We start from the raw sequence: 53,972 nt of genomic DNA, 5'->3' as shown, positions 1-53,972 counted from the left end.
CTCATAGCGATCATGGTCGATGGCCTGTTCCTCGGCCGGGGCGGCGACCTCGGTCTGGCCATAGCGCGGGGTGGCCACCGGCGCGCTGAGCGGGCGGGCGAAGGCCGAGCCTTCCTTCTGCGGCGCCTTGCCGTCGCCGACGCGCCGGGCCAGCGAACGGAACTCCATCGTCTCCAGGAAGGCTGACAGGGCCTCCGGGTCCGGGTCGCGGATGATGAAGTCGTCGATCGGCTCGGGGGTCGGCGCGTCGCAGGTCAGCTTCACCAGTTCGCGCGACAGCCGGATCTGGTCGGCGAAGTTGATCAGGGTCTCGCGGCGCTTGGGCTGTTTGATCTCGCCCGCGCGGGCCAGAAGCGTGTCCAGATCGCCGTATTCATGGATCAGCTGGGCCGCCGTCTTGGGGCCGATGCCGGGGGCGCCGGGCACGTTGTCGACGCTGTCGCCGATCAGGGCCTGGACCTCGACCACCTTGTCCGGCGTGACGCCGAACTTCTCGAACACGGCCTCTTCTTCCAGTCGGCGATCCTTCATCGGATCGTACATGACCACGCCGTCGCCGATCAGCTGCATCAGATCCTTGTCGGAGCTGACGATCACGGCCTCGCCGCCCGCGTCGCGCGCCTGACAGGCATAGGTGGCGATCAGGTCGTCGGCTTCATATCCGGCCATCTCGACGCAGTGGACGCCGAAGGCCTTGGTCGCTTCGCGCACCAGCGGGAACTGCGGGACCAGATCTTCGGGCGCAGGGGGGCGGTGGGCCTTGTACTGGTCATAGAGATCGTTGCGGAAAGTCTTCTCCGAATGGTCGAAGACGGCGACCAGGTGCGTCGGGCCGTCCTCGCCCTTCATGTCCTTCAGCAGCTTCCACAGCATGTTGCAGTAGCCCTGCACCGCCCCCACGGGCAGGCCGTCCGACTTGCGCGTCAGCGGCGGCAGGGCGTGATAGGCGCGGAAGATGTAGGCCGAGGCGTCGATCAACCACAGCCTGAGCGGCGGCCCGTCTTGCGTGAGGGGGCGGGCGGGGATTTCGGCGGGCGCGTCGGTCATGGCGCGAACATAGGGGGCCGAAGGCGCGGCGTCATCCGCGCTTCGCTTTCCTTCCCATGCAATGGCGAGAAGACGGCGTAGCAGCCCTCAATCGCCGTCATCCTCGGACTTGATCCGAGGATCGAGCCCTCGGCTCCGCTCAGGAAAGGCGGTGGCTCGCAGTAGGTGGCGCATCCTGTATCGAGCGCGCAGTCACCCTTGATCCTCGGATCAAGTCCGAGGATGACGGCAGGAAACTGAGGGAACGGTCGGCCTCTCTTACGGCTGCCAGCCGCCCGGCGTTTCGGGGATGACGTGTTCGCCCTCGTCCGAGACCTCGCCGCGGGTCTTCTTCACCTCGGCCCAGGCGGCGCGCAGCAGTTCGGTCACGCCCTCGCCCGAGACGCCGGACACCAGGTAGGGCCGACGACCGGCGACCGCCTCCAGCTCCGCCGCCTTCTCCTCGCGGGCCTCGGGCGTCAGGGCGTCGATCTTGTTCAGCGCCAGGATCTCGACCTTGTCGGCCAGACCCTCGCCATAGGCCTCCAGCTCGCCACGGATGATGCGATAGGCCTCGACCACATCGTCCTGCGTGCCGTCGATCAGGTGGATCAGGCTGGCCGAGCGCTCGACGTGGCCCAGGAAACGCGTGCCCAGCCCTGCGCCTTCGCTGGCGCCTTCGATCAGGCCGGGGATGTCGGCGATGACGAAGCGTTCGGATGGGCTCAGGTCCACCATGCCCAGGTTGGGCGTCAGGGTGGTGAAGGGATAGTCCGCCACCTTGGGCCGCGCCGCCGAGACGGCCGACAGGAAGGTCGACTTGCCCGCATTGGGCAGGCCCGCCAGGCCGATGTCGGCGATCAGCTTCAGCCGCAGCCAGATCCAGCGCTCCTGGCCTTCCTGGCCGGGGTTGGCGTGGCGCGGGGCCTGGTTGACCGGCCCCTTGAAGCGGGTGTTGCCCCAGCCGCCGTTGCCGCCGGACAGCAGCTTTACCTTCAGGCCCGCCTCGTCCAGATCGACGAGCACGGTCTCCTTGTCCTCGTCCAGCACCTGGGTGCCGACGGGGACGCGCAGAACCACGTCCTCGCCCTTGGCTCCGTGCATCTGGCGGCCTTGGCCGTGGTTGCCGGTGGCGGCCTTGAAATGCTGCTGATAGCGGAAGTCGATCAGGGTGTTCAGCCCGTCGGCCGACTCGACCCAGACGTCGCCGCCCTTGCCGCCGTCGCCGCCGTCGGGACCGCCGTTGGGAATGAATTTTTCGCGACGGAACGAGACGGAGCCCGCGCCGCCGTTGCCGGAGCGAATATAGATCTTGGCCTGATCGAGGAACTTCATGGGCGCCTTATGGCCCAGAAGCGCGGCGAATTACAGGCGGGCGAATTGCGGGCTGTGATTTCAGCCCCTCGCTCCGCCGGCGGCCCAGACGCCGAACGGGTCGCGCCATTCCAGGCCCAGGGCCTCGGCGACGGCGGGGTGGGTGATCTCGCCCTTCAGCACGTTCAGCCCCTTGGCCAAGTGAGGATCGGCGCGCAAAGCCTCCAGCCCCCGGTCGGCCAGGGCGAGACCGAAGGGCAGGGTGGCGTTGTTCAGGGCCTCGGAACTGGTGCGCGGCGCCGCGCCGGGCATGTTGCCGACGCAGTAATGGACCACTCCGTCGACGACATAGGTCGGGTCTTCGTGCGTTGTCGCATGCGAGGTTTCGAAACAGCCGCCCTGGTCGATGGCCACGTCGATCAGGACACTGCCGGGCTTCATCGTCTTCAACTGGTCGCGCCGCACCAGGGTCGGAGCTTCGGCGCCGGGGACCAGGACCGCCCCGATCACGACGTCGGCCTTTACCAGTTCCTCTTCGATGGCGTGCAGCGAGGAATAGCGTGTGATGACGCGCCCGCCGGTCAGTTCGTCGATCTGGCGCATGCGGGGAATGGATCGTTCCAGGACCACCACCTCGGCGCCCAGGCCCATGGCCATGCGCGCGGCGTTCAGTCCCACGACCCCGCCGCCCAGCACCAGCACCCTGGCCGGAGCGACGCCCGGCACGCCGCAGAACAGCAGCCCCATACCGCCGTTGTGCTTCAGCAGGGTCTCGGCGGCGGAAAAGACGGCGATGCGGCCCGCCACCTCGGACATGGGCGCCAGCAGCGGCAGTCCCCCGTTGCGATCGGTCACCGTCTCATAGGCCACGCCCGCGCATTTCGACGCCAGCAGCGCCTTGGTCTGTTCCGAGTCGGGCGCCAGATGCAGATAGGTGAACAGGATGTGCCGCTCGGTCAGACGGCTCCACTCGGACGGTTGGGGTTCCTTCACCTTCACGATCATCTCGCTGTCGGCGAAGACGGCGTCGGCGTCGACGACGATCAGGGCGCCCGCCTTCACATAATCGGCGTCCGGGAAGCCGGCGGCGACGCCTGCGCCGGTTTCGATGCGGACTTCGTGGCCGCGGGCGACATACTCGCGCACCGCCATCGGCGTCAGGCCGACCCGGTGTTCGTTGGTCTTGACTTCTCTAGGGGTGCCGACGCGCATTTTTCTTCCGATAGCGGAGACAGGGTCAGAGATCGGTGACGCTAATCAAGCCGAACCGCTCTCGCCAGCGAAAAATAAAACCCCGCAGACGCGGGTGTCTGCGGGGTGTCGTCAACCTTCGCCCGGCGGCGAAGAGCCTAGTTCTTGGCGTCGCGGGCGGCGCCTTCGACGGCCTGGCCGGCGGCCTGGGTGTCACGGCCGACGCCTTGAATAGTATTGCAGGCGGCGGTCGTCAGGGCTGCGGCGGCGACGGCCAGAATGATGAGTTTGCGCATGGGAGACTCCTGTTGGCTCGGGCTCCGTGCCCGTCCCATGCACAACGTTACGCTTGGGGCGAGGTTCCGCTGAGGCGGAAGGCGGCCACCTCTCGCACATGGGCGGCGTCGCGGGCTTCGGGCGTGACGAAGGTCAGCCGTGCGATCGAACCGCCGCCTGGCGCCGGCGCGATTTCGGCCTCGCCGCGCAACTGTTTGGCGAAGGCCATCATCAGGGTGCGGCCGACGCCCGCTTCGGCCGCGTCGGCGACGCCGGGCCCATCGTCTTCGACCTCCAGAACGCTGGTTCGGCCCAGAACCTTGAAGCGCACCTTGAGGTCGCCGCCCCGTCCGGCGAAGGCGTGTTTCTGGGCGTTGGACACGGCCTCGACCAGCCACAGGGCCAGGGGCGCCAGCTTGTCGGGGTCGATGATCAGCGGGTCGGCCTCGATCGAGGTCGTGACCAGAGGCCCGCGCACCGCCTCCCCGGCGATCAACTGCCCGACCAGTTCGCGCAGGAAGGTGTCGGCGTCCGCTTCTCGGATGTCATGGCTCTGGTAGAGAATGCGGTAGATCTGGGCCAGGGCGGTGATCCGCTGGCGGGTGTCGCCCAGGGCGGCGCGGGCGCCCGGATCTGTCACGGCTCGTTGCTGCATCGACAACAGGGATGAGATGATCTGCAGGTTGTTCTTCACCCGGTGGTGAATCTCGCGCAGCAGGGCGTCCTTTTCCTCCAGGGCGTCCAGAATGGCCTTGTCGCGCCGGGTGATGGTCTCGCCCAGGTGGCCCAGGGTGCGGGCCAAGGTGCGAATTTCCGCAGGCGCGTGTTCGGCCTGAACGGGACGAATGGTGAAACGGCCGCGCGCGTAGATGGCGGCGACCCGTTCCAGGTAGTCCAGCCAGCGCACCACGATCCGCTCGGACAGCAGCATGACGGCGGCGAAGGCGGTCAGCCACGCCGCCAGCGGCAGCAATAGGGTGCCGAAGGGGTTCAGGCGCGCCCAGGACAGCAGGCCGGGCGCCGGCGCCGACAGCAGGACGAAGACGTCCCGTCCCGCCAGGGGCGCGCCGCCATAGACGTGACGGCGTCCCCTGGCGTCTCGCGCCTCGAACATGACGGCTGCGTCCGCGCGGGCCCGCTCGGTCCAGCCCTCGGCCTGGCCGGCGTTGCCCAGGGCGAAGGGGCTCGTGGTCGTGGCGATCAGCACGCGTCCTGTCCCGTCGGTCAGCGCCGCCTGGGCGCCGACGGGCAGGGCTGGATCCCTGATGTCAGGCTGAAGGGCGCTGAGCGGAACGGCGGCCGTCATCGTTCCCTGAAACGCGCCCAACGGACGTTCCGAGCGGACGGCGATGATCAGGGACTGACCGTCGGCCGAGCGCTGCATCGCCACGTCTTCGCCGCGGCTGAGCCGCTGATGCCAGCTTTGGGCGCGGACATGTTCCTCGCGGGTTTCATGGGCGGTGTTGCGCGATGCGCAGACGGGTTCCCCGGTCGCGCTGTAGCGGGTCAGGCTCGTTATGCCGTCCAGGCGTTCCGCCAGCGCCGTGAGCCGCGCTTCGCAGAAGAAACCCACGCCCTCCGGCGTCAGGGCTTGCAGCAGGACCACGGTCGAGTCGATTCGGCTTTTGGCGTCTGAGGCGCTGCGTTCCGCCGCCAGTTTCAGATCGCTGCGCCGTTCCGTTTCCTGCCGGCGGAAGCCCGCTTCGGTCTGGATCGCGCCGAGCAGAAGGATGGGCAGCAAGGCCAGGGCCATGGCGAGACCCAGACGGAATCGGATGCCCTGGACGCTGGGGCGTCCGAGCTTGCGGCCCAGAACCCGGCCGAACCGCACGGCTATTTGCGCCCGGCGCCGCTTAGTCTGTCGGCGTCGGCCAGGATCGATCGCATAGCGTCGCTTGCCGATTGGCCGTCGCGATCATAGCCGCCCCGCTCCAACGTGGCCTGCAGCGCCTTGCGCGCCCGCGATACGCGGCTCTTCACCGTACCGACGGCGCACTGGCATATCTCGGCCGCTTCCTCGTAGGCGAAACCGCCGGCGCCGACCAGGATCAGGGCTTCGCGCTGCTCCTCGGGCAGGGACTTCAGCGCCTGGCGCAGTTCGTCCAGCGCCACCGGCGCTTCAGGATCATCGACGGCGATCAGGGTGCGCTCGGCGGCTTCCTGATCCAGCTGGGTCTGGCGCCACGAGCGGCGCTTTTCCGAATAGAACTGGTTGCGCAGGATCATGAAGGTCCATGCCTTCATGTTTGTGCCCATCTGATAGCTGGCGCGGGCGTCCCAGGCCTTCATCATGGCTTCCTGAGCCAGATCGTCGGCCGAGGTCGGGTCGCCGGTCAGGGTGCGGGCGAATGCCCGCAGATGGGGGATCAGGGTGACGAGCTCGGCCTTAAAGGCGTTGTCGTCTGACGAGGGGCGGCGGGGGGCGGGATTTGCGCTGGTCACTGCCCCTCCTTGGTAGGAGCGCCCTGGTCGGCGCGACGCAGAATTTCAAGAAACTCATCGGGCACCGGCTCGTTGACGACTTCGTCGAACATATGCCGCAGCTTCACGCCGATGGCTTGTTGGCGCAGGCGGACCTCTTCGAGATCTCGCTCGTTCGAGCTGGCCCCGCTGGAACGCGCGGGAGTGTCCTTAGGTTCGATCATTGAGTGTCCGGCCGCCGCCCAAGCCCTGTGATGTCGCTCATGGAGACTGAAAACGCCGCGTCCCGCATAGGGTTCCTAGGCGGATACGATTTTATGCTCAAGCTGGAGAGCGTTCACGGAACCGTGGCTCATTTGATACGTTGTGTTCGATCTAAGTCCGTTTCAACAGTCGAGGCGGGCGTTGTCGGGGAATTTATCCATGAGTCTATTGGCCAGACTTGCGCCGCATTTGCCCTATGTTCGTCGCTACGCTCGCGCCCTGACCGGCGATCAGGGAACGGGCGACAACTACGTCCGCGTCGCGCTTGAGGCGCTCGCCGCCGGCGAGCGGCAACTCCCCGCCGATATGACGCCGCGGGTGGCCCTGTACCATGTCTTCCACACCATCTGGTCCAGCACGGGCGCCCAGTTGGAGGGCGTGGCTTTCGAGGGCGACGACGCCGCGCGACGCCTGCTGCGCATCTCGCCTCAGTCGCGTCAGGCCTTCCTGCTGACCGCGCTTGAAGGCTTCACGCCGTCCGAGGCGGCCCAGATTCTGGCCGTTGATCCCCGCACTGTCGAGCGCCTGATCGCCGAAGCTCAGTCTGACATCGACGCCGAACTGGCCACGGACGTTCTGATCATCGAGGATGAGGCCATCATCTCGGCTGACATCGAAAGCTTGGTGAAGGAGTTGGGTCACCGCGTCACCGGCACGGCCACCACCCACGACGAAGCCGTGGACGCTGTTTCGCGTCACAAGCCCGGTTTGGTTCTGGCCGATATCCAGTTGGCCGACGGTTCCTCGGGCATTGATGCGGTCAAGGACATCCTCAAGCAGTTCGACGTGCCTGTGATCTTCATCACCGCCTTCCCGGAGCGGCTGTTGACGGGCGAGCGTCCCGAGCCGACCTTCCTGATCACCAAGCCCTTCCAGCCGGAGACGGTGAAGGCGGCGATCAGCCAGGCGCTGTTCTTCCATCCGTCGCGCCAGAAGCAGGCGGCCTGACGGTTCGTCCTCCGATCCGATCAAGGGGCCCCGGTTCGCCGGGGCCCTTTTTTGTCGTAGTCAGGTTACGGGCGGCGGGGCGGTCTCGGGGCCTGCGGTCGGCGCGGGGGCTTGTTCGACGACGGGCGTCGGCTCGCCGGTCATGCCCGCCTCTTCGGCGCGTTGGAAACCTTGATTGCTGATCGCCCACAGGCCCAGCAGCAGCGCGGCCGCAGCTCCGGCGGAAACCGCCAGAAGGATCAGGATGCGGCGTCCGCCTCGACCCTGGCGGACATACTGGGCCTCTACGGCCTGGCCGGCGTGTATGGGGTCAGCTGAGTGGGAATGCGGATCCTGGTGACTCATCTCAACGCCTCCTTGTTGCGATTCAAGCCTTCCAAGCCAACGCCGCGCGTCTGGGGCTGTTCCCGCAGGGCGGGGCCGGGAACCGAGTCCGCCGCACGTCGTTCTTTCCCTGCTGAGGGCGATTCCCCCGGACCGGCTCTGCCGATCTTCGCCTTCGCTTCATTCTCGATGATGCGACTCCTGGCGGATCCGAAACGGATCCGCCTCTTTTTTTGACCATGGCGGCACTCGACAGCCGGCCCTGAGGCGTCACTATGGGTTCTGAAAGAAAACCCTATGAGGGAGACGATTGATGAGCCTGCGCAACAGACAATGGATTCTGCGCCAGCGGCCGCACGGCCTGATCCAGGACGGCGACCTGGAACTGGTCGAGAGCGTCACGCCCGACCTGAAGGACGGCGAGGTTCTGGTCCGCACCGTCTATCTGTCGATCGACCCGACCAACCGCACCTGGATGAATGATTCCGAGGGCTATCTGCCGCCGGTGGGGTTGGGCGACGTCATGCGCGGTCTGACCTTGGGCGTGGTCGAGCGGTCGCGCGGTGAGCGGTACAAGGAAGGCGATCTGGTCATGCCCCTGTCGGGCGCCTGGGCCGACTACGCCGTCGTGCCCGAGGCGGGGCTGCGGCCGGTCCACCGCGCGCCGGGCCTGCCGCTGACGGCCAACCTGTCCGTGCTGGGGATGACCGGCATGACCGCCTACTTCGGCGTCACCGACGTACTGAAGGCGAAGGCCGGCGAGACCCTGGTCATCTCGGCGGCGGCGGGGGCGGTCGGCTCCATCGCCGGCCAGGTGGCCAAGCAGCGCGGCTGCCGCGTCATCGGCATCGCCGGCGGCGCCGAGAAATGCCGCTGGCTGACCGAAGAGCTCGGTTTCGACGCCGCCGTCGACTACAAGAACGAGGACGTCGGCGACGCCCTGGACCGCTTTGCCCCCGACGGGATCGACCTCAATTTCGAGAACGTCGGCGGCGACATCATGATCGCCGTCTGGAACCGGCTGAAGGTGCACGGCCGCATGGCCGTCTGCGGCCTGATCTCGGCCTATAACGCCACGCGGATGCCGCCCTCGCCCAATTTCGCCCGCATCATCACCCACCGCCTGGACGTGAAGGGCTTCCTGGTCCTCGATTACGCCCACCGCGCCAAGGAGATGGTCGCCGAGATGGGGCCGTGGCTGGCTGACGGAAAAATTCACTGGAAGGTCCATGTCGATGACGGCCTTGAAGGCGCGGTCGGTTCGCTGAATCGCTTGTTCACGGGCGACCATGACGGCAAGCTGATGGTCAGGGTGTCCGAAGAACCGGCCGCCTGACGGAGGGAAGACCACGCATGACCGAGCCGCTGCACGTCCATTTCGAGGATCTCGAGATCGGTCAGGTCATCCCCCTGGGCGCCTGCGCCGTGGATGCTGCAGCGCTGGAGCTGTTCGTCGAACGCTTTCTGCCTGGTTGGGATACGGCCTACGGGGCGCCTGAGGGCATGGTCTATGCCCTGTGGAGCCGATTATCCGCCGATCGCATGGGGGGGTGGGCGGGCTCTAAGACCTTGGCCGTGGACGGTTTGCGGTTCCTGCGTAATCCGCCTGCCGGCGAGCTGATGCGCGGGCGGCTGACCGTGATGGGCAAGGATCCGGTCGGGGATGAGAAGGGGGTCGTCATCGCCCAGCAGGATTTGCTGGATGAGGCGGGGCGGTTGGTTTTCTCCTGCCTTACCCGCGCACTGGTCGCGCGCCGCTGAAGTCGATTGAGCGTGAAGGACAAAAACGCCCCGCCAGCAGCCTGACGGGGCGTTTCCATTTTATCGCTTCAATACGGGCCTCAAGTAGCGCGAACGCGCGCTAGGCCCGCTTGAAAAGCAGATCAGGCGTTGGCGGCGGCCGGTTGTTGGGCGGCGCGGGTCAGGGCCATGGCGATCAGGCGGTCCCAGCCCAGCAGCGACACCAGGTGGCCGTAGATCTGGCCCAGGGCGCCGTTGTCGCGCAGTTCGGCCAGCTTCTCGGCCGGCAGGGCCTTCAACTTGTCTTCCGAGACCGCGAAATATTCGGCGATCTTTTGCGGGGCTCCGGCCGAACCATCGGCGTTGCGCGGGGTGAAGTTGGCTTCACGCACCTCAAACAGGTCCAGTTCCTTCAACAGGTTGACGAAGGACTCGGTGCGCACGCGCTCCTGTTCGAAGTTGTTGCAGAATTCCATGCCGAAGTTGACGTAGCCGCTGGGCTGGCCGTTTTCGAACAACGGAGTCTCGCCGCCTTCGACCACGAAGGGGGCGGCGCGGTCGATGCACAGCACCATGCGCTTCTGCTCGTCGTCATTGGCGAAGACGAAGGGGTAGCGGCGGACATAGGCCGGGATGTAGGCGTCAGGGCGGAAGTCGCCGTTCTCGATGAACAGGTTGTCGCCCTGGTTCAGGCCCATGGCGGCGACCGGCTGCTTGGCGTCGCCGACGAAGATGACCGGGTAGGACAGGGCGGCGGGAGCGAACTCAGTCACCGTCAGCGGCACGACGTGGGTCTGGGCCACAAAGGCGTACGGCTTGTCTGCGGGCGTCACGCCCAGCGAGCCGTGAACATCGGCCGACAGCGGCTCGGGCTGGGAATAGAACAGTACGTTGCCCGATAGGGGGCTGGACGCTTGGGTGGTGTCGGTCATGAAAACGGATCTTCTGAACAGAGAGGACGGTTCTTCTAGCTCATGGTCGGGACGGCCGCAAACGCCGCTGTTTGGCCACATTGCGCCGGTGCGGGTGTTGCGGCGCGCGGTCCCGGTTGCGGCGCGGCCTCGGACCCCTTAGCTCTAGGCCATGGGCGACGCCTGCGATCATGATCATATCGACAGCCGACCCGGCGCCGCCGAGGTCGAACGGACGGTTGCGGCCGTCGAGGCGCGCGTCTCGGCCGACGGCGATCGCATGACTGCGCCACGACGTCGCGTGCTTGAGCTGCTTCTCTCGGCGGCCGAGCCGGTCAAGGCCTATGACCTGATCGCCCGCTACGGCCTCGACGGTCAGGCGGCCAAGCCGCCCACGGTTTATCGCGCCCTGGAGTTCCTCGAGAAGCGGGGCCTGGCCCACCGTATCGCCTCCATCAGCGCCTATGTCGCCTGCACGGCCCAGGCCTGCGCGCCGGGCGGCCATGCGGCGGCTTTCCTGATCTGCGACTGTTGCGGGGCGACCGAAGAGGTGGCCGTCCCCGGCGGCGACGTTATCGCCCAGGCGGCGACGAACGCCGGTTACGCCATCGAGCGCACCACCATCGAGGGCCATGGCCGGTGCGGCGCCTGCCGCGTGGGGGCCTGACGTCCATGGACGCCCTGGCCCTGTCGGCGCCCCGCCGTATCAGCGTGCCGATCGACAATCGCTGGGGTGCGGGCGAGATGGCCGTGCTGGATTTCGGCGACCCCAAGCGGCCGGTCGACCTGATCTTCGCCCACGCCAACGGCTTCAACGCCTTCGCCTATCGCTCCTTGCTGCAGCCTTTGTCGGGGGCCCTGCGCATCTGGGCGCCTGATCTGCGAGGCCATGGCCGGACGCGTCTGCCCGCCGTTCCCGACGGCCGCCGCTGCTGGAAGGATCATCGCGACGATCTGATCTCCCTGCTTGAGGCGATTGACGGCCCGCCCGTCGCCCTGGCCGGCCATTCCATCGGTGGGACCAGCGGCCTGATGGCCGCTGCGGAACGGCCGGAACGGGTGTCGCGTCTGCTGCTGCTGGACCCTGTCGTCTGGCCGCGACAGATGGTGTGGGCGATGAATCTGCCCTTCGCCGGGGCTTTGTCGCGGCGGTTTCCCATTGTCGCCAGCACCCTGCGGCGTCGCGCCCTGTTCGACAGCCGCGAGCAGGCCATGAGCGCCTATCGCGGACGGGGCGCCTTCAAGGGCTGGCCGGACATGGTGCTGGCCGACTACCTCGTCGACGGTCTCATCGAGACGGACCGCGGGCTGGAGCTGGCCTGTACGCCCGTCTGGGAAGCCTCAAACTACGCCGCCCAGGCGCACGATCCCTGGCGTGCGCTGGCGCGCTATCCCGGCATGACGCGCATTCTCAAGGCGGAGAGGGCCGGTCTGTGCGCCGTGTCGCCGTCCGCGCGCCGATCGAACGTGCGGGTCGAGACCGTGACGGGCGGCGGGCACCTGTTCCCGATGACCCATGCGGAACTGACGCGCGACGCCTTGTTCGACCTGGCGGTCTGACAGCTGCGTCGTTCGGTGCTAGGCCTTGGCGACGATGACCTCCGCCGCCGTATCCGCCTCTTCCGTCACGGACTGGCCGCGCATCCTGTTGGGATGCGTGATCGGCGCTGTTCTGGGCTTGCTGCTGCTCGGCGTGATTCTGGTCGCCTGGTGGCTGGGCGTGGCGCGGCATGATCTGCAACGGCTGGTCCCGCCTGAGGGCCTTGAGGCGCGGCTGGAACAGGCGGCGGGGCCGACCGCTTTCGCTCTGACGCCGATCTATGTCTATGATCCGGATGGTGCGGGGCGGGCCTGGCTGGAACAGACGGCCCCAGCCTGGGAGGCGCGGGGGCGCGAGGTCAGGGCGGTTTCGGCTCAGGCTGACGACGGGCTGGAGCGCGAGCTCGACCGCCTGGCGAGTCGCTGGGCCGAGCCGCCGCGTCGCCCCCTGATCCTGTGGCGCGACGGCGCAGAGCTGGTGCTGTGCCGTTGTGACAGCGTGCGCGCCCGAACCCAGGCGCGCCAGGTGTTGGAAGCCCCCACGACTGAAGCTGAGGCGGCCGAGGCCGCGCCGTCTGTTCCCCCGCCCTCGCGTCGCCCTCGCCCGCAGACCGGGCCGTCGTATCCGACGCTCGGCCCGCCGCCGAAGTCCGAGACGGCCGCGCCCTCGCTGCAAGACGCGGCTCCAGCGTCGCGCGCGATCCAGCCCGCGCCTCGTCTGCCCGGCGATCCGGCGCCCGCCGCGCGGCCTCCCGCGGCACGCCCGGCGTCGCCTGCGCCCGCCCCCGCGCCTCGCCGCGAACGACAGCCGCGTCGCACCGACCCGCCCGAAGCCCGGCGCGACGCCGAGAGCCTGTTCTTCTGATCTACTTCAGGCGGGCGCAGGCGTGGATCAGCTTCTCCACGTCTTCCTCGCTCTGATACAGGCTGAAGCCGAAGCGGATCACGTCGTCGCGCACATCGGCGATGACGTTCATCTCTTGCAGGGCCGCCTTCCAGCGCGGCGCGTCGGCGTGGCGCAGGGCCAGGAAGCGGGCGCGCGGCGCCGCCCCCTCGACCGGGTTCAGGATCTGGGCCTCGGCCAGCGCTCCGGCTTCGTTCGACTGGATCGCCGTCTGGAACCGGGCCTGAAGGCCGCGCGCGTGATCGGCGATCATCGCCGTGGTCAGGCCGTGCTGGTCCAGCATCCGGCGCACGGCGTTGAAGCGGTACAGGGCGCTGGCGTCGAAGGTGGCGCCCCAGAAGCGGCCGCCGTCGGTGCGGTATTGAACGCCGCCGGGCGGGCCTTCCAGATGGCCGAACTCGGCGAACCAGCCGGTCACGACCGGGCGCGGGCCGAAGCCGGGCGGGGCGTGCAGGAAGCATGCGCCTTCGCCCGCCATGGCGTATTTGTAGCCGCCCGCGAGATAGAAGACCCTGTCCGCCACGGCCGACAGATCGGTCGGCGTGGCCATGAAGCCGTGATAGCCGTCGACCACCACCCACGGACCGGCCGGATCGGCCAGTTCCGCCAGTTCGGCGATGCGCTCGAACAGGCCGCCGGTGCGGAAGAAGACCTGGCTGACGAAGATCAGGTCGTGCCCGCCCGCTTTGGCCGCCGCGATGAAGCGGTCAGCGAAGGTCTCGAACGGGGCCAGGGGCACGCGGGTGACGACGGCCTGCCCGGCCTCCTCCCAGCGTTCCGACTGGCGGCGGAAGGAGTGGAACTCGCCGTCGGTAGCCAGGATGCGCACGGGCGCCTTGTCGACCGCCGAGACGATGCGCAGCAGAATCTCGTGGGTGTTGGGCGCGAAGATCAGGCTGTCGGGCGAGGGCAGGCCCAGTTCCTTGGCGACATGCGCTTGCGCCTCGGGGATGACCTCGCCGAACACCAGATCCCATTTGCGGTCGGCGAAGCGGTTGGCCTCGGCCCAGGCCTGGACCTGGCCGTCGAAGCTGACGTCGGGCCACAGGTGGTGGCTGTGAGCGGCGAAATGCAGGCGTTCCGGATCGAGGCCCAGAGCGCGCGAGAACAGGGGCTTGTAGTTCATGAGGGCAGGCTAGCGGGCCTGCGCCGCGCCGTCACGCGCTTGCTTCTTATGTCGTCATCCTCGGGCTTGACCCGAGGATCGGGGCTTCCGCCTGCACGACTTGAGCAAGGTTGAGGCGCCCGGCGCTGGATCCTCGGGTCAAGCTCGAGGATGACGGCGTGGGTGGAGCAGCGGCGTGTCTGGTGCGGCGCCATGGCGCGAGACGGCCCAAAGAAAAAGGCGGGTCGCTTTCGCGAACCCGCCTCTCTCAACTCAGACTGTGGGGCTCAAGCAGCGAGCGACCGCGTCGCGAGCGTAGCGCCGCGCGCGTCAGCGCGCCTCAAATAAGACTACCGTGGCAGTGCTTGAACTTGCGGCCCGAGCCGCAGGGGCAGTCGGCGTTGCGGCTGGTGCGTTCCCAGCCGAGCGGCAGGGCTTCGACCGGCAGCTTGGAACGATCGTCGCCGGTCAGCATGCCTTCCGGGTTCTGGGCCATCGGGTTGGCCATCTCGTTCTCGCCGGTGCCGGGGTTCAGGTGGATTTCCTGGAACTCGGGCATTTCCATCGCCGGCGGGGCCTCGAAGCGGAACTCGACGGTCATCAACCAGCGCGTGACGTTGTGGCGCAGGTCGTGCAGCAGCGTCTCGAACAGGTTGAAGGCTTCGGTCTTGTATTCGTTCAGCGGGTCGCGCTGGCCGTAGCCGCGCAGGCCGATGACGCCGCGCAGGTGGTCCAGGTGGACCAGGTGCTCGCGCCACTGCATGTCGATCATCTGCAGCATGAACTGCTTTTCGAGGCCGCGGGTCTGGTCTGCGCCGATCATTTCCAGACGCTCGGCGGCGCGGGCGTCGGCGGCGGTGGTGATACGCTCCTCGATCTCCTCGTTGGAGACGCCTTCCTCGGCGGCCCAGTCATGCAGGGGCAGTTCCAGGCCCAGGGTCGAGCGGACCTTCTCGTCCAGGCCGTCGATGTCCCACTGCTCGGCGTAGGCCTTGGGCGGCATGTAACGTTCGACCAGGTCGTTGATCACGTCGGCGCGGAAGTCGTTGACCAGGTCCGACAGGTCCGTGGAGTCCATGAACTCCTGGCGTTGTTCGAACACGGCCTTGCGCTGATCGTTCACGACGTCGTCGTACTTCAGCACGTTCTTGCGCATATCATAGTTGCGGGCTTCGACGCGCTTCTGGGCGGTTTCGACGGCGCGGTTCAGCCACGGGTGGCTGATGGCCTCGCCTTCGGCCACGCCGAACTGACGCATGATGGCGTCCAGACGGTCGCCGGCGAAGATGCGCAGCAGGTCGTCTTCACACGACAGGTAGAATTTCGAGGTGCCGGGATCGCCCTGGCGGCCGGTGCGGCCGCGCAACTGGTTGTCGATACGGCGGCTTTCGTGGCGCTCCGTGCCCAGAACGAACAAACCGCCTGCGGCCAGGGCCTTTTCCTTGGCGACGGCGATCTCGGCCTTGAATTCCTCTTCCTTGGCGGCCAGGGCCTCGGGCGGGACTTCCATCGCCATGTTGCGCTGTTCCTGGATCCAGCGCTGGACGCGCATGTCCAGGTTGCCGCCCAGCTGAATGTCGGTGCCGCGACCGGCCATGTTGGTGGCGATGGTCACAGCGTGAGGCAGGCCGGCCTCGGCGACGATGTAGGCTTCCTGTTCGTGTTGGCGTGCGTTCAGGACGTTGTGTGGAATGCCGCGTCCCGTGACGTATTCGATGTCATAGGCCAGGTCGCCGACCTTCTGGGCTTCCTTCTCACGACCCTCGTACTCGGGCTTCACCTTGCGGGAAACTTCGACCTGATAGTCGTAGTCCTTCAGCACGTCGGACAGCTCTTCGGACTTTTCGATCGACACCGTGCCGACCAGGATCGGCTGGCCGCGGACGTAGCAGTCGGCGATTTCGCCGGCGATGGCGCGGTTCTTCTCGGCGAAGGTGCGATAGACCTCGTCGTCGTAATCCTTGCGCTGGATCGGACGGTTGGTCGGCACTTCCATGACGTCCATCTTGTAGATGTCGAGGAATTCCTGCGCTTCGGTGGCGGCCGTGCCGGTCATGCCGGATAGTTTTTCGTAGAGACGGAAATAGTTCTGGATCGTCACCGAGGCCAGGGTCTGGTTCTCGGGCATGATCTTGACGTCTTCCTTGGCCTCGATGGCCTGGTGAAGACCTTCGGACAGGCGTCGGCCGGTCATCATGCGGCCGGTGAATTCGTCGATCAGGACGATCTCGCCGTCCTTGATGATGTAATCCTTGTCGCGCTGATACAGGGTATTGGCGCGCAGGGCCTGATTGACGTGGTGGACCAGGCTGACGTTGGCCGGATCGTACAGGTCGACGGTGTCCTCGGCGAAATGGCCGCCCTGCTCAAGCATCTGCTCCATGCGTTCCGAGCCCAGCTCGGTCAGAAGGGCCTGGCGCTGTTTCTCGTCGAGATCGTAGGTGTCCTTGTCCTTGACCAGTTCCTTCACCAGGGCGTCGACGATCTTGTAGAGGTCCGAGCGGTCCTCTGTCGGGCCCGAGATGATCAGAGGCGTGCGTGCTTCGTCGATCAGGATGGAGTCGACTTCGTCGACGATGGCGAAGTGGTGGCTGCGCTGCACCATCTCGCGACGGTCATAGACCAGATTGTCACGCAGATAGTCGAAGCCGAATTCGTTGTTGGTGCCGTAGGTGATGTCGGCCTGATAGGCCATCTGGCGCTGGCCCTGCGACAGGCCGTTGACGATGACGCCGACCTCCAGGCCCAGGAAGCGATAGACCTTGCCCATCTGTTCCGCGTCGCGGCGGGCCAGATAGTCGTTGACGGTGACGACGTGGACGCCCTTGCCCGCCAGGGCGTTCAGATAGACCGGGGCCACGGCCACCAGGGTCTTGCCTTCGCCGGTTCGCATCTCGGCGATGCCGCCTTCATGCAGGATCATGCCGCCGGCCATCTGCACGTCATACTGACGCTGGCCCAACACGCGCTTGGCGGCTTCGCGCACCACGGCGAAGGCCTCGTTCTGCAGCTTGTCCAGGCTTTCGCCGGCTTCGATGCGGTCTTTGAACGTCTGCGTCATCATGCGCAGTTCGTCGTCCGAGAAGGCCTCGAACTTGGATTCCAGAGCGTTGATCTTCTGGACCTGGCCCATGAAGGCCTTGACCTTGCGGTCGTTGGAGGAACCGAGAAATTTCTTGGCGAAGCCGAGCATGGGCGATCCGGGTCAGGCGGTCGAGCGGCTGAAGGCTCTGAGAAAGACAGTTTCACCCGGTCGGAGGGCCGCGATCACGCCGGCCCCGGGCCTTCCCTGCAGATGAGGGCGCGCGAAGGGCCGCGCAGACGATCGAAAACCCCTCGACTTGGGCGCAGGCGGGACTTAAGCACCGCCCTTATCCCTGTCAACGCGAGGGCCTTTTTAAGGCGGCGTGTTTCAGGCGCGAATGTCCGTTTCGACGGCCTGTCCACAGACCCTTGCCCGGAGCGTCCGATGCGAGCGCGACGTCCCCTCCACAGCCTGTTTCTGGTCGCCGTCGCCGGTTTGGCGCTGGGCGTGGCCGCCTGCGGGCGCGGCGGCGACGAAGCCGCCCCGGAAAAGAACGACCGGGTGGTGGCCAGGGTCAACGATCGCGCCGTCTGGGCCTCGGACGTGCGCCGCGAGGCGGTGGCGCAGGGGTTGATCGGCGAGGACGATCCCCTGGACGCCTCGTCCGAACTGTTTCGTCGGGTGATGGACGAGGTGGTCGACCAGAAGCTGCTGGCGGCCGAGGCTGAACGCCGCGGCCTCGATTCCAGTCCCGCCGCCCAGCGCCGCCTGCAGGCCGTGCGCGAACGCATCCTGGGCGACATGCTGGTCGAGAAGGTGGTGTCCGGCGCCGTGTCCGAACAGGCGGTTGAACGTCTTTACGCCGAGCAGCAGCGGCTGGCCCGTGCGACCGAAGAGGTGCGGGTGCGCCTGATTCTGGCGCCGACCAAGGAACAGGCCGACGCCGTCCTGGGCGTCCTGGGCCAGGGGGCGGCCTTCGAGGCCGTCGCCGCTCAACGCTCGATCGACGACGCCACCCGCTATTCCGGCGGCGACCTGGGCTATTCGACGCTGGACGTCCTGCCCGGTCCCTACGCCGCCGCCCTGCAAGGCCAGACGCCGGGCGCGGTCGTCGGTCCGATCCAGACCGAGACCGGCTGGGCCGTGCTCAAGGTCGAGGACCGCCGCGTCGAAACCCCGCCGACGCTGGAGCAGGCGCGGCCGCAGATCGTGCGCTACCTGACCTACGAAGGCGTGCGCCAGCTGCTCGAACAGCTACGCGGCCAGGCCGAGGTCGAAATCTCCCTGGACGGGGCCAAGACGGCTCCGCCTTCAGCCCCCGTTGAGTCAGCAGCTCCGTCTGCGGCCCAGAAAACCTCCGCTTCTCCCGCCGGAAACGCCTCATGAGCCAGCCGCCCTCCAAGTCCGCTTCGACAGGCAAGAAGATCGAAACCGCCATCGAGAAGGCGCTGGACCCGCTGGCCTCGGCGCTGAAACGGGCGACGCAATCCGCCACCCAGGCGGTCGCCGCCGCACCGGGCAAGCCTGGTCTGATGATCTCGCCCCTGGCCGTGCCTTTCCCGGCCATTCCGCCCATCGGCGGGGTCGAGATCGCGACGGCGCGCGCGGGCTTCTACAAGCATGAGCGCGACGACCTTGTGGTCTTCCGCTTCCCCGAGGGCGCGTCCTGCGCGGGCGTCTTCACCCGGCACAAGGTCGGCTCGGCGCCGGTTGACTGGTGTAAGCGTCATCTGGACGCGGACAAGGGCGGCGAGGGGGTCAAGGCCCTGGTCGTCAACGCCGGCTGCGCCAACGCCTTCACCGGCAAGGCCGGCGCCGACGCTGCGCGCCGCACGGCCTCCGAGGTCGCCAAGCGCTTCGACTGTCGCCAGCGCGACGTCATGCTGGCCTCGACCGGCGTCATCGGCGTGGTGCTGGACGACAAGAAGATCACCGCCCGCCTGCCCGAGGTCGAAGCCGGTCTGAAGGTCGACGCCTGGGCGCAGGCTGGTCTAGGCATCATGACCACGGACACCTTCCCCAAGGGTTCCTACGCCGAGTGCGAGATCGAGGGCGTCAAGGTCCGCATCGCCGGCATCGCCAAGGGCTCGGGCATGATCGCGCCGGACATGGCGACCATGCTGGCCTTCATCGTCACCGACGCCGACATCGCCCCGCCGGTGCTGAAGGCCCTGCTGAACCTGCACGTCCGCACCACCTTCAACAGCGTGACGGTGGACGGCGACACCTCGACCAACGACACGGCGCTGCTGTTCGCCACGGGCGCGTCCGACGCGCCGCGCATCGGCCGCGTCGGTGACCGTCGCCTGAAGGAATTCTCGGCGGCGCTGGACGCCGTCATGCTCGACCTGGCCCACCAGCTGGTGAAGGACGGCGAGGGCGCGACCAAGTTCGTCAAGGTGACGGTCGACGGCGCCGCCAGCCCCGCCTCGGCCCGCAAGCTGGCCAAGTCGATCGCCGACAGCCCCCTGGTCAAGACCGCTATCGCGGGCGAGGACGCCAACTGGGGCCGTATCGTCATGGCCGTGGGCAAGACGGAGGAGGCGGTCGACCGCGACCGTCTGGCCATCCGCTTCGGCCCCCATGTCGCCGCCGTCGACGGTACCCCCTCGCCGACCTACGACGAGGCGGTGATGAGCGCCTATATGAAGAACGCCGAGATCGACATCACCGTCCATGTCGCCTCGGGCCGGGCCTCGGCCACGGTCTGGACCTGCGATCTGACCAAACGCTACATCGAGATCAACGGGGACTACCGTTCGTGAGCGAGACGCCCGCCGTTCCCACCGTCCTGGTCGTCGCCGTCGCCCTGATCGACCCGGACGGCCGCGTGCTGATCGCCAAACGTCCCGAGGGCAAGCAGTTGGCGGGCCTGTGGGAATTCCCTGGCGGCAAGGTCGAGCCGGGCGAGCGGCCCGAGGCCGCCCTGATCCGCGAGCTGAAGGAAGAACTGGGCATCGACGTCAAGGAGGCCTGCCTGGCCCCCTTCGTGTTTACCAGTCACGCTTACGAATCCTTTCACCTGTTGATGCCACTCTACCTGTGCCGGCGCTGGTCCGGCGTGGTCGAGGCGCGCGAGCACGCGGGTCTGGCCTGGGTGAAGCCGGACAAGCTGTCGGCTTATCCCATGCCTCCGGCCGACGAACCGCTGATCGCCTGGCTGCGCGATCTGCTCTGACGAGCCGACGACAGGGGAGGCCGGGCGTGAAGGGTATCATCCACCGGCTGCTCCGCGACGAAGGCGGCGCCACCGCCATCGAATACGGCCTGATCTGCGGTCTGATCGGCATGGTCGTCCTGGCCGCCCTTGGCGCCTTCTCCGGTCGGATGGAGGCGGTTTACGGCAAGGTCAGCCAGTTCGTGCTCGCTGCCGGAGGTTGATGGTCAGTCTTCCTCGCCGGTCTGCTCTCTGACGCCCAGCGCATCGGCGAGACGCGTCTTGGCCGAGCCGCGCTTGGCGGGTTTCTGCTGGCTGTCGTGCGGCGCCCATCCGGCCAGATGCACCATCTCGAAGGTGGCGGGGATGCGCCCATCCGCCTCGGCGTGGCGCTCGGCGTAGAGCTGGGCCGCGCGGGCCAGCACGGCGCGGCTGAGCGGTCGGATCGGCCCGGCCGGCACATTGGTCTCGCCCATCGCCCGCAGGTCGCGCATCAGGGCGAAGGGATCGCCATAGCGCACCGTCACGCGGTCCACGTCCGTCACCGGCAGGGCGAACCCGGCTCGTTGCAGCAGGGCCGCCCCGTCGAAGCCGTCGGCGAAGGGCGAGACGCGCGCCTGGGCTCCGCCGTTGACCTCCAACTCGGCCTCGGTCAGCACCCCGCGCAGTTCCTTCAGCGTCGCCGCCCCGAACAGGCTGGCGACGAACAGGCCGTCGGGCTTCAGCGCGCGGCGGATCTGGCTCAGCGCGCCCGGCAGGTCGTTGGCCCAGTGCAGGCCCAGCAGGTTGACGATCAGATCGGCCGACCCGTCTTCTAGCCCCAGCGGCCCCGCGCCCGGCGCGGCGCGCTCGGCGGTCGAGCCGACGGCGCGGACCTGCGCCACCCGTTCGCGCGCCGGACTGTCGGCCAGGGCGCGAGCGAAGACGCCGGGGTGCGGCGACAGGTCGACGGGCGCCTGAAACTCGCGCAGGATCACTTCGAGGCTGTTCACCGCATTGTCTGCGGCGCGCAGGTGCAGGAAGTCGGCGTCGGGGAAACGTCGCTCGGCGCGGCTCAGGCGTGCGGCGCGTCGCGCGGCGTCGAAGATGATCGGGGGACCGGAGGAGGGAGAGGGGGCGCTCATGTCGGTTCAGGATGGGGGCTGGAGAGGTCGATTGAAAGGCGTCGGGAGGCCTTTAGCATCCGGCGCGCGCGATGCGGGCCGGGGCCTGCTGGATATTCTGCTGCCGCCCGTGGCTCACGACAGCCGCGAGGCGGCGGCGTCCGCGGGCCTGTCGCCCGACGCCTGGAGCCGGGTGGTCTTTCTGGAGGCGCCGGTCTGCGACGGCTGCGGCGCGGCGTTCGAGTATGACGGCGGCGACTTCGCGGCCGAGTGGTGCGCGGCCTGCACGGCCAGCCCTTACGCCTTCGGCCGGGCGCGGGCGGCCTGCGTCTATGACGAGGCGTCGCGCGGGATCATCCTCAAGTTCAAGCACGGCGACCAGCAGCAGTTCGCCCCCTTGTTCGCGCGCTGGATCAGCCGTTCGGCCGCCCCCCTGATCGAGACGGCCGACGCCGTGGTTCCCGTGCCCCTGCACCGCGCCCGCCTGCTGTCGCGGCGGTTCAATCAGGCGGCCGAGATCGCCCGACCGCTGGCCCGCGCGGCGCGGCTCGACTATCTGCCCGACGCCCTGGTCCGCCCGCTGCCGACCGCCAGCCAGGGCGGAAAATCCGCGCGGGGGCGGCGGCTGAACGTCAAGACGGCCTTCGCCGTGACCGAGGCGGGGCGGCGACGGATCAAGGGGCGGCGGTTGCTGTTGATCGACGACGTGCTGACCACGGGGGCCACGGCCGAGGCTTGCGCGCGGGTCTTGATCGAGGCTGGAGCCCGCGCCGTGGACCTGGCCGTCATCGCGAGGGTGAAAAACGCGCGCGAACCGCTTAAGTAACGGAGAACCTTCCCATCCGCCTTCAGGAGTCCCCCTTGGCCGAAGTCGTCCTCTACACCAAACCCGGCTGCCCCTACTGCATCCGCGCCATGGCCCTGCTGGACCGCAAGGGCGCGGCCTATACGGAGATCGTCGCCTCCAACGATCCGGCCAAGAAGGCCGAGATGGTCGAACGCTCGGGCGGCGCCGCCACCTTCCCGCAGATATTCATCGACGGAAAGCACGTCGGCGGTTCGGACGACATCCACGCCCTGGACCGCAAGGGCGAGCTGGACGCGCTGCTGGCGGCCTAAGTGACCGACACGCTCGACATCGCGCTGATCCAGACGCGGACGCCGGCGACGGCGGCCGCGGGGCTGGCGCATGTCGCGCCCCTGATCCGTCAGGCGGCGGCCGGGGGCGCGCAGCTGATCCTGACGCCCGAGGGAACCAACTTCCTCGAACAGCGCCGAGCCTTGCGCGACGCCGCCCTGTCGGACGAAGGCGCCGACGCCGCCGTCGCCGGGCTCAAGGCCCTGGCCGCCGAACTGGGCGTCTGGCTGTTGGTCGGCTCGGCCATCGTCCGCTCGGGCGTGGCGGATGACCCGCGCGCCGCCAACCGGTCCCTGCTGATCGACCCCGGCGGGGCGATCACGGCCCGCTATGACAAGCTGCACGTCTTCGACGTCGACCTGCCGAATGGCGAGACCTATCGCGAAAGCGCCTCGGTGCGGCCTGGCGAGGCGGCGGTGGTCGCCGACAGCCCCTGGGGCGGCCTGGGCCTGACCATCTGCTACGACCTGCGTTTCCCGCATCTGCATCGCGCCCTGGCCCAGGCGGGCGTGACGCTGATCGCCGTCCCCGCCGCCTTCACCCGCCCGACCGGCGAGGCGCACTGGGAGACCCTGCTGCGCGCCCGCGCCATCGAGACGGGCGCCTTCATTCTGGCCCCGGCCCAGGGCGGGACGCATGAGGACGGCCGTCAGACCTGGGGCCGCTCCCTGGTCGTCGGGCCGTGGGGCGAGGTGATCGCCCGGCTCGACCACGACGAACCGGGCGTGCTGCACGCGCGGCTGGACCTTTCGGCCGTGGAGAAGGCGCGCGCCAGCGTCCCCGCCCTGCGCCACGACCGCGATTTTGACCTGCCCCTATGATCCGTTACGCCCTCTCCTGCGACCGCGACCACGGCTTCGAGGCCTGGTTCGGCTCTTCGTCCGACTATGACGACCAGGCGGCGCGCGGCCTGGTGGAATGCCCTTTCTGCGGCTCGACGGCGGTGAGGAAGCAGGTGATGGCCCCGGCCGTTTCGGGCACGAAGAAGACCTCGCCCGACGCCCTGAAACCTGAAGCTCTGCAGCAGATGCAGTCGATGATGATGCAGGCCGCGCGCGAGGTGCGCGACCACGTCGAACAGAATTTCGACTACGTCGGCGACGCCTTCGCCCGCGAGGCCCGCGACATCCACGAAGGCCGCAGCGAGAAGCGCGAGATCTACGGCGAAGCCACCCCCGCCGAGGTCAAGAAGCTGAAGGACGACGGCGTGCCTTGCGCGCCCCTGCCCAGCCTGCCGCCCGACCCCAAGAAGGCGAACTGATCGCAGATGGGGGAGGGGGAGCGGTACGAGGAATTCGCCCCGCCCGACGCCTTGCGCCCCTTCGTGCGCCTGCTGTGGACCTACGCCGCGCCCCGCCCCAGCGGCGGGGTGCAGCGCATCGCTCCGGACGGCTGTCCCGAGCTGGTGGTCGATCTGGCGGCCCCCTATGAGGAACAGGACGCCGACGGCGTCTTCCGCCCGCAGCCGCCGGTGATCTTCGCCGGTCAGATGACCCGGCCGATGGCCATCCGTCCGGTCGGTCCGGTTGAGATCGTCGCCGCCAAGTTCGAGCCGGACGGCGCGCGGGCGTTTCTCGGCCGCCCGCTGATCGAGGCGACGGATCGGCGGCTGGACCTCGTGGCCCGGCTGGACGGCTTCACGGCGCCGCCGGGCGACCCGGCGGGGCAGGCCGCCGCCCTGGGCGCCTGGCTGGAGGAACAGCGCCGGGCGGGCGACTGGCGCATCGACCCCGCCGTCCGCGCCCAGGTCGCCGCCGCCGAGAGCGATCTTGAGGGGCCGCCTTTGAGCCCGGCCGAACGCCGCGCCCTGCAGCGCCGGTTCCGCGATCGCGTCGGCGTGGCGCCGCGCATTCTGCGCTCCGTCTTCCGCTTCCGCCGCATCTTCGATCACGCGATGGGCCAGGACGCCGACGCCGCCTCCTGGCTCGAGGCCGGTCTGGCCGCCGGTTATTTCGACCAGCCGCAGATGGCGCGCGACTTCCGCCGTTTCCTGGGCTGCACGGCCACCGCCTGGGCGCGTGAACAGGTGGAGCTGGCGCGGCGGCTGGCGTCGCATTCCTACAAGCCCGCGCCCTGAGGGCGGCGTAACCTTCCTTCCGTCCTTGAGGAGAGGAAGAGCCCATGTCCGTTTCCAGCCTGCTGGCCGCCGCCCTGTTGCAGACCGCCGCGCCTGCGCCCGACCTGTCGTGGCTGGCGGGCTACTGGCTAGACTGCTCCGACGGGCGCGAGGCGTCCGAGACCTGGAGCGACCCGCGCGCGGGGTTGATCGTGGGCCATTCGGTGACTGTGCGCAATGGCCGCAGCGGTTTCGAGAGCGCCCGCATCGCCCCCCTGAAGGACGGCGGCCTGGCCTATTTCGCCCAGCCCGACGGGGCGCCCGCCACCCCCTTCCGCCTGATCGACAGCGGCCCGCAGCGGGCGGTTTTCGCCAATCCCGACAACGACTTTCCGCACCGCATCATCTATGACCGCGCGGGGGATGTGCTGACCGCCCGGATCGAAGGGGCGGACGACGATGAGAACCGGAGCGTGCAATGGCGATTCAACAGGGCGGAGCTGAACGCCCGCTGTCCGAACTGAGCTGGCGGGCCATGACGCCGGACGACCTCGACGGCGTGGTCGCGGTGGCCCAGCTGTCCTTCCCCGATCATCCGGAAGAGCGCGCCTGCTTCGCCAACCGTCTGGAGCTGCACCCCCAAGGCTGCTTCGTGCTGGCCGCCGAGGACGGGCCGGTCATGGGCTATCTGGTGGCCTATCCGTGGGTGCTGAACGCCGCCCCGGCGCTGAACGTGCTGATCGACGCCATCCCGGCCGAGGCCGAGGTGGTCTATCTGCACGACCTGGCCCTGCACCCCGACACGCGCGGCGGCGGCCACACCCGGCCGGTGGTCGAGCGCCTGGCCGAGCAGGCCAAGGCGGCGGGCTGGCCGGCGGTCGCCCTGGTGGCGGTCAATGACGCATCAAGCTTCTGGGCGCGCAACGGCTTTGAGGTTCAGAACCCGCCGGGCATGGCCGAGAAGCTGGCCAGCTACGGCGACGACGCCCGCTATATGGTCAGGCCGCTGTAAGCGACTTCAGCACGAAGGCCAGGCGCTCGGCGACGGGCGCCTTAGGAAGTTCAATCAGTTCATAGCCGAAGCGCGAATAGGTCTCGGCCATGGCGTCGAAGGTGCGGCGGGCCTCGTCCAGATCCTGTTTGCGCTCGGCGTCCTGACCGAAAATCTCGGGCCAGACCGGGGCGATGAAGACGCGCCGGTCATAGCGGATGTCCTGCGCCGCGCGCTCCATATGGGCTGGGACCGGCAGGCCGCACAGCGTCAGATAGCCGACCACGTCCGGCACGCCGCGATCGAAGAAGACCGGCCCGTCGGCGCCTTCTGTGCGGGCGTGGGCCTCAAGCTCGCGATCCAGCATCAGTTCGGCGAACAGGGTCCGGTCCTTCCACGGCAGGGCCTCGCCGTCGATCGCCTGCTGGCGGCGAATGATGGCGCGCCCGGCCTCAGGCGAGGTCGCATGACCCGCCGCCGCCAGCGCCTCCAGCAGCGTCGTCTTGCCCGAGCCGGGACCGCCGGTCAGGACGACGCGGCGCGGGCCGATCATGCGTCGCGGGTCGCCATCATCATGTAGTTGATGCCCACGTCGTCGCCCTCGCTCCAGCGGTCGTTCAGCGGGTCGTAGGCCAGACCATAGGGGCCGGTGACGGTCAGGGGCTCGCCGTCCAGCATGGCGCGCAGTTCGTCGGGCTTGAGGAACTGGCGCCAGTCGTGGGTGCCCGCGGGCACCCAGCGCAGCACATATTCCGCCGCCACCTTGCCCAGTAGCAGCCCCTTCAGCGTGCGGTTCAGGGTAGCGACGATCATCAGGCCGCCCGGCTTAATCAGTTTCGAGCAGGCGCGGATGAAGGCTTCCGGATCGGCGACGTGTTCGATGACCTCCATCGTCAGCACCACGTCGAACGGCCCGGCGCCCGCTTCGACCATCTGCTCCACCGTGGCGGCGCGATAGGCGATGTCCAGACCGACCTGATCGGCGTGGGCGCGGGCGGTGCCGATGTTCTCGGACGAGGCGTCGATGGCCGTGACCTCAAAGCCCATGCGCCGCATCGGCTCGGCGATCAGGCCGCCGCCGCAGCCGATGTCGATCAGGCTGAGTCCGTTGAAGGGCGCGCGCGCTTTCACGTCGCGATCAAAGTGCTCGGCCACCCGATCGCGCACGAATTTCAGCCGCGCCGGATTGAAGCGGTGCAGGGGGGCGAAGGGGCCTTTGGGATCCCACCACTCGGCCGCCTGGGCCGAAAAGCGCGCTACGTCGGCCGGGTCGATGCTCGGCCCTTCGGCACGATCGGTAGCAAAGGGTGAAAAACCCTCTTCGCTTTGGGGTTTGCGCGGATCGAGGCTGTCGTTAGAAGCGGGCATGGGCAGAGGCATGGACCGCCTTCGCCCGCCATGCAAGCAGGGGATCAGACGCCAGGATGACGCGGGCCGACACGAACCGGTTGGTGATGAAGTTCGGCGGCACCTCCATGGCCGACCTGGAACGCATCCGTCGCGCGGCGCGCATCGTCGCCGCCGAAGCCGCCAGGGGCAAGAAGGTGGCCGTGGTCGTCTCGGCCATGGCGGGCAAGACCAATGAGCTGGTCGCCTGGACCGACGGCGTGGGCGGCGCGGCGCCGGGCCTGTACGGCGACGGCGTCCTGTCGGACGACGAATACGACGTGGTGGTCGCCTCGGGCGAGCAGGTGACGTCGGGCCTGCTGGCCCTGACCCTGCGCAACATGGGCCTGAAGGCGCGCAGTTGGATGGGCTGGCAGATTCCGATCCTGACCGACGACGCCCACGGCCGCGCCCGCATCGAAGAAGTGCCCGGCGACGCGCTGGGGGCCGCGCTCGACGCGGGTGAGATCGCCATCGTGCCGGGCTTCCAGGGCGTGACCCGCGACGGGCGCATCACCACCCTGGGCCGGGGCGGTTCGGACACCTCGGCCGTGGCGGTGGCGGCGGCCCTGGGCGCGCCCTGCGACATCTATACCGACGTGGACGGCGTCTATACGACCGACCCGCGCATCCAGAGCCGCGCCCGGCGTCTGGAGAAGGTGTCCTACGAAGAAATGCTGGAGATGGCGTCGCTGGGCGCCAAGGTGCTGCAGACCCGCTCGGTCGAGCTGGCCATGCACAAGCGCGTGCCGGTGCGCGTCCTGTCCAGCTTCATCGAACCGGATGAGAACGGAAACCTGCCGCAACACGCCGGCACCCTGATTTGCGACGAGGATGAGATCGTGGAAAAGCGCATCGTTTCCGGCGTGACCATGAGCCGGGACGAAGCCCGGATCACGCTGCTGGGCCTGTCGGACCGGACGGATGCTCCGGCCGACGTCTTCACCCGCCTGGCCGAGGCCGAGGTCAACGTCGACATGATCGTGCAGAGCCAGGCCCGCACCGAAGGCGCGGTCAACCTGACCTTCACGACCGGCCGCCGCGACGCGCGCCGCGCCGCCGACCTGATGACCGCCGCCAAGGCCGACATCGGCTTCGAGGAGCTGCGGGTTGACGACGACGTGGCTAAGGTTTCGGTGATCGGCGTGGGCATGCGCAGTCACGCGGGCGTGGCCCAGACCATGTTCCGCGCCCTGGCTGACAAGGGCGTGAAGTTCCAGGCCATCTCGACCTCCGAGATCAAGATCAGCGTTCTGATCGACTCGGATTACGCCGAGCTGGCGGTTCGGGCGTTGCACGCGGCCTACGGTCTGGACGCGGAAGACTAGGATAACGGAAGCGCCGCCCTATCTGGAACGGATCAGGGCGGCAAGGCGGGAGCAGGCATGGTCAAGGGCGTGGCAGTGACGGCGAGGGGGCCCCGCCTTCTGCTGCGCCAGATCCGCGAGGCTTTGGCCGGGGCCGGGGGCGGCGCGCCCGCGCAGGACCGGCTGAACATGGTGGTGCGGATCATCGCCCGCTCCATGGTGGCCGAGGTCTGCTCCATCTATCTGCGGCGCGCCTCGGGCGAGCTGGAGCTGTTCGCCACTGAGGGTCTGAACCCCGAGGCCGTTCACAACACCCGCCTGCGACCCGGCGAGGGCCTGGTCGGCGAGGTGGCGCGCACGGCCGCGCCGATCAGCCTGTCGGACGCCCAGTCGCACCCTAGCTTCTCCTATCGGCCGGAAACGGGCGAAGATCCTTATCACGCCTTCCTCGGCGCGCCCCTGCTGCGCGGCGGCCGGGCCATCGGCGTCCTGGTCGTCCAGAACCGCGCCGCCCGTCGCTATGACGAGGAAGAGGTCGAGGACATCCAGACCATCGCCATGGTCCTGGCCGAGACGGTGGCCTCGGGCGAGCTGCTGGCGCTGGAGGAGCTTCGCGACGTCGAGGTCGCGCCCCACCGGCCCGAGCGGCTGAAGGGGCAGAAGTTCGCCGAGGGCCTGTCGTTCGGGCAGGCCGTGCTGCACGAGGCGCCGATCGCGCCGGAACAGCTGCTGGCCGACGACCCCGCCGCCGAGGAGATGCGCCTCAAGGAGGCGCTGGAGCGTCTGCGCACCAGCATCGACGCCTTGCTGGAAGGCAGCCAGGGCAAGCTGGGCGGCACCCCCTATGAGGTGCTGGAGACCTATCGCATGTTCGCCGACGACCGGGGCTGGAACCGGTCGCTGGAGGAGGCGGTGCGTTCCGGCCTGACGGCAGAAGCCGCCGTGGATCGCGTCCGCAACGAGCACCGCGCCCGCTTCGCCAACGCCCGCGACCCCTATATCCGCGAACGGCTGCACGACTTCGAGGATCTGGCCAACCGCCTGCTGCGGCTGATGGCGGGCGATCATCCGGGCCAGCGCGACCTGCCCGACGACGCCATCCTGGTGGCCAAGAACCTGGGACCGGCGGACCTGCTGGAATATCCGCGCCACAAGCTGCGCGGCTTGCTGCTGGAGGAAGGCTCGGCCGCCGCCCACGCGGCCATCGTCGCCCGCGCCTTGCAGATTCCCTGCGTCGGCCGCCTGCAGGGCCTGCGCGATCGCCTGACCGAGGGCGATCAGGTCATCGTCGACGGCGAGACGGGCGAGGCCTACTTGCGGCCCCGTCCCGACATGCTGGCGGCGGTCGAGAGCCGCATGGCCGTACGCGAGCAGCGCCGCGCCGAGTTCGACCAGCTGCGCGACACCCCCGCCGTCACCAAGGACGGCAAGCGCATCATGCTGCTGGCCAACGCCGGCCTGGCGGTGGACCTGGAGAATCTGGACGCCACGGGGGCGGAGGGCATCGGCCTGTTCCGCACCGAGTTCCAGTTCATGGTCTCGGACGAGCTGCCGCGCCTGGACGCCCAGGCGGCGCTCTACAAGCTGGTGCTGGACGCGGCGGGCGACCGGCCCGTCACCTTCCGCACGCTCGATATCGGCGGCGACAAGGTGCTGCCCTATCTCGACAATGAGCGCGAAGAGAATCCGGCGCTGGGCCGCCGGGCCATCCGCCTGGGTCTGGATCGTCCGGCCCTGCTGCGGATGCAGTTGCGCGCCCTGCTCAGCGCCGCCGCCGGGCGCGAGCTGCGCGTCATGTTCCCCATGATCGCCACGGTGGACGAGTTCCGCGCCGCCCGCGAACTGGTCGACGTCGAATGCGACTGGGCGCGGCGCCGAGGGCGGCCCCTGCCGTCCCTGCTGCGCGTCGGGGCCATGATCGAATGCCCTAGCCTGCTGTGGCACCTGGACGCCCTGCTGCCGCTGACCGATTTCGTCTCGATCGGCACCAACGACTTGCTGCAGTATATGTTCGCCGCCGACCGGACGAACCCGCGCGTGTCGGATCGCTATGACCCCCTGTCGCCGCCCTTCCTGCGCGCCCTGGCCGAGATCCAGCAGAAGTGCGCCGACAGCGCCACGCCGGTCTCGGTCTGCGGCGAGCTGGCGGGGCGTCCGCTGGAAGCCTTCGCCCTGATCACCTTGGGCTACAACCGCCTGTCCGCGCCTGCGGGCGGGGTGGGGCCGGTCAAGCGCATGATCCTGTCCGCCGATCTGAACGCGGCGCGGCGGGGGATGAACGTCCTGCTGGGCTCGTCGGCCGGGTCGGTGCGCGGCGAGATCGAGTCCCTGGCGCGCAAGCTCAACGTCGAAGTCTGAACAAGCGGGGCCGCTTTCCCGCGTTGCCCGCGCTTCTCGCCTCGTCTAAGCGGGGATGACGGGCGCACGGGCGCCTGACGTGACGGAACCCCGACCCTATGGACCAGGATCGGCAAGCCGCGTTCGACTTCGACGCCGACGCGACGCTGGATCAGACCCCGGAGGCGACGCCCGAAGCGGCGCCTGAGGAGCCCTTGGACGATTCCCTGGGCGCCTCTTTGCGCGCCGCGCGCCTGGCGTCGGGCCTGTCCATGGCCGAACTGTCGACCAAGACGCGGGTGCATCCGCGTTTCCTGACCGCGCTGGAGCAGGGCGAGTACGCCGTCCTGCCGTCGCGGATCTTCTCCATGGGCTATGTGCGCGCCTACGCCGGCGCCCTGGGCCTGGACGAGTTGAACGCGGTCGAGCGGTTCAAGCAGGAATATCCCGATGCGGCCGTGCCGCTGCAGCCGCCGACGGGCGCCGCCTTGCAGCAGATGCGCCAGAACTCGCCCAAGATCCTGGGCGTCATCGGCGTCTTTCTGGCGGTGGTGATCGGCTGGAACGTCTTCCAGCGCATCAACCGCATCGAGGCGCCGCACCCCTCCGACCTGGTCGCCGTGCCCAAGGACTGGGCCGAGCAGGCCGATCATCAACGGGACCGCGCCCTCTACCTCGGCTCCCCCAAGGCGGCGCCGCCGGACCAGACGACGCCGGCCATGTACATCACGCCGGGGCTGGAGGCGCAGCTGACGGGGATCGACCCGGACGACCCCAACGCCGTCCCGCCGCCCGCGCCGCCGGTGCAGGCCGCCTTCAACCCGCGCGGCGCCATCTACGGTGCCTCGGCCACGGCCTCCCAGGTCATTCTGCAGGCGCGCAAGCCCGCCATCCTGGTCATTCGTCAGGGCGACGGCCGCATCCTGTTCGCGCGCCAACTGGCGGCGGGCGAGGCCTGGCGCGCGCCGCCGGGTCTGGCGGCCACCATCGACACGCCCGATCCGGCGGCCTTCGACGTCTATCTGAACGGCGAGCACGGCGGCGTGCTGCCCGCGCCGCAATCGCCGCTCGGCTCGCTGAACAACCGCGCACAGGCCGCCGCGCGCGAGTCCGAGGCCCGCGCCGCCGCCGCCGTCGAGGCCCGCGCCCGCGCGGCCCAGGCGGCCGCCGCGGCGGCGGCTGCGGCGGCGCCGACGGTCACGGCCCCCGCCGCCGCTCAGACGCCGTCCGCCGCCCCGCCCCCGGCCGGCTGACCTTTTGGCGGGCGAAGGCGCGATCTTTCGCCGCCTGTCGTGGTTTTGCCGTTCTTCCTGTCCTATGTTCCCGGCGTCATGAGCGACCATTCCGAACTCGGCCATATCCGTCCCTGGCGCCACATCGAGCGCCGCAAGAGCCGCCAGATCATGGTCGGCTCCGTTCCCGTCGGCGGCGACGCCCCGATCAGCGTCCAGTCGATGACCAATACGCCGACGACCGACGCGGCGGCGACCCTGGCCCAGATCCGTCAGCTGGAGGAGGCCGGGGCCGACATCGTCCGCGTCTCCTGCCCGGATGTGGAATCGACGGAGGCCTTTAAAACCATCGCGCGCGAGGCCCGCGTGCCGCTCGTGGCCGACATCCACTTCCACTACAAGCGCGGCATCGAGGCGGCCCAGGCGGGCGCCGCCTGCCTGCGCATCAACCCCGGCAACATCGGCTCGATCGACCGGGTCAAGGAAGTCGTCCAGGCCGCCCGCGACCACGGCTGTTCCATGCGCATCGGCGTCAACGCCGGCTCGCTGGAGAAGGAGCTGCTGGAGAAGTACGGCGAGCCTTGCCCCGACGCGATGGTCGAAAGCGCCCTGAACCACGCCCGCATCCTTCAGGATCTCGACTTCCACGAGTTCAAGATCTCGGTGAAGGCGTCGGACCCCTTCCTGACGGTGGCCGCCTATCAGCAGCTGGCCGACGCCATCGACTGCCCCCTGCACCTGGGCGTGACCGAGGCGGGGCCGCTGCGCACCGGCACCATCAAGTCGGCCATCGGCATGGGCAATATGCTGTGGTCCGGCATCGGCGACACCATCCGCGTCTCGCTGGCCGCCGATCCGGTCGAAGAGATCAAGGTCGGCTTCGACATCCTGAAGTCCCTGGGCCTGCGTCACCGGGGGGTGAACATCATCGCCTGCCCGTCCTGCGCGCGTCAGGGCTTCAACGTCATCGAGACGGTGGCGATTCTGGAAGAGCGCTTGGCCCATGTCTCGACAGCCATGTCGCTGTCGATCATCGGCTGCGTGGTCAACGGGCCGGGCGAGGCCCTCTATACCGACATCGGCTTCACCGGCGGCGGCAAGGGGGCGGGCATGGTCTATCTGAACGGCAAGATCGCTCACAAACAGGCCAACGACGGCATGATCGACGAGATCGTCGCCCAGGTCGAAGCCAAGGCCGCCGAGCTGGACGCCGCCCGCAAGGCGGCCGAGTGAAGACGACTGGACAATGAAACTCTACATCACCACCCCCTCGCCTTTCGCGCGCAAGGTTCGCATTGTCGCCCGTGAAAAGGGCCTGGCCGACCGGATCGAGGAGATCGCCGTCGATCCCTACGGCAATGCGCCGGAACTGCTGTCGAACAATCCTGTGGTGCAGGTTCCGACCCTGATCGCCGAGGACGGCCTGCCGCTGACCGACAGCCCGGTCATCGCCGAGTATCTGGATGCGTTCGGCGCCGGGCCGCGTTTGCTGCCGACCGAGGGGCCGGAGCGTCTGCGGGTCAAGCGGCTTGAGACCCTGGCCAACGCTGCGCTGGAGATGGGCGTCAAACTGGTGCTGGAGAAGCGTCGGCCCGAGCGGGAACGCTCGCCGTCGTGGGTTGAGCGCTGGACCGTCAACATGGGCCGCGCCCTGGACGCGCTGGAGGCCGCCGCCCCGGACGCCGAGGCGCTGGACATGGGCGTGCTGACGGCGGGGATCGCCGTCACCTGGATCAGCTTCCGCCACCCGGACTACGACTGGAAGACGGGCCGCCCGAACCTGGTCGCCTTGCAGGCGGCGCTGGAGCAACGTCCCAGCTTTATCGAGACCTATCCTGTCTGAGGCTCAGTCGGCCGTCGCCTCGAACGGGGACAGAAGACGATAACGCAGGCGGGTGTTGTCCGCATCCATCACCTCTAGCCGCGCGCCGCGAAAGCCGATGACCGCGTCTTCATCCAGGTCGTATTCGACCGTCTGGGTCTGAGCCGGTCCATCGTGCGTCGTCTCGCGATAGAGGAAGCGGACCTTGCCGTCGGCACGGCCATGATAGATCAGTTCGCGCCGTCGCGATCCGTCGTCGACCTCCTGGATGCGGATGTCGCGCACCTGGGGCGTCGTGTTCCAGGTCAGGACGCACAGGCCTGGCGTGATGAAGCCGCGCACCGGGCCTGACCCGTCATTGGCCCGGCATAGCCCGCCCGAGGTATGGGGCGCGGTCCCCAGCAGGGGATCGCGGGCCGTCATCCGGTCGGAGACGTAGTAGGTGTGGCGTTCGTCGCTCAGTCGCGCCGTCAATTGGCCGGGCGAGATGGTGAAGCGCTTCCTCAGTAAGCCGTCGCCCCAGGTCAGCTCATTGGCCAGGGCCAGGCCCGGCAGGCTGCGCCGCCGTCCTGCCTCGACGGCCGCCTCGCCGACATCGACTTCCGTGACCGTGTTCAAGGCGGGACGGTCGACGGTCTCGATCTGCGGCGCGACTATCTGCGTCGAGGCGCAGCCGGACAGCAATCCTCCAGCCATGACGCAGGCCGTGAGGTCGATCATCCATGTACGCATCCCGTCGCCCCGACCTGTTGCATGCGACAGTCGGCCAGCGATCCGCGTCTCTGTCAATGATCAGCGTTAGGTGAGGAGTTGGTAGCCTTGGAAGGCCGCCAGCACGATCAGCAGGCCTCCCACTGCATAGGTCAGAGCCTTGCGCGGCGCCATCTTGACGATCAGCCCGGCGAAGGGGGCGGCGATCAACCCGCCGACCACCAGTCCGCCCACTGCGGCGGCGTGGTTCTGCAAGGCGCCCGCCTCTTCCCAGTGGCCGGTGATCAGCGCCCAGACAAAGGTGGCTGATATGGCGACGGTCAGGAAGAACTCGGCCGTATTCACCGTACCGATGGCCTTGCGCGGCTCCTGTCCGGCGCCGACCATGGTTGATGAGACCGTCGGTCCCCAACCGCCGCCGCCGACCGCGTCCAGAAAGCCCCCGATCAGGCCCAGCGGGCCGGTGACCCAGGCGGGCAGGTGGCGCGTCGGGATGTCATGCCCGGCCCGCCACAGAATCCACGCCCCGACCAGGGCCAGATAGCCGACGATGAAGGGTTTGATCACCGCCGCCTCCAGTCCTGTCAGCACATAGGCCCCCAGCACCCCGCCGATCACGCCGGCGACAGCCAGGGGCAGCAACAGCCGCCACTCCACGTTCTTGTGCCAGGCGTGGCTGCCTGCGGACGCGGCGGTGGTGAAGATCTCAGCAGCGTGGACGCTGGCCGATGCCGTAGCCGGGGGCACGCCCAGCGCTAGGAGTACGGAAGAGGATATGACGCCGTAGGCCATGCCCAGAGCCCCGTCGACAGCCTGCGCCAGGACACCGACCAGCAGGAACAGGAAGAAGGTATCCATTCACGCCTCGGTCGGCTGTTGTTGAAGGCCATCAGGCGCAGGTCGCGGCCCGGCTGGCAATGGTTGTCGTGATCGGGTCAGGCCTGATCCAGGCGCGCGAGGGCGTTCAGCACGTCGCGGCCGCGATAGGGCTTGATGACCATGGCCGCCGCCAGTTCGGCGTTCTGGGCCGCGGCTGTCACGTCGCCGGAAAGGAAGACGACGGGCACGCCCCAGCGCGCCTTCAGACGACGCGCCAGATCGACGCCTGTCGCCGCGCCCGACAGGTTGATGTCCAGCAGGGCCACGTCAATGGGATGAAGAGCGGTGGCCGCCTCGGCTGCTTCGGCGCTGTGGAAGGGGCCTATGACCCGATGGCCGGCGGCGTCCAGGGCCTCGGTCAGGTCGATTGCCGCTTCGGCGTCGTCCTCGACCAGCAGGACGGTCAGGGGATCGGCCTCGGTCGTCGCCGCAGGTTCGACGGGCATGCTGTCGAGGGCGGGGGTTTGGCGCACCAGAACGGCGCGGACATAGGGCCACAGTTCGGCGGCGGGCCGTTCAGCGTCCAGATCGAAGATATTGGCCAGGGCCTTCAAGTCCTTCTCGGCGTCCGGGCTCACGGGGGCGCCGCCCGCAGTCAGCAGGCCGTCATAGAGCGCGCACAGGCGCGCGACGTCGGCGCCCGGCGCAGGGCCCGTCGAGGCCCCATCCAGGGGCTTTTCATGGGTCATGCCCTGTCTCCAATTTTGTTTCAGCCCCGTGGAGCTAGGGGTTTTGCAGATGCGAAGGAACCGGCCTGACGGGCTTGTGACGGCTGTTCACGATTGCTCCATGAGCGCGTGTAGAGGCGTTTTTATCGACACGGCGCCGCGTCGCGGGTAAGGCTCCGCGCTCGATTTTCTCAGCAAGGACACGCCGTTGCGACTGCCTCAGGCCCGGCTCGATCAGGTGCTCGACCGCTTCCATCAGGTGGAGGCGCGCATGGGCGCGGCCTCGGACGGCGCCGAGATCGTGCGCCTGTCCAAGGAGCACGCCGAGCTGAAGCCGGTGGCCGACGCGGTGCAGGCCCTGGCCCGCGCCCGCGCCGAGGCGGACGACCTGAAAGTCATGGCGGCCGACCCGGAAATGGCCGCCCTGGCCGCCGACGAACTGGACGCCCTGACCGAGCGCCTGCCGGGCCTGGAGCGCGAGGTCGCCCTGCTGCTGGCCCCGCGCGACGCCGATGAAAACGCCTCGGCCGTGCTGGAAGTGCGCGCGGGCACCGGCGGCGACGAGGCGGCCCTGTTCGCGGGCGATCTGTTCCGCATGTATTCGCGCTACGCCTCCATGCGCGGCTGGCGGGTCGAGATCGACAGCGCCACCGAAGGCGACGCCGGCGGCTACAAGGAGATCATCGCCACGGTGACGGGCGACGGCGTGTTCGGCCGCCTGAAGTTCGAGAGCGGCGTGCACCGGGTCCAGCGCGTACCGACGACCGAGGCGGGCGGACGCATTCACACCTCGGCGGCCACAGTCGCCGTCCTGCCCGAGGTCGAGGACGTCGAGATCGAGATCCGCGACCAGGACATCCGCATCGACACTTATCGTTCGTCCGGCGCGGGCGGCCAGCACGTCAACAAGACCGACTCGGCTGTGCGCATCACCCACCTGCCGACCGGGATCGTCGTCACCTCGTCCGAGAAGTCGCAGCACGTGAACCGCGACAAGGCGATGAAGAATCTGCGCGTGCGCCTCTACGACATGCAGCGGCAGGCCAAGGACGCGGCTCGCTCGGATGCGCGCAAGTCGCAGGTCGGTTCGGGCGACCGGTCCGAGCGCATTCGCACCTACAACTTCCCGCAGGGGCGCGTGACCGATCACCGCATCGGCCTGACCCTGCACAGTCTGCCGCAGATTCTGGAAGGCGAGATCGATCCTCTGCTGAACGCTCTGATCGCCGAGGACCAGGCCGCGCGCCTGGCCGACCTGGAGGCCGAGTTCGCCTAGGGCGTCGCTTCAGGGCCGCTTCTTCCTGGTGCGACGTCGCAGCACCCGATCGCCCAGGCTTTCGGCGTACTTCAGCGTATAGGCCAGGGCGGCCGGATTGCCGCGCCGTGCGCCCACGGAATCGGCCATCACCGCCCCGCGCTCGCCGATGGGCCGGGGCGCGCCGATGGTGGTGTCGATGGCCGTCTGGTGCTCGATCTCGGCGTTCAGCCGAGCGCCCATCAGGATCACCTGCACCGAGATCCAGGTCCACAGCAGGAAACCCATGGCGGCCGCCAGCGGGCCATAGGAATCTGTGCGCACGAAGGTGGTCAGGAACCAGCTGAACAGGAAGGAGACCAGCAGGCTCATCGTCGCTGCGAACAGCGCCCCCGGCGTCAGCCAGCGCCAGCGCGCCCGCGCCCGGCTGGGCCCCAGTCGATAGATCAGGGCCAGCGCCCCTGCATAGCCGAAAAACAGCAGCGGCCAGCGCAGCGGAGCCAGATAGGCCCATTCGTCCTCAAGGCCGAACACCGCCAGCACTACCGGCACCCCGACCACCAGTGTCGAGCTCAGCAGCACCGCCGCCATCGCTGAGACGGTGAAGCCCATGCACATCAGATTGTAAACGACGATGTTGCGCCGCTCGACCTCATGATAGGCGAGGTTCAGGCCGTAGAAGAGGGTTTTTACGCCGCCGTTGGCCGCCCACAGCGTCAACAGCAGGGTCCAGGCCAGGGTGAAGGTCAGTTGGCCGGTCGAATTGCCCGCCAACCGCGTCATCTCCGTCCCCAGAAACTGCGCCACGTTCGCCGGCAGCACCTCATAAAGGAAGCTCAACTGCCCCCAGGCGTCGGCCGGATCGGCGAACAGACCGTAGATGGTGACGAAGGCGCCCAGCGTCGGAAACAGGGCCAGCAGCATGAAGAAGGTCACGCCTCCTGCGACGAAGCCGACGCGGTCGCCGAAATAGCCCATGACGGTGCGCCACAGAATGTCGACCCAGCCCTTGTGCGGAATCTGCCTCGGCCGCTGGGCCAGACGGCCGCGACCCGGCTCCTTGTCGTCATAGTCTTCGGGCGTCGGATCGCGCGGGGGCAGGGGCTCGGGCCGCTCGGGGCGCAGCTCCAGGCCGAAGCGATGGCCTTGAGTATAGAGCAGATGCGCCGCCGTCGCCCCCGTCGCCAGTCCGCCCGCCGCAGCGGCCAGATAGCGCAGCAGTCCGCCCGTCGCGCCGTGTGATCCCCGCGCAGCCCGACGTTTTCCGACGCGCGGCGCGCGATGATTCGACCGTGGTTTCATCCCCATTCGCCCTTCAACGGCCACGCTGCCTGGCCGTTCCGTCTTGAAATCATGCGTCACAGACCCCAATCACCGGGGATGTCTGATCAGAACACCCAACCGACTCTGCTGACCGCCTGGAAAGGCGCCCAGGCGCGCCTGAAGGCCGCTGGTATCGACAGCCCCTCCATCGACGCCCGCATTCTGCTGGAGACGGCGACCGGAGCGGGGCGCGTGGATATTCTGAACGATCCCTATCGACTGGTCACGCCGGAACAGGCGCAGGCGCTGGAAACCCTGGTCGAGCGACGTCTGCGGCGCGAGCCCGTGTCGCGTATCCTGGGCCGCAAGGGGTTCTGGAAGATCATGCTGAACGTCACGCCCGACGTGCTCAGCCCGCGGCCGGACACCGAGACCCTGCTGGATGTCATCGTCCGCGCCTTTCCGCCGCACAAGGCGTTCGACATGATCGATCTGGGCACCGGCTCAGGCGCCATCCTGCTGGCGACGCTGGCCGAGCGATTCGGCGCGCGCGGCGTCGGCACCGATATCTCGTCCGAGGCCATCGCCGTGGCGCGCGAGAACGCCGCCAACCTGGATTTGAACAGCCGCTGCACCTTCCTGCGCACGGACTGGGCGACGGGCTTCGCTGACGACAGCTTCGACCTGGTGGTGTCCAATCCGCCCTACATCCCGAGCGGCGATATCGCCGGCCTGGATCCCGAGGTGCGCGATCATGACCCGCATCTGGCGCTGGACGGCGGCCCGGACGGGTTGCAGCCCTATCGCGACCTGGCGCCCGAGATTGCGCGCATCCTGCGCCCGAACGGCATCTTCGCAGTCGAAATCGGCTGGGATCAGGGCGAGGCGGTCAAGGCCTTGTTCGAGGCGGCGGGCTTCATCGACGTGAAGGTGGTCAAGGATCTGGGCGACCGCGACCGCGTGGTCACCAACGGCCCGGATCCGCGCGTGGAGCCTATCCCTGAAGCTGAAGCGCCGATGCAATAAAAACCCTTGGCAAAGCGTCTCTGTGCGCGCTAAGTCCGTGGTGTTCCCCACTCAGACGCATTCTTTTCGAGCAGGTTCGCTCGCTTAAGCGCATCGGAGTTCAGTGACGGTCGCGCCCCTAGGACGGACGCGGCGGACCACGGGGAGCGCACGGTTTTCCGAACAGCTCGCACCGGGGATTGGCCCCGAACGAACGGAACGACGAACAGGGCCCCGACCGTCTCCACGACGGCGGCCCGCACCAGCACGGTAAGCTCCGATGAGAGATTTCAAGGGCATGAAGCGTCAACGCGGACGCAACCGTAAGCCCGGCGGCGGCAATAACGCCAACGCGACCAATCCGAACCGCTCGTGGGACTCGCAAGGTCCAGAGAATATCAAGGTCCGCGGCAACGCCCAGACCGTCTATGAACGCTACATGCAGCTGGCGCGTGACGCCGCGGCCGCCGGCGACCGCGTTCTGGCTGAGAACTACACCCAGCACGCCGAACATTATTTCCGCGTCCTGCGCGCGCTTCAGCCGCAGCGTTCAGTGAGCGAAATCGCTCAACGCGAGCAAGCGGGCCAAGGTTTCGATATCGACTTCGAGGACGAGTCCGGCGCACAGGCGGCAGCCATCATCGCCGCCCAGCAGGCTGAAGAACGCCGCGTCGAGGATGAAGCTCGCCGTCAGGCCGAACGCGCCGAGCGCGAGGCCAATCGTGACCGCGATCGTGATCGCGACCGGGATCGTGACGGCTCCGACCATGGCGGCGCCGACAGCGAGGGCCGAGAAGGCGGCCGTCGCGAAAGTCGCCGCGAACGCTGGGAGCGTCGTCGCGACGAACGCAATCGCCGCTTCGAAAACACCGAGGGCGAGCCTGGCGTCGCCGCCGATGACGAAAACGCCGCGCAGGGCGAAGATCGTCCGACCGAGGTCGTCGCATCGAGCGATGAGACGACGGTTGAGCGTGCGCCGCGCGCTCCTCGTGCGCCGCGCCGTCCGCGCGGGGGAGCTGAGGATGAGGCCGTACAGTCGACCGACGACGCCGCCGCCTTGCCGGGCTTCCTGACACGTCCCATCACCGCTGAAGACGGCGCCTCGGTTGAACAAGACGCCCCGCCCGCACCCAAGCGCCGTACGCGTCGCAAGGCCGAGCCGGCCGTCACCGACGACGAAGGCTGAGCGCGCTCTATTCTACTAAAGCGAGCGCCTACAGAAAAATACAACCTTTGATCGGCCATCCTTCTCTTGACGGGAGGATGGCCGATGGAATTCGTTGTGCTGATTCTGGCTCTCGGCCTCGCGACGGGCGTCGCCGGGCTCAGGCTTTCGTTCGGGGCCCATGGCCGCATTCGCGCGGCGCAACGTCTGCATGATCGCCAGATGGACGGCGCGCGACGTCGGATCGTCCAACTTGAAGCGGCCCTTGTCGATGCGGACGCGATTCGAATGCGGGCGCAGGATAGCGCTTTGCAGGGACGTCGGCGCCATGCTGATCTGATGGCCGCCGTCAGCCGCCAGATGCGCTCCCCGCTGGAGGGGGTTCTCGGCTTTTCCGACCTTCTGCGCCTGAACGCGGCGGGGGAGCCGCTCAGTCACCGTCAGCGGCAGGCGGTCGAGCGGATCCGCGAAGCCGCCGCCCGGCTGCTGATCCTGGTCGAGGGCATGAACACACTGGCAGGCGCCGAGCGACCCGTCTCAGCCGTGCTTCAAGCCGTCGATCCCCTGCTGCTGGCGCACAAGGTCTGCCTGGCTTTCGAGATAGAGGCGACGGCGGCCGGAGTGTTACTGACCCTGCCCGAGCCGAAACCGGGTCTGACCGCCCTAGCGGACCCTGAACGGCTGACGCGCATCCTCTCCGCCCTGATCGCCAACGCCGTGCGCCACAACCGTCCAGGCGGAACGGTGACGATCGAGGGGCGCCGCGTCGGAGCCGAAATACAGGTGACGGTGCGCGATAGCGGCCCCGGTCTATCATCGGCGCAGCTTGAAACGCTGTTCGAGCCTTTCACCCTTCCGGCGATCGCAGCGGGGCGGGTTTCAGGTGCGGGCCTGGCCGCCGCCAGAGGGTTGGCCGAGGCTATGCAGGGGCGTGTCGAAGCCGAGAGCGTTGAAGGGCAGGGCGCGGCCTTCACCGTCAGCCTGGCCGCCGCACTCGCCGCGCCATCCGACGCCGCCGGCCGTTCCGAGGGGCTGTTGGCGGATCTGCCGCGCATGCCGTCGGGCGTGCTTCTGTACATCGCCCGCGACGCGGCGGCGGTGGCTTTGATGCGACGCCTGACGCAGGACTTCGACGGGCTTCAGCTCCATGTCGCGGCGTCCGTGGACGAGGGCGCGGCGCTGGCGCGCGACCTGCGACCGGACGCTCTCATCCTTGATCTGGATCTGGCGGAGGACGGGGGCGCGGCCTTTCTGAAGACCCTGCGCACGGATCCGACGCGACGCCCGACGCCGGTCCTTGCCCTGACTTCGGACGCGCAGGTTTTGTGCGCCGACGGCGTCGCGGAGCTGCTTCGACGGCCGGTTTCCTTGGCAGACCTGACCGCGACCCTGGCCAGGTTGCTGAATCAGTCCGCAACGGAGTTTTGCGACGCGAGGGTGGCGCGTACGACGTCATAAGTCGGTGCGCAGGGTTGACGCGGCGGGCCATGGCGGCTTCCTAGAGAAATGGGGCTTTCGATCCCTGTCGCGAGGGAAACCGATATGCAGCGCGCGCCGATCCGTTCTTTCCGGCCGACTCTATTGCGAAGCAGCCTGTCGGCGTTTGCGCTTTCAGTCTTGGTCGCCGCCTGCGCCACGACGCCCCCACCGCCGCCGCCGCCGCCGATCCCCGTCGCGCCCGAAGCTCCTGTGGGCGCGGTGCTGGACGATTGGCGCGGGGTCATCACGGCGGCCGATCGTGACCGTTATCAGCGCCGCGCCGCCGCTTGGTCTCTGGCTCTGGAGCAGGCCAAACGACAGCCTGGCTCGGGCGACCTGGCGGCGCTGGGCGAATTGATCGACCCGGAGGCGGCTCGTCCCTCGGTGATCCCGCCGGGCGGAAATTATCGCTGCCGCACCGTCAAGCTGGGCTCGCAGGGCGGCGAGGCGGGGCTGGGGTATGTCGTCTATGGCTGGTTCGCCTGTCGGATCGAGAACACCGCCCAAGGCCTCAAGCTGACCAAGCTCAGCGGCTCCCAGCGTCAGGCGGGCCTGCTCTTCCCGGAGAGCGATCGCGAGATGGTCTTCCTCGGCTCCATGGCTCTGGCCTCCGAACCGGGCGCGCGCGCCTATGGTCAGCGTCCGGAGCGTGACATGGTCTCGGTGCTGGAGCGCATCGGTGAAAACCGTTGGCGCCTGGTCACGCCCTGGCCCGCCAATGAATCCAACCTCGACATACTGGAGTTGGTCCCGGCCCCGGCGTCAGCCCGCCGTCGTTGAGCGATGGGAACTTGATCGACCCGGCTTGACCGGAGACGACGGGAGCCGCCACCTTGCGGCTCCCTCTCTTTCAACATCAGGACAAGCCCATGCGCGGCGTCGGCCTCACGCTCGGATCTATCATCGCTATCGCTGTTGTCCTGGCGGTCGTGCTGATCGGCTTTCCGACCTACAACGTCTATTCCAAGCAGATGGCGGGCAAGGCGGCCTATGAGGAGGCGGTGCAGAACCGTCGTATCCGCGTGCTGGAAGCCCAGGCCGCCCTGGATTCGGCCAAGCTGACCGCCGCCGCCGAGATTGAGCGCGCCAAGGGCGCCAATGAGGCCAACCGCATCATGGCGGAAGCTCTCGGTGGTCCCGAAGCCTATCTGCGTTGGTCCTACATCAACATGCTGCAGGAAACCGCAGGCAAGGAAGGCCGCCAGACCATCTACATCCCGACCGAGGCGGGCATGCCGATCCTTGAGGCCGGTCAGCGGCCTGCGGCGCGGTGAGGAGCGGTTCCGATGGCGAGGCGCTTGCTTTTCAGCCGGCCAACCGCTCCAGCACCGTGGCGATGACACGCTCATAAGCGTCGGTCAGGGCGCGCAGTTCGGCCTCCGGCACGCGCTCGTCGACCTGGTGCATGGTCTGGCCGACCAGGCCCAGCTCCAGCACCGGGCACAGGGCGCGAATGAAGCGGGCGTCCGAGGTGCCGCCGGTGGTCGAGGCTTCGGGACGGCGGCCCAACACGGCTTCCACCGCGTCCTGCACGGCGCTGACGAAGACGCCGGGTTCCGTCAGGAAGGCTTCGCCCGAGCACATGTGCTCCAGCTCGATCCGCAAGCCCGTCTCGGCCTGAAGCGCGCCCGCCTCGCGGTTCAGCCAGTCGATCAGGCCGTCGCCGGTGTGGGTCGGGTTGAAGCGGATGTTCAGCCGCGCCTTGGCCTCGGCCGGGATGATGTTGCTCGCCGGATTGCCCACGTCTATGGTGGTGATCTCCAGGTTCGACGGCGGGAACTCGGGGTAGCCCTCGTCGAGGACGTGGGCGTCGAGGCGGGCCAGCAGCCGGGCGATGACCGGGGCCGGATTGGCGGCGCGGTCGGGATAGGCGACGTGGCCCTGCTTGCCGAAGACGGTGATCCAGGTGTTCAGCGAGCCGCGTCGTCCGACCTTGATCATGTCGCCCAGGTGGTGGGCGGAGGAGGGTTCGCCGACCACGCAGGCGTCGATGACCTCGCCCTCGGCGGCCAGGGTCTGGACCACGCGCTTGGTGCCGTGCAGGGCCGGGCCCTCCTCGTCGCCGGTGATCAGGAAGGACAGGGAGCCTTCGATTTCGCCTTGGGCGAGCACGCGCGACACGGCGGCGACCCAGGCGGCGATGCCGCCCTTCATGTCCACGGCTCCGCGTCCGTAGAGGACGCCGTCGCGGGTTTCGCCCTCGAACGGTCCGGCGCTCCAGGCCTTCAGGTCGCCGATCGGCACCACGTCGGTATGGCCCGCGAAACAAAGGTTGGGCGAGGCCGTTCCGCGCCGGGCGTAGAGGTTCTCGATGCGCGCGTCGTGGCCCACGCCGCTCGGCCCCTCGAACACCATGCGGCGGCAGGCGAAGCCCAGGCCGGTCAGCGCGCGCTCCAGCACGTCCATGGCCCCTTCGTCGGCGGGGGTGACGGAAGGGATGCGGATCAGGTCGCGGGTCAGTTCGACAGGATCGATGACGGAATGTGATGCGGCGTTCATGAGGCTATTGCTTTAGGCATATCCCGCATCCGCGAGAAGGCCCGACGGCCGCGACAGCGCCCCTTGTTTGAAGACGCACCACGACCGTGACGACCGAAAGTATCGATTCCGCCCCGACCGTTCCGCCCCAGCCACCGCTGCCGCCCGGACCGCCGCCCGGTTCGCCGCCTGACGACGGTCCGTCCAGCCCGTGGGGCATTCGCGATTTCCGCCTGCTGTGGCTGGGGCGGATGGTGGCGGTCCTGGGCATCCAGATCCAGTCCTCGGCCCTGTTGTGGCAGGTCTATGAGATCGCCCGGCGCGACCATCCGATCGAGGAGGCCAGCCTCTATCTGGGCCTGGTCGGCCTGTGCCAGTTCCTGCCGCTGCTGGCCTTCACCCTGCCCGCCGGGGCCATGGCCGACCGACGCGACCGCAAGCACACCGTCACCCTGTCGATCATCGTCGAGGGCCTGTGCGCAGGCGCCTTCCTGCTGATGGCGCTGCACGGTTCGCCGCCGTTGTGGGGCCTGCTGGCGGTGGCCGCCGTCTTTGGCGCGGCGCGCGCCTTCCTGGCCCCGGCCAGCCAGGCCTTCCTGCCGATGGTGGTGGGGCGCAAGGCCCTGCCGCCCGCTATCGCCGCCCAGTCCATCGCCTTCCAGACCGGGGCCATCGCCGGTCCGGCCCTGGGCGGGGTCATCGTCGGCTTCAACGTGCCGCTGGCCTACGCCTCGGCCGTGGCGCTCTTCCTGGTGGCGATCGCCTGCTTCGTGCTGATCCGCACCAAGGGCAAGCCGCAGGTCGACCCGTCCAAGCTGGGCCCGGTGCAGCAGGTCAAGGAAGGCCTGGCCTATGTGTGGAAGACCAAGATCGTCCTGGGCGCCATCTCGCTGGATCTGGTCGTCGTCCTGCTGGCGGGCGTGGCGTTGCTGACGCCGATCTTCGCGCGCGACATCCTGCACGTCGGGGCCATCGGCTTCGGCCTGCTGCGGGCCTCGTTCGGGGTGGGGGCCTTGCTGATGGCGCTTTACCTGAGCCGCTTCCCCATTGTGCGCCACGGCGGGCGCTGGATGTTCGGCGCGGTGGCGGTGTTCGGCGTCTGCACCCTGATCTTCGGCCTGTCCAAGAGCGTCTGGCTGTCGGGGGCGGTGCTGTTCCTGGGCGGGGCGGCGGACATGATCAGCGTCAACATCCGCCAGACCCTGATCCAACTGGCCACGCCCGATCACATGCGCGGGCGTGTGTCGTCGGTGTCCATGCTGTTCATCGGCGCCTCGAACGAGCTGGGCGAGGCCTATTCCGGCGTCATGGTGCGCCTTCTGGGGCCGATCGGCGCGGCGGTGTTCGGCGGCTTCGGCGCCCTGGCCGCGACGGGCATCTGGGCCAAGACCTTCCCCAGCCTGAGGAAGGCGAACAGGCTGACCTGATGCGCTCAAGCCGCAGGCGTTAGCGCACGACCCTGATGAAAGAAAAGCGCCGCGATCGGCTGACCGCGGCGCTCACACCCCTCATCCGAGCGCCTACGGCGCCCACCTTCTCCCTCAAGGGGAGAAGGAAAACCTAGCCCCAGGGACGGAAGTGTTTCGACAGCTTGAGCCCTTGGCTCTGGTAGTGGCTGCCGCCCTCGCCGTAGAGACGCGACGGGCGTTCCGTCAGCGGCTCATAGACCAGTCGGGCGACGATCTGGCCGTGTTCCAGCAGGAAGGGGGTGTCGTGGGTGCGGACTTCCAGCACGCCCTTGGAGCCTGCGCCATGCGCCTCGTCCGTGCCGAATCCGGGGTCGAAGAAGCCGGCGTAGTGGACGCGGAACTCGCCGACCGACGGGTCGATCGGGGTCATTTCGGCGGCCTGGTCGACCGGGATCTCCACATCGTCCGACGAGGCCAGGATGTAGAACTCGCCCGGATCCAGCAGCAGTTCGCCCCGGCGCAGGGTCAGCGGTTCCCAGAAGTCGCGCGGGTCGTGGCCGTCGATGTGGTCCATGTTGACCACGCCCGCGTGGCGGCGGCCGCGATAGCCGACGACGCCGTTGTCGCCTGCGCGCAGGTCGACGCCGACGCTGCGGGTCTCCAGCTTGGGCGGCTCGCCCGCCTTGAGGCGCAGTTGGTTCAGCCGCGTGCCCGGTTTGACCAGGATGGAGAAGGTCTGGGGCGCGATCTCGAGATAGAGGGGACCGTCATAGCCCTCGTCCACGTCGTCGAAGCTGCCGCCCTGATCGGTCAGCAGGCGCACGAAGACGTCGACGCGGCCCGTCGAGCTCTTCGGATTGGCGCGGGCGTTCAGCCCCTTGGGCAGGCTGAGGCGCTCCTGCAGGCGGGCGATGTAGACGCAGCCCTTCTCCATCACATAGCCGCCCGACAGGTCGATGGCGTGCATGGCGACGTCGGCGATGCGCGCCTCGACCTTACGCTGGCCAGGCAGGAAGGAGGCGCGCACGCGCCAGGCCTGGTCCGACAGGCGCAGGTCCAGGCTGGCGGGCTGGACCTGGTCGACGTCGAACGGGGTGTCGGAGGCGATGGCGCCCGCCGCGATCAGGGTCTCAATGCCCTGGAAGGGAAGGATGCCGGAGCGGGCGGGAATCTGAAAGCTGGTCATGCCGTCCTGTTCTCACACGGATTTTCTCGTCTGTGTAGCTTGTCGGCGACGACAGACGCTTGAACCCCGCGTACGGCGGGCTGCATATAGCGCATGCACTCCGCTCTTGCCTACTCCGCCGAGACCGAAGGCGTCGTGGTTCGCGTCCGCCCCTCCTATCTGGCGGGCCAGTCGGACCCGGCCGAGGGGCGCTGGGTCTGGGCCTATCAGGTCGAGATCGTCAATCTGAGCGGCGGCCCGGTGCAACTGGTGGCCCGGCGCTGGACCATCACCGACGCCATGGGCCGGGTCGAAGAGGTGCGCGGTCCCGGCGTGGTCGGCGAACAGCCGGTGATCGAGGCGGGCGACAGCTACGCCTACGCCTCGGGCTGCCCGCTGACGACGCCGTCCGGCTCGATGGTCGGCGCCTATTTCATGCAGGACGCCGAAGGCCGCATGTTCGAAGCCGCCATCCCGGCCTTCAGCCTGGACGTGCCGGACGCGCGAAGGGTTCTGAACTAGGGCGAGGGGCGCGGCAGGGGCAGTGATGGCGGCTGACGTCTGCCGTTTTTGTCCCGCGCCTTCTTCCCACACGCCGTCATCCTCGGGCTTGACCCGAGGATCGGACGATCCGCCTGCGTGACATAGGCAGGGCGGAGCGCGCCCGACGCTCGATCCTCGGGTCAAGCCCGAGGATGACGGAGGGGAGGGGGAGGGCGGCAGGGTTGGCACGCAAGCAGCGCGAAGCGCTGCAGGGCCAACGAAAAAACCCTCGCCGAGAGCGAGGGCCTGGAGGGGACTGCGTCAACCCGGATGAACCGCAGTCCCGCCCCGGAGCCCATCGGAAGCCGACGGGGCGGACGGCGGCCCCTCTAGGGGGCGTTCGTGTCGGCTGTGGGGCCGAAAGTCGACGACGCGGCGGCTCTTCTGCTTAAGCAGGGAGCCGCCGCGCGGCGAACGATAGCGGTCACGTCTGCTCAAGCAGCGAGCGACCGCGTCGCGAGCGATAGCAGCCTTAAATGTACCGGCGCAGGCTGCGGGCCAGGTCGGACGAGGCGTCCTTGCCGGCGCTCTTGCGGACCTGGGGCTGGTAGGCGACGCGGGCGTGTTCGACGCAGTAGACGCCTTCCGAGGCGCGGCGGCCGCAGAAGCTGAACTCGCTGGTCGAGGGGTCGCCGATCGGCCATTTGCACATGTGCGCGCCCAGCGTCAGCACCGTGGCGGTGCCGGCCAGTTCCGGCGCGGGCGTCGGAGCCTGGGACGCGGCGGCGATGGCGACCGGGCGCGGGGCTGCGGCCTCGATGCGGCGCGGTGCCGACGGCGCCTGCACCGGCGCGGCCGGGGCGGCGGCGCGCGGACGGGCCGGGCGGAAGGTGGTGCGCGCGGGTTGCGACGGAGCGGCCCGGCCTGACAGGCCCAGGCGGTGCACCTTGCCGATCACGGCGTTGCGGGTCACGCCGCCGCCAAGGGCCTTGGCGATCTGGCTCGCTGACTGGCCTTCCAGCCACAGCTTCTTGAGCGCGCCGACGCGGTCTTCGGTCCAGCCTGGGTTCATGTCGCCCTCCTGCGGAGAAGTCGGATTCAATATCTTGTGCCGGAGTCCGAATTTCGGCCCCTCATCACGCCTCTAATCGTAAATCACCCCTTAAAACACGCAATATGTGGGAATTCACCTGTCCACAGAAACTACATCTAGTATGGTTAATGTCCCGATTTGACTCAACTTCCTGGATGTCATCCACAGGGGCTGCGCCTTGCGAAACCGGCCTGGCTGTCGCATCTGAGGCGGCATGACGCACCTGACCGCCGGTTCCGACGCCTCTTCCGCCGCGCCTCACGGCCTGCCACAACCCCGTCGCTATGACGGGATCAACTGGGTGGGGCTGCGCACCCTCTACCTGAAGGAGGTCCGCCGCTTCTGGAAGGTGGGCGCACAGACGGTGGCGGCGCCGGTGGTGACGACCCTGCTCTACATGATGGTCTTCGTGGTGGCGCTGAAGGGGGCGCGGCCGCCGCTGCACGGCACGCCCTTCGCCGAATTCGTGGCGCCGGGTCTGATCATGATGGCGATCCTGCAGAACGCCTTCGCCAACGCCTCGTCCAGCCTGATCCAGGCCAAGATCATGGGCACGGCGACCGACTTCCTGACCCCGCCCCTCAGCCCGTTGGAACTAACTGTCGGCTTTACCATGGGCGCGGCGACGCGCGGGGTGGCGGTGGGCCTGGTGACGGCGATCTGCGTCATGCCCTTCGCCAAGCTGGGCCTGGCCAACATCGCCCTGATCGTCTGGTTCGGCCTGATCGCCTCCCTGCTGATGGGTATGGTCGGCGTGCTGGCGGGTCTGTGGTCCGAGAAGTTCGACCATCTGTCGGCGGTGCAGAATTTCGTGGTCATGCCGATGACCTTCCTGTCGGGCGCCTTCTACCTGATCGACAGCCTGCCCGAGCCCTTCGCCAGCATCAGCAGGTTCAATCCCTTCTTCTATCTGATCGACGGGTTCCGGGCAGGCTTCATCGGTCATGCCGAGGGCAGTCTGATGGTCGGCGTGGTCATGAGCGCGGTGCTGACCGTGGTCATGGGCGCCGCCTGCTGGCTGGTGTTCCGTTCGGGCTGGCGGCTGAAGAGCTGAGTTCAGATGCGGTCGCATCTGAACTGATTTCGCTTTAAGCAAGGCGTCGAGCGCGGGGCGAGGGGCCTCGCGAAAGGGGCCTCGCCATGTCGTTTCATCTTCGCCTGAAGGCCGCTGTCAGCGGCGCCTGCCTGGTCGCCGTCTGCCTGACGGCCGCGCCGTCGCTCGCTCAGGATCGCGCCGCCGATCTGCGTGAACAGGTCGGGGCCTACGCCAAGCCGTCCAACGCCGAGCGCCTGGAGGTGCTGCTGGGCCAGCTTCGGGCCGAGGGCTTCACGCCGACGGTCGAGACCTTCGAGGGCGGCGGCCGCGCCGGTCCGATGCAGGGCTCAAACGTCGTCGTCGTCATCGGCGAGGGCGAGAAGGAGATCCTGCTGACCGCCCACTATGACGCGGTGAAGCTGCGCGACGGAACGATGGCCGACGGCCTGGTCGACAACGCCGGTTCGGTGGTCGCCCTGATCGAGGCGGCCAAGATCCTGCGCGAAGCGTCGCTGTCGCACCGTATCCGCATCATCTTCTTCGACCAGGAGGAGCTGGGCCTGATCGGCGCACGGAAGTGGATCGAGGCGCATGGGATCGCCAATGTCGCGGCCGTGGTGAACTCGGACGTCGCCGCTTATGGCGACACCATGATGTACGGCCAGAACAACGGGGCGCAGTCGGCCTTCGTCACCCGCGCGGTGCAGGAGCTGTGCGCCGAGCGCGCCCAGCAGTGCGTCGGCTTCCCCGAATATCCGCCGTCCGACGACCGGGCCTTCTCGGCGGCGGGCGCGCCGGTGGTCTCTCTCGGTTTTCAGGACGAGGTCGGCGCCCACCAGATGTGGCTGGCCTTCAACGGCGGCCAGACCAACGGCCTGGCCGAGGGCTTCGTCCCCCAGGTCTTCCGCGTCATTCACTCCAAGGACGACGTCATCGCGGCGGTCGAAGGCCACACCATCGATCTGGCCGGTCGGACCTATGCGGCCCTGATCCAGAAGCTGGATGCGCAACTGCGCTGAATTCGCGCCCCGCGCGGTGTTGACTAAGCGGAAATAGCGCCCGACAAGTTCGTCGCCCTTTTCCAAAGCGGTCCCGTCGCAGACGCGCCGGGACCGTCTCGCTTTATGGAGTCTGCCAAGTGTCCGGTCATCTGATGGGTGTCTACAATCGCGCGCCGCTGGAAGTGGAGCGCGGCCAGGGCGTCCGCCTCTGGTCCACTGACGGGACCGAGTATCTGGACTGCGTCTCGGGCATCTCGACCAATGCGCTGGGCCACGCCCATCCCAAGCTGGTGCAGGCGGTCAAGGATCAGGCCGAGAAGCTGTGGCACGTCTCCAACATCTTCAAGATTCCGGGGCAGGACGCCCTGGCCGACTCCCTGTGCGAGAAGTCGTTCGCCGACGTCGTCTTCTTCACCAACTCGGGCACCGAGGCGATCGAGTGCGCCCTGAAGACGGCGCGCAAATTCCACGTCGCCAACGGCCAGCCTGAGCGTATCGACATCTACGGCTTCGACGGCTCGTTCCACGGCCGCACCTACGGCGCCATCAACGCCGCCGCCAACCCCAGCTACACCGAGGGCTTCGGGCCCAAGATGGAAGGCTTCCATCAGTTGAAGTGGGGCGACAAGGCCGCCCTGACCGCCGCCTTCGAGAACCCGAACACGGCCGCCATCATCCTGGAGCCGGTCCAGGGCGAGGGCGGTTGCCGCGCCACGCCGGACGCCGATCTGCGCTGGATGCGCGAGATGGCCGACAAGTACGGCGTCCTGATCATCTTCGACGAAGTCCAGTGCGGCATGGGCCGGACCGGCAAGCTATGGGCCCACGAATGGGCCGACATGACGCCGGACATCATGGCTGTCGCCAAGGCCCTGGGCGGCGGCTTCCCCATCGGCGCCTGCCTGGCCACCGCCGAGGCGGCCAAGGGCATGACGGTCGGCGTGCACGGCTCGACCTTCGGCGGCAACCCGCTGGCCATGGCCGTCGGTCAGGCCGCCTTTGACGAAGTGTCGTCGGACGCCATCCTGGACAACGTCAATGAGGTCGCCGGCTACCTGACCCAGCAACTGCACGGCCTGGCCGAACGCTTCCCCGACGTGATCGTCGAGGTGCGCGGCAAGGGTCTGCTGCTGGGCGTCAAGCTGGTTCCGAACAACCGCGAGTTCATGGGCTGGGCCCGTGACGAGGCCAAGCTGCTGGTCGCCGGCGGCGGCGACAACCTGGTCCGCGTTCTGCCGCCGCTGAACATCACTCTCGACGAGGCCCGCGAGGCCATCGAGAAGTTCGAGAAGGCCTGCGAGTTCGCTCGCACCAAGATCGCGAGCTGACGCTGTTTCTCCCTCCCTCTCATGGGGAGGGCGGCCGTGCCGTGAGGCGAGGCCGGGTGGGGACGCTTTCTTCTACCTCCAGACTTTCGCAGGGCCGCCCCCACCCGGTCCCTGCGGGACCACCCTCCCCATGAAGGGGAGGGAGAAGGCTTGGTCATGGTTCGTCACTTCCTCGACATCCACCGCCTGGACGCAGCTGACCTGCGCGCCATTCTGGACGACGCCCACGCCCGAAAACGCGCCCGAAAAGGCTGGCCCCGGGGCCGCGCCGACGCCGATGCGCCGGGCAAGGACCGCGTCCTGGCCATGATCTTCGAGAAGAACTCGACGCGCACCCGCTTCAGCTTCGACGCGGCCATCCGACAGCTGGGCGGCGACTCCATCATCGCCACCGCCTCGGACATGCAGCTGGGCCGGGGCGAGCCGGTCGAGGACACGGCTCGCGTCCTGTCGCGCATGGTCGACGCCGTGATGATCCGCGCCAACGACCATGAAGACGTCGAGCGCTTCGCTCGCGTCTCGACCGTGCCGGTCGTCAACGGCCTGACCGACCGCAGCCACCCCTGCCAGATCCTGGCCGACCTGATGACCATCGAGGAGCATCGCGGCCCGATCGAGGGCAAGACGATCGCCTGGATCGGCGACGGCAACAACGTCTGCCACAGCTTCATGCACGCTGCGCCAAAGTTCGGCTTCCACCTGCACGTCGCCTGTCCGGCGGAATATCACCCCGACCTGCGTGATCTGGAAAAGGGCGGCGCTCACGTCCACCTGACCAGCGATCCGCGCGAGGCGGTCAAGGGCGTCGACGTCGTTGTCACCGACACCTGGGTGTCGATGGGCGATCAAGATTATGAGGCCCGCCTAGCGGCCTTCGAGCCCTACAGCGTCGACGAGGCCCTGATGGCCGAGGCGGCTGACGACGCCGTCTTCCTGCACTGCCTGCCCGCCCACCGCGGCGAAGAGGTGACGGACGCCGTCATCGACGGCCCGCAGTCGCTGATCTGGGACGAGGCCGAGAACCGCCTGCACGCCCAGAAGGCGGTCCTAGCCTGGTGCTTCGAGGCTTTTTAAGTAGCCCTAACGCAGGTTGACGTCGACCACGTCGCCGGCGTCCGGCTCCTTGCCGGTCAGGTTGGCGCGGGCGATCTCGAAGGCGAACTTCATCAGCCCGCCATCGCTGACCCAGACCCGGCCGTCGTCGGCGTCGAAGCGCAACAGGGTCAGGCGCGGATCGTCCTTGCCGTCCGGATACCAGGCCGACAGCACCGGGTTCCAGTAGCGTTCGATGACGGCCCGGTCGTGGCCATGCACGGAAAGGGAGCCGTGGATGCAAGCCCAGACCTTCTGGTCCTTGGAGCCATAGCTGAACATGGCCGTCTGACCCGGCGTCGTCGCGTCGCGCGCCAGGTCGGTGTCGTCGCGGGTGAAGAACCAGATGGTTCCGGTCTCGGCCTCGCGAAAGGCGGTCATCGGCTGGCTGTGATAGCCGGGGCGATCCAGTCCCAGCATCCCGGTGTTGCTGGACTTCAGGCTTTTCCAGAAGGCCGCTTCGGCCTCGGCGGGCGTCAGGTGCTTGTCGGTCAAGATCGTCTCCTGTCTCGTCGTTCGGGGAGACAGGACAACCGACCCGGCGCCGGAGCGTTCCCGCCTAGAACGGCGCCGCGGACGGCAGAGGCCGCCCGCTCAGCTCCGCCATCAGGTGGATCAGCAGGAAGAAGACCAAGGCGGCCGCCAGCAGCATGATGAAACGCCACGGCATCATGCGCGGGCCGCGCATGATGTCCGTCGGGCGCGACCCGCGCCATCCGGCGAAGACGGCGATGGCGATCGAGGCGACCAGCAGGATCAGGGTGAGCGTGGCGTCCATGACGGCGGCAGTTGGGGCGCCCAAGGCCGCGATGCAAGCGCCGTCGGCCGCCTAATCTCCAGCGTGGCCGTATTTCTTGATGCGCGGTTAATCTAAACGCGGCATTAACCATGTCGGGCGCATCAGCGGCCTGTCGGCTGCCGTCGGCGACTCGCGACGAGGCGCTA

General features: G+C 68.2%; 57 protein-coding genes and 1 pseudogene (1 of these 58 running past the window's edge). 34 read left to right on the top strand and 24 right to left on the bottom strand.

Going from position 1 to position 53,972, the window contains the following annotated elements; translation table 11 throughout:
• The 7 genes and pseudogenes from polA to nepR form a co-directional block, all read right to left on the bottom strand.
• Nucleotides 1–1,047 carry the 5' end (the start) of a DNA polymerase I gene (gene polA / locus AC3A3G_RS11925; protein WP_487488267.1) on the bottom strand. It extends 1,848 nt beyond the left edge of the window, so only the first 1,047 of its 2,895 coding nucleotides appear in the window; it begins with the start codon at nucleotides 1,045–1,047; its stop codon lies off the left edge, out of view.
• Nucleotides 1,048–1,305: 258 nt separating this feature from the next.
• Nucleotides 1,306–2,361, bottom strand: a complete 1,056-nt coding sequence (gene obgE, locus AC3A3G_RS11920; RefSeq protein ID WP_368923329.1) for a GTPase ObgE — start codon at nucleotides 2,359–2,361, stop codon at nucleotides 1,306–1,308.
• Between the two features lie 60 nt (nucleotides 2,362–2,421).
• On the bottom strand, nucleotides 2,422–3,552 hold the full coding sequence (ald, locus tag AC3A3G_RS11915; protein WP_200168340.1) for an alanine dehydrogenase: 1,131 nt from the start codon (nucleotides 3,550–3,552) through the stop codon (nucleotides 2,422–2,424).
• A gap of 137 nt (nucleotides 3,553–3,689) precedes the next feature.
• Entirely contained in the window at nucleotides 3,690–3,827 is a 138-nt protein-coding gene (locus AC3A3G_RS11910; RefSeq protein ID WP_003169829.1) for an entericidin A/B family lipoprotein, read from the bottom strand.
• A 47-nt stretch (nucleotides 3,828–3,874) separates the two neighbouring features.
• Entirely contained in the window at nucleotides 3,875–5,638 is a 1,764-nt protein-coding gene (phyK, locus tag AC3A3G_RS11905; RefSeq protein WP_487488266.1) for a sensor histidine kinase PhyK, read from the bottom strand.
• 2 nt (nucleotides 5,639–5,640) lie between these two features.
• Nucleotides 5,641–6,232: pseudogene (locus AC3A3G_RS11900) on the bottom strand (sigma-70 family RNA polymerase sigma factor); the annotation flags it as partial.
• A gap of 13 nt (nucleotides 6,233–6,245) precedes the next feature.
• Nucleotides 6,246–6,452 carry an anti-sigma T factor NepR gene (gene nepR, locus AC3A3G_RS11895; RefSeq protein WP_125901927.1) on the bottom strand — a complete coding sequence of 69 codons (207 nt, stop codon included), beginning with the start codon at nucleotides 6,450–6,452 and terminating at the stop codon, nucleotides 6,246–6,248.
• Between the two features lie 199 nt (nucleotides 6,453–6,651).
• Between nepR and phyR the strand changes: the two genes are divergently transcribed.
• The gene (gene phyR / locus AC3A3G_RS11890) at nucleotides 6,652–7,440 is read left to right on the top strand and encodes an anti-anti sigma factor/receiver protein PhyR (RefSeq protein WP_125901928.1); all 789 of its coding nucleotides are present in this window, start codon (nucleotides 6,652–6,654) and stop codon (nucleotides 7,438–7,440) included.
• Nucleotides 7,441–7,500: 60 nt separating this feature from the next.
• Here phyR and AC3A3G_RS11885 read toward each other — a convergent pair whose 3' ends face one another.
• A complete protein-coding gene (locus tag AC3A3G_RS11885; protein WP_200168342.1) occupies nucleotides 7,501–7,785 on the bottom strand; it encodes a hypothetical protein in 285 nt (94 codons plus the stop codon).
• 292 nt (nucleotides 7,786–8,077) lie between these two features.
• On the opposite strand from AC3A3G_RS11885, the gene AC3A3G_RS11880 reads away from it, so the two are divergent.
• Both AC3A3G_RS11880 and AC3A3G_RS11875 read left to right on the top strand, forming a co-directional pair.
• Nucleotides 8,078–9,100, top strand: coding sequence for an NADP-dependent oxidoreductase (locus AC3A3G_RS11880; protein ID WP_487488265.1), 1,023 nt, complete (start codon nucleotides 8,078–8,080; stop codon nucleotides 9,098–9,100).
• Nucleotides 9,101–9,117: 17 nt separating this feature from the next.
• Nucleotides 9,118–9,525: a MaoC family dehydratase gene (locus AC3A3G_RS11875; RefSeq protein WP_487488264.1), complete on the top strand. Its 408-nt coding sequence runs from the start codon at nucleotides 9,118–9,120 to the stop codon at nucleotides 9,523–9,525.
• 122 nt (nucleotides 9,526–9,647) lie between these two features.
• Here the strand turns inward: AC3A3G_RS11875 and AC3A3G_RS11870 are convergent, their stop codons facing one another.
• On the bottom strand, nucleotides 9,648–10,436 hold the full coding sequence (locus AC3A3G_RS11870) for a SapC family protein (RefSeq protein WP_125901931.1): 789 nt from the start codon (nucleotides 10,434–10,436) through the stop codon (nucleotides 9,648–9,650).
• Between the two features lie 151 nt (nucleotides 10,437–10,587).
• On the opposite strand from AC3A3G_RS11870, the gene AC3A3G_RS11865 reads away from it, so the two are divergent.
• From AC3A3G_RS11865 to AC3A3G_RS11855, 3 genes are read left to right on the top strand one after another with little or no spacing between them, the layout of a single operon-like run.
• Nucleotides 10,588–11,082 carry a Fur family transcriptional regulator gene (locus tag AC3A3G_RS11865; RefSeq protein WP_487488263.1) on the top strand — a complete coding sequence of 165 codons (495 nt, stop codon included), beginning with the start codon at nucleotides 10,588–10,590 and terminating at the stop codon, nucleotides 11,080–11,082.
• A gap of 5 nt (nucleotides 11,083–11,087) precedes the next feature.
• Nucleotides 11,088–11,975 carry an alpha/beta fold hydrolase gene (locus AC3A3G_RS11860; RefSeq protein WP_487488262.1) on the top strand — a complete coding sequence of 296 codons (888 nt, stop codon included), beginning with the start codon at nucleotides 11,088–11,090 and terminating at the stop codon, nucleotides 11,973–11,975.
• Nucleotides 11,976–12,009: 34 nt separating this feature from the next.
• Nucleotides 12,010–12,819: a hypothetical protein gene (locus tag AC3A3G_RS11855; RefSeq protein ID WP_200216122.1), complete on the top strand. Its 810-nt coding sequence runs from the start codon at nucleotides 12,010–12,012 to the stop codon at nucleotides 12,817–12,819.
• A gap of 1 nt (nucleotide 12,820) precedes the next feature.
• Here AC3A3G_RS11855 and AC3A3G_RS11850 read toward each other — a convergent pair whose 3' ends face one another.
• On the bottom strand, nucleotides 12,821–13,984 hold the full coding sequence (locus AC3A3G_RS11850) for a kynureninase/PvdN C-terminal domain-containing protein (RefSeq protein ID WP_200166215.1): 1,164 nt from the start codon (nucleotides 13,982–13,984) through the stop codon (nucleotides 12,821–12,823).
• Nucleotides 13,985–14,303: 319 nt separating this feature from the next.
• Complete coding sequence (gene secA / locus AC3A3G_RS11845; RefSeq protein WP_200166217.1) at nucleotides 14,304–17,156, bottom strand: preprotein translocase subunit SecA; 2,853 nt, start codon at nucleotides 17,154–17,156, stop codon at nucleotides 14,304–14,306.
• Between the two features lie 276 nt (nucleotides 17,157–17,432).
• On the opposite strand from secA, the gene AC3A3G_RS11840 reads away from it, so the two are divergent.
• The 4 genes from AC3A3G_RS11840 to AC3A3G_RS11825 are packed head-to-tail and all read left to right on the top strand — an operon-like array spanning nucleotide 17,433 to nucleotide 20,369.
• Nucleotides 17,433–18,374, top strand: coding sequence for a peptidylprolyl isomerase (locus tag AC3A3G_RS11840; protein WP_487488261.1), 942 nt, complete (start codon nucleotides 17,433–17,435; stop codon nucleotides 18,372–18,374).
• Entirely contained in the window at nucleotides 18,371–19,753 is a 1,383-nt protein-coding gene (argJ, locus tag AC3A3G_RS11835; RefSeq protein ID WP_487488260.1) for a bifunctional glutamate N-acetyltransferase/amino-acid acetyltransferase ArgJ, read from the top strand. The genes AC3A3G_RS11840 and argJ overlap by 4 nt, the downstream gene beginning before the upstream one ends.
• Nucleotides 19,750–20,166, top strand: coding sequence for a (deoxy)nucleoside triphosphate pyrophosphohydrolase (locus AC3A3G_RS11830; protein ID WP_087139129.1), 417 nt, complete (start codon nucleotides 19,750–19,752; stop codon nucleotides 20,164–20,166). Before argJ ends, AC3A3G_RS11830 begins: the two co-directional genes overlap by 4 nt.
• Before the next feature lie 26 nt (nucleotides 20,167–20,192).
• A complete protein-coding gene (locus AC3A3G_RS11825) occupies nucleotides 20,193–20,369 on the top strand; it encodes a Flp family type IVb pilin (RefSeq protein WP_487488259.1) in 177 nt (58 codons plus the stop codon).
• Between the two features lie 3 nt (nucleotides 20,370–20,372).
• On the opposite strand, the gene AC3A3G_RS11820 is transcribed toward AC3A3G_RS11825, so the two are convergent.
• The gene (locus AC3A3G_RS11820) at nucleotides 20,373–21,269 is read right to left on the bottom strand and encodes a methyltransferase domain-containing protein (RefSeq protein WP_200166225.1); all 897 of its coding nucleotides are present in this window, start codon (nucleotides 21,267–21,269) and stop codon (nucleotides 20,373–20,375) included.
• Here AC3A3G_RS11820 and AC3A3G_RS11815 point away from each other — a divergent pair.
• The 7 genes from AC3A3G_RS11815 to AC3A3G_RS11785 are packed head-to-tail and all read left to right on the top strand — an operon-like array spanning nucleotide 21,268 to nucleotide 25,454.
• Complete coding sequence (locus tag AC3A3G_RS11815) at nucleotides 21,268–22,074, top strand: ComFC family protein (protein ID WP_368923344.1); 807 nt, start codon at nucleotides 21,268–21,270, stop codon at nucleotides 22,072–22,074. The genes AC3A3G_RS11820 and AC3A3G_RS11815 overlap by 2 nt on opposite strands.
• Nucleotides 22,075–22,109: 35 nt before the next feature.
• Entirely contained in the window at nucleotides 22,110–22,367 is a 258-nt protein-coding gene (gene grxC, locus AC3A3G_RS11810) for a glutaredoxin 3 (protein WP_003164178.1), read from the top strand.
• Nucleotides 22,368–23,207: a carbon-nitrogen hydrolase family protein gene (locus AC3A3G_RS11805; RefSeq protein ID WP_487488258.1), complete on the top strand. Its 840-nt coding sequence runs from the start codon at nucleotides 22,368–22,370 to the stop codon at nucleotides 23,205–23,207.
• Nucleotides 23,204–23,647 carry a DUF1178 family protein gene (locus AC3A3G_RS11800; RefSeq protein WP_200166231.1) on the top strand — a complete coding sequence of 148 codons (444 nt, stop codon included), beginning with the start codon at nucleotides 23,204–23,206 and terminating at the stop codon, nucleotides 23,645–23,647. Before AC3A3G_RS11805 ends, AC3A3G_RS11800 begins: the two co-directional genes overlap by 4 nt.
• 6 nt (nucleotides 23,648–23,653) lie before the next feature.
• On the top strand, nucleotides 23,654–24,463 hold the full coding sequence (locus AC3A3G_RS11795) for an AraC family transcriptional regulator (protein WP_200166233.1): 810 nt from the start codon (nucleotides 23,654–23,656) through the stop codon (nucleotides 24,461–24,463).
• A gap of 44 nt (nucleotides 24,464–24,507) precedes the next feature.
• Nucleotides 24,508–24,966, top strand: coding sequence for a DUF6265 family protein (locus AC3A3G_RS11790; RefSeq protein ID WP_200166235.1), 459 nt, complete (start codon nucleotides 24,508–24,510; stop codon nucleotides 24,964–24,966).
• Nucleotides 24,921–25,454, top strand: a complete 534-nt coding sequence (locus tag AC3A3G_RS11785; protein WP_234287864.1) for a GNAT family N-acetyltransferase — start codon at nucleotides 24,921–24,923, stop codon at nucleotides 25,452–25,454. The genes AC3A3G_RS11790 and AC3A3G_RS11785 overlap by 46 nt, the downstream gene beginning before the upstream one ends.
• Here the strand turns inward: AC3A3G_RS11785 and AC3A3G_RS11780 are convergent.
• Both AC3A3G_RS11780 and ubiG read right to left on the bottom strand, forming a co-directional pair.
• Nucleotides 25,441–25,986, bottom strand: a complete 546-nt coding sequence (locus AC3A3G_RS11780) for an AAA family ATPase (RefSeq protein WP_487488257.1) — start codon at nucleotides 25,984–25,986, stop codon at nucleotides 25,441–25,443. The genes AC3A3G_RS11785 and AC3A3G_RS11780 overlap by 14 nt on opposite strands.
• The gene (ubiG, locus tag AC3A3G_RS11775; RefSeq protein ID WP_234288719.1) at nucleotides 25,983–26,813 is read right to left on the bottom strand and encodes a bifunctional 2-polyprenyl-6-hydroxyphenol methylase/3-demethylubiquinol 3-O-methyltransferase UbiG; all 831 of its coding nucleotides are present in this window, start codon (nucleotides 26,811–26,813) and stop codon (nucleotides 25,983–25,985) included. The genes AC3A3G_RS11780 and ubiG overlap by 4 nt, the downstream gene beginning before the upstream one ends.
• A gap of 44 nt (nucleotides 26,814–26,857) precedes the next feature.
• On the opposite strand from ubiG, the gene AC3A3G_RS11770 reads away from it, so the two are divergent.
• The 5 genes from AC3A3G_RS11770 (at nucleotide 26,858) to AC3A3G_RS11750 (ending at nucleotide 33,538) form a co-directional block, all read left to right on the top strand.
• Entirely contained in the window at nucleotides 26,858–28,147 is a 1,290-nt protein-coding gene (locus AC3A3G_RS11770) for an aspartate kinase (RefSeq protein ID WP_125901950.1), read from the top strand.
• 57 nt (nucleotides 28,148–28,204) lie between these two features.
• A complete protein-coding gene (ptsP, locus tag AC3A3G_RS11765) occupies nucleotides 28,205–30,484 on the top strand; it encodes a phosphoenolpyruvate--protein phosphotransferase (protein WP_487488256.1) in 2,280 nt (759 codons plus the stop codon).
• A 98-nt stretch (nucleotides 30,485–30,582) separates the two neighbouring features.
• Nucleotides 30,583–31,716, top strand: coding sequence for a helix-turn-helix domain-containing protein (locus tag AC3A3G_RS11760; protein WP_368923359.1), 1,134 nt, complete (start codon nucleotides 30,583–30,585; stop codon nucleotides 31,714–31,716).
• A gap of 78 nt (nucleotides 31,717–31,794) precedes the next feature.
• Nucleotides 31,795–32,928 (top strand): flavodoxin-dependent (E)-4-hydroxy-3-methylbut-2-enyl-diphosphate synthase, encoded by a 1,134-nt coding sequence (gene ispG / locus AC3A3G_RS11755; protein WP_125900327.1) that lies wholly within the window; start codon nucleotides 31,795–31,797, stop codon nucleotides 32,926–32,928.
• A 13-nt stretch (nucleotides 32,929–32,941) separates the two neighbouring features.
• Nucleotides 32,942–33,538, top strand: a complete 597-nt coding sequence (locus AC3A3G_RS11750) for a glutathione S-transferase N-terminal domain-containing protein (RefSeq protein WP_200166248.1) — start codon at nucleotides 32,942–32,944, stop codon at nucleotides 33,536–33,538.
• Nucleotides 33,539–33,541: 3 nt separating this feature from the next.
• Here AC3A3G_RS11750 and AC3A3G_RS11745 read toward each other — a convergent pair whose 3' ends face one another.
• From AC3A3G_RS11745 to AC3A3G_RS11735, 3 genes are all read right to left on the bottom strand, one after another.
• Nucleotides 33,542–34,237, bottom strand: coding sequence for a hypothetical protein (locus AC3A3G_RS11745; RefSeq protein WP_200166250.1), 696 nt, complete (start codon nucleotides 34,235–34,237; stop codon nucleotides 33,542–33,544).
• Between the two features lie 78 nt (nucleotides 34,238–34,315).
• Complete coding sequence (locus AC3A3G_RS11740; RefSeq protein WP_125900331.1) at nucleotides 34,316–35,086, bottom strand: sulfite exporter TauE/SafE family protein; 771 nt, start codon at nucleotides 35,084–35,086, stop codon at nucleotides 34,316–34,318.
• Nucleotides 35,087–35,163: 77 nt separating this feature from the next.
• Nucleotides 35,164–35,796 carry a response regulator gene (locus AC3A3G_RS11735; protein ID WP_200216121.1) on the bottom strand — a complete coding sequence of 211 codons (633 nt, stop codon included), beginning with the start codon at nucleotides 35,794–35,796 and terminating at the stop codon, nucleotides 35,164–35,166.
• Between the two features lie 187 nt (nucleotides 35,797–35,983).
• On the opposite strand from AC3A3G_RS11735, the gene prfA reads away from it, so the two are divergent.
• Nucleotides 35,984–37,051: a peptide chain release factor 1 gene (gene prfA / locus AC3A3G_RS11730; protein WP_200216119.1), complete on the top strand. Its 1,068-nt coding sequence runs from the start codon at nucleotides 35,984–35,986 to the stop codon at nucleotides 37,049–37,051.
• Nucleotides 37,052–37,060: 9 nt separating this feature from the next.
• On the opposite strand, the gene AC3A3G_RS11725 is transcribed toward prfA, so the two are convergent.
• Nucleotides 37,061–38,332: a YihY/virulence factor BrkB family protein gene (locus AC3A3G_RS11725; RefSeq protein WP_234287863.1), complete on the bottom strand. Its 1,272-nt coding sequence runs from the start codon at nucleotides 38,330–38,332 to the stop codon at nucleotides 37,061–37,063.
• A 78-nt stretch (nucleotides 38,333–38,410) separates the two neighbouring features.
• On the opposite strand from AC3A3G_RS11725, the gene prmC reads away from it, so the two are divergent.
• Both prmC and AC3A3G_RS11715 read left to right on the top strand, forming a co-directional pair.
• Entirely contained in the window at nucleotides 38,411–39,319 is a 909-nt protein-coding gene (gene prmC / locus AC3A3G_RS11720; RefSeq protein WP_200216118.1) for a peptide chain release factor N(5)-glutamine methyltransferase, read from the top strand.
• A gap of 277 nt (nucleotides 39,320–39,596) precedes the next feature.
• Nucleotides 39,597–40,484 (top strand): DUF4167 domain-containing protein, encoded by an 888-nt coding sequence (locus AC3A3G_RS11715; protein WP_234287862.1) that lies wholly within the window; start codon nucleotides 39,597–39,599, stop codon nucleotides 40,482–40,484.
• 15 nt (nucleotides 40,485–40,499) lie between these two features.
• Here the strand turns inward: AC3A3G_RS11715 and AC3A3G_RS11710 are convergent, their stop codons facing one another.
• The gene (locus AC3A3G_RS11710; RefSeq protein WP_200216116.1) at nucleotides 40,500–40,793 is read right to left on the bottom strand and encodes a hypothetical protein; all 294 of its coding nucleotides are present in this window, start codon (nucleotides 40,791–40,793) and stop codon (nucleotides 40,500–40,502) included.
• Between the two features lie 9 nt (nucleotides 40,794–40,802).
• On the opposite strand from AC3A3G_RS11710, the gene AC3A3G_RS11705 reads away from it, so the two are divergent.
• The 3 genes from AC3A3G_RS11705 to AC3A3G_RS11695 all read left to right on the top strand — a co-directional run bounded on the left by AC3A3G_RS11705 (nucleotide 40,803) and on the right by AC3A3G_RS11695 (nucleotide 43,216).
• Nucleotides 40,803–41,921, top strand: a complete 1,119-nt coding sequence (locus AC3A3G_RS11705) for a hybrid sensor histidine kinase/response regulator (protein ID WP_487488255.1) — start codon at nucleotides 40,803–40,805, stop codon at nucleotides 41,919–41,921.
• A gap of 84 nt (nucleotides 41,922–42,005) precedes the next feature.
• A complete protein-coding gene (locus AC3A3G_RS11700; RefSeq protein WP_487488254.1) occupies nucleotides 42,006–42,722 on the top strand; it encodes a DUF4893 domain-containing protein in 717 nt (238 codons plus the stop codon).
• A gap of 89 nt (nucleotides 42,723–42,811) precedes the next feature.
• Nucleotides 42,812–43,216, top strand: a complete 405-nt coding sequence (locus AC3A3G_RS11695; protein ID WP_125900338.1) for an SPFH domain-containing protein — start codon at nucleotides 42,812–42,814, stop codon at nucleotides 43,214–43,216.
• Nucleotides 43,217–43,247: 31 nt separating this feature from the next.
• Here AC3A3G_RS11695 and dapE read toward each other — a convergent pair whose 3' ends face one another.
• Nucleotides 43,248–44,441, bottom strand: a complete 1,194-nt coding sequence (dapE, locus tag AC3A3G_RS11690) for a succinyl-diaminopimelate desuccinylase (RefSeq protein WP_487488253.1) — start codon at nucleotides 44,439–44,441, stop codon at nucleotides 43,248–43,250.
• A 137-nt stretch (nucleotides 44,442–44,578) separates the two neighbouring features.
• Between dapE and AC3A3G_RS11685 the strand changes: the two genes are divergently transcribed.
• The gene (locus AC3A3G_RS11685) at nucleotides 44,579–45,847 is read left to right on the top strand and encodes an MFS transporter (RefSeq protein WP_368923539.1); all 1,269 of its coding nucleotides are present in this window, start codon (nucleotides 44,579–44,581) and stop codon (nucleotides 45,845–45,847) included.
• Nucleotides 45,848–45,980: 133 nt separating this feature from the next.
• Here the strand turns inward: AC3A3G_RS11685 and AC3A3G_RS11680 are convergent, their stop codons facing one another.
• Nucleotides 45,981–47,015: a 2'-deoxycytidine 5'-triphosphate deaminase gene (locus tag AC3A3G_RS11680; protein WP_343830123.1), complete on the bottom strand. Its 1,035-nt coding sequence runs from the start codon at nucleotides 47,013–47,015 to the stop codon at nucleotides 45,981–45,983.
• 93 nt (nucleotides 47,016–47,108) lie between these two features.
• Here AC3A3G_RS11680 and apaG point away from each other — a divergent pair, with 93 nt between their 5' ends.
• Complete coding sequence (gene apaG / locus AC3A3G_RS11675) at nucleotides 47,109–47,516, top strand: Co2+/Mg2+ efflux protein ApaG (protein WP_200166266.1); 408 nt, start codon at nucleotides 47,109–47,111, stop codon at nucleotides 47,514–47,516.
• Nucleotides 47,517–48,009: 493 nt separating this feature from the next.
• Here apaG and gcrA read toward each other — a convergent pair whose 3' ends face one another.
• A complete protein-coding gene (gcrA, locus tag AC3A3G_RS11670) occupies nucleotides 48,010–48,549 on the bottom strand; it encodes a cell cycle sigma 70 cofactor GcrA (RefSeq protein WP_125900344.1) in 540 nt (179 codons plus the stop codon).
• A 235-nt stretch (nucleotides 48,550–48,784) separates the two neighbouring features.
• Between gcrA and AC3A3G_RS11665 the strand changes: the two genes are divergently transcribed.
• The 4 genes from AC3A3G_RS11665 to argF all read left to right on the top strand — a co-directional run bounded on the left by AC3A3G_RS11665 (nucleotide 48,785) and on the right by argF (nucleotide 53,009).
• Entirely contained in the window at nucleotides 48,785–49,624 is an 840-nt protein-coding gene (locus AC3A3G_RS11665; RefSeq protein WP_487488252.1) for an ABC transporter permease, read from the top strand.
• Between the two features lie 86 nt (nucleotides 49,625–49,710).
• Nucleotides 49,711–50,625 carry a M20/M25/M40 family metallo-hydrolase gene (locus AC3A3G_RS11660; RefSeq protein WP_487488251.1) on the top strand — a complete coding sequence of 305 codons (915 nt, stop codon included), beginning with the start codon at nucleotides 49,711–49,713 and terminating at the stop codon, nucleotides 50,623–50,625.
• A gap of 134 nt (nucleotides 50,626–50,759) precedes the next feature.
• Nucleotides 50,760–51,935 (top strand): aspartate aminotransferase family protein, encoded by a 1,176-nt coding sequence (locus AC3A3G_RS11655; protein ID WP_200166473.1) that lies wholly within the window; start codon nucleotides 50,760–50,762, stop codon nucleotides 51,933–51,935.
• A 156-nt stretch (nucleotides 51,936–52,091) separates the two neighbouring features.
• Nucleotides 52,092–53,009, top strand: coding sequence for an ornithine carbamoyltransferase (gene argF, locus AC3A3G_RS11650; RefSeq protein ID WP_487488250.1), 918 nt, complete (start codon nucleotides 52,092–52,094; stop codon nucleotides 53,007–53,009).
• Nucleotides 53,010–53,015: 6 nt separating this feature from the next.
• Here the strand turns inward: argF and AC3A3G_RS11645 are convergent, their stop codons facing one another.
• On the bottom strand, nucleotides 53,016–53,522 hold the full coding sequence (locus AC3A3G_RS11645; RefSeq protein ID WP_200166276.1) for a pyridoxamine 5'-phosphate oxidase family protein: 507 nt from the start codon (nucleotides 53,520–53,522) through the stop codon (nucleotides 53,016–53,018).
• Nucleotides 53,523–53,586: 64 nt separating this feature from the next.
• Complete coding sequence (locus tag AC3A3G_RS11640; RefSeq protein WP_368923386.1) at nucleotides 53,587–53,805, bottom strand: hypothetical protein; 219 nt, start codon at nucleotides 53,803–53,805, stop codon at nucleotides 53,587–53,589.
• Between the last annotated feature and the right edge of the window lie 167 nt (nucleotides 53,806–53,972).

This window comes from Brevundimonas sp. Soil_N_31, from assembly GCF_057655995.1.
The sequence above is the reverse complement of the archived record's forward strand: the minus strand, read 5'-3'. Positions and strand labels throughout refer to the sequence as shown.

Coding starts and splice junctions, on each gene's coding strand:
- obgE (WP_368923329.1), bottom strand. CDS start 2,361: ATGAAGTTCCTCGATCAGGCCAAGATCTATATTCGCTCCGGCAACGGC.
- ald (WP_200168340.1), bottom strand. CDS start 3,552: ATGCGCGTCGGCACCCCTAGAGAAGTCAAGACCAACGAACACCGGGTC.
- AC3A3G_RS11910 (WP_003169829.1), bottom strand. CDS start 3,827: ATGCGCAAACTCATCATTCTGGCCGTCGCCGCCGCAGCCCTGACGACC.
- nepR (WP_125901927.1), bottom strand. CDS start 6,452: ATGATCGAACCTAAGGACACTCCCGCGCGTTCCAGCGGGGCCAGCTCG.
- phyR (WP_125901928.1), top strand. CDS start 6,652: ATGAGTCTATTGGCCAGACTTGCGCCGCATTTGCCCTATGTTCGTCGC.
- AC3A3G_RS11885 (WP_200168342.1), bottom strand. CDS start 7,785: ATGAGTCACCAGGATCCGCATTCCCACTCAGCTGACCCCATACACGCC.
- AC3A3G_RS11880 (WP_487488265.1), top strand. CDS start 8,078: ATGAGCCTGCGCAACAGACAATGGATTCTGCGCCAGCGGCCGCACGGC.
- AC3A3G_RS11875 (WP_487488264.1), top strand. CDS start 9,118: ATGACCGAGCCGCTGCACGTCCATTTCGAGGATCTCGAGATCGGTCAG.
- AC3A3G_RS11870 (WP_125901931.1), bottom strand. CDS start 10,436: ATGACCGACACCACCCAAGCGTCCAGCCCCCTATCGGGCAACGTACTG.
- AC3A3G_RS11865 (WP_487488263.1), top strand. CDS start 10,588: ATGGGCGACGCCTGCGATCATGATCATATCGACAGCCGACCCGGCGCC.
- AC3A3G_RS11860 (WP_487488262.1), top strand. CDS start 11,088: ATGGACGCCCTGGCCCTGTCGGCGCCCCGCCGTATCAGCGTGCCGATC.
- AC3A3G_RS11855 (WP_200216122.1), top strand. CDS start 12,010: ATGACCTCCGCCGCCGTATCCGCCTCTTCCGTCACGGACTGGCCGCGC.
- AC3A3G_RS11850 (WP_200166215.1), bottom strand. CDS start 13,984: ATGAACTACAAGCCCCTGTTCTCGCGCGCTCTGGGCCTCGATCCGGAA.
- secA (WP_200166217.1), bottom strand. CDS start 17,156: ATGCTCGGCTTCGCCAAGAAATTTCTCGGTTCCTCCAACGACCGCAAG.
- AC3A3G_RS11840 (WP_487488261.1), top strand. CDS start 17,433: ATGCGAGCGCGACGTCCCCTCCACAGCCTGTTTCTGGTCGCCGTCGCC.
- argJ (WP_487488260.1), top strand. CDS start 18,371: ATGAGCCAGCCGCCCTCCAAGTCCGCTTCGACAGGCAAGAAGATCGAA.
- AC3A3G_RS11815 (WP_368923344.1), top strand. CDS start 21,268: ATGTCGGTTCAGGATGGGGGCTGGAGAGGTCGATTGAAAGGCGTCGGG.
- AC3A3G_RS11820 (WP_200166225.1), bottom strand. CDS start 21,269: ATGAGCGCCCCCTCTCCCTCCTCCGGTCCCCCGATCATCTTCGACGCC.
- AC3A3G_RS11800 (WP_200166231.1), top strand. CDS start 23,204: ATGATCCGTTACGCCCTCTCCTGCGACCGCGACCACGGCTTCGAGGCC.
- AC3A3G_RS11795 (WP_200166233.1), top strand. CDS start 23,654: ATGGGGGAGGGGGAGCGGTACGAGGAATTCGCCCCGCCCGACGCCTTG.
- AC3A3G_RS11790 (WP_200166235.1), top strand. CDS start 24,508: ATGTCCGTTTCCAGCCTGCTGGCCGCCGCCCTGTTGCAGACCGCCGCG.
- AC3A3G_RS11785 (WP_234287864.1), top strand. CDS start 24,921: ATGGCGATTCAACAGGGCGGAGCTGAACGCCCGCTGTCCGAACTGAGC.
- AC3A3G_RS11780 (WP_487488257.1), bottom strand. CDS start 25,986: ATGATCGGCCCGCGCCGCGTCGTCCTGACCGGCGGTCCCGGCTCGGGC.
- ubiG (WP_234288719.1), bottom strand. CDS start 26,813: ATGCCTCTGCCCATGCCCGCTTCTAACGACAGCCTCGATCCGCGCAAA.
- AC3A3G_RS11770 (WP_125901950.1), top strand. CDS start 26,858: ATGACGCGGGCCGACACGAACCGGTTGGTGATGAAGTTCGGCGGCACC.
- ptsP (WP_487488256.1), top strand. CDS start 28,205: ATGGTCAAGGGCGTGGCAGTGACGGCGAGGGGGCCCCGCCTTCTGCTG.
- AC3A3G_RS11760 (WP_368923359.1), top strand. CDS start 30,583: ATGGACCAGGATCGGCAAGCCGCGTTCGACTTCGACGCCGACGCGACG.
- ispG (WP_125900327.1), top strand. CDS start 31,795: ATGAGCGACCATTCCGAACTCGGCCATATCCGTCCCTGGCGCCACATC.
- AC3A3G_RS11750 (WP_200166248.1), top strand. CDS start 32,942: ATGAAACTCTACATCACCACCCCCTCGCCTTTCGCGCGCAAGGTTCGC.
- AC3A3G_RS11745 (WP_200166250.1), bottom strand. CDS start 34,237: ATGATCGACCTCACGGCCTGCGTCATGGCTGGAGGATTGCTGTCCGGC.
- AC3A3G_RS11740 (WP_125900331.1), bottom strand. CDS start 35,086: ATGGATACCTTCTTCCTGTTCCTGCTGGTCGGTGTCCTGGCGCAGGCT.
- AC3A3G_RS11735 (WP_200216121.1), bottom strand. CDS start 35,796: ATGACCCATGAAAAGCCCCTGGATGGGGCCTCGACGGGCCCTGCGCCG.
- AC3A3G_RS11725 (WP_234287863.1), bottom strand. CDS start 38,332: ATGAAACCACGGTCGAATCATCGCGCGCCGCGCGTCGGAAAACGTCGG.
- prmC (WP_200216118.1), top strand. CDS start 38,411: ATGTCTGATCAGAACACCCAACCGACTCTGCTGACCGCCTGGAAAGGC.
- AC3A3G_RS11715 (WP_234287862.1), top strand. CDS start 39,597: ATGAAGCGTCAACGCGGACGCAACCGTAAGCCCGGCGGCGGCAATAAC.
- AC3A3G_RS11710 (WP_200216116.1), bottom strand. CDS start 40,793: ATGGCGCCGACGTCCCTGCAAAGCGCTATCCTGCGCCCGCATTCGAAT.
- AC3A3G_RS11705 (WP_487488255.1), top strand. CDS start 40,803: ATGGCCGCCGTCAGCCGCCAGATGCGCTCCCCGCTGGAGGGGGTTCTC.
- AC3A3G_RS11700 (WP_487488254.1), top strand. CDS start 42,006: ATGCAGCGCGCGCCGATCCGTTCTTTCCGGCCGACTCTATTGCGAAGC.
- AC3A3G_RS11695 (WP_125900338.1), top strand. CDS start 42,812: ATGCGCGGCGTCGGCCTCACGCTCGGATCTATCATCGCTATCGCTGTT.
- dapE (WP_487488253.1), bottom strand. CDS start 44,441: ATGAACGCCGCATCACATTCCGTCATCGATCCTGTCGAACTGACCCGC.
- AC3A3G_RS11680 (WP_343830123.1), bottom strand. CDS start 47,015: ATGACCAGCTTTCAGATTCCCGCCCGCTCCGGCATCCTTCCCTTCCAG.
- apaG (WP_200166266.1), top strand. CDS start 47,109: ATGCACTCCGCTCTTGCCTACTCCGCCGAGACCGAAGGCGTCGTGGTT.
- gcrA (WP_125900344.1), bottom strand. CDS start 48,549: ATGAACCCAGGCTGGACCGAAGACCGCGTCGGCGCGCTCAAGAAGCTG.
- AC3A3G_RS11665 (WP_487488252.1), top strand. CDS start 48,785: ATGACGCACCTGACCGCCGGTTCCGACGCCTCTTCCGCCGCGCCTCAC.
- AC3A3G_RS11660 (WP_487488251.1), top strand. CDS start 49,711: ATGTCGTTTCATCTTCGCCTGAAGGCCGCTGTCAGCGGCGCCTGCCTG.
- AC3A3G_RS11655 (WP_200166473.1), top strand. CDS start 50,760: ATGGGTGTCTACAATCGCGCGCCGCTGGAAGTGGAGCGCGGCCAGGGC.
- argF (WP_487488250.1), top strand. CDS start 52,092: ATGGTTCGTCACTTCCTCGACATCCACCGCCTGGACGCAGCTGACCTG.
- AC3A3G_RS11640 (WP_368923386.1), bottom strand. CDS start 53,805: ATGGACGCCACGCTCACCCTGATCCTGCTGGTCGCCTCGATCGCCATC.